At 33.9% G+C, this 57,671-nt stretch carries 50 protein-coding genes (1 of these 50 running past the window's edge); 17 read left to right on the forward strand and 33 right to left on the reverse strand.

The features are described from left to right. Nucleotides 1–227 precede the first annotated feature (227 nt). Nucleotides 228–1,061, reverse strand: coding sequence for a hypothetical protein (locus ACNDLV_RS00005; protein WP_022091339.1), 834 nt, complete (start codon nt 1,059–1,061; stop codon nt 228–230). A 129-nt stretch (nt 1,062–1,190) separates the two neighbouring features. Here ACNDLV_RS00005 and ACNDLV_RS00010 point away from each other — a divergent pair, with 129 nt between their 5' ends. After that, complete coding sequence (locus ACNDLV_RS00010) at nt 1,191–2,432, forward strand: MFS transporter (RefSeq protein WP_006585975.1); 1,242 nt, start codon at nt 1,191–1,193, stop codon at nt 2,430–2,432. On the opposite strand, the gene ACNDLV_RS00015 is transcribed toward ACNDLV_RS00010, so the two are convergent. Next, the gene (locus ACNDLV_RS00015) at nt 2,429–3,646 is read right to left on the reverse strand and encodes an MFS transporter (RefSeq protein WP_006585976.1); all 1,218 of its coding nucleotides are present in this window, start codon (nt 3,644–3,646) and stop codon (nt 2,429–2,431) included. The two genes, ACNDLV_RS00010 and ACNDLV_RS00015, sit on opposite strands and share 4 nt — an antisense overlap. Nucleotides 3,647–3,742: 96 nt before the next feature. Here ACNDLV_RS00015 and ACNDLV_RS00020 point away from each other — a divergent pair, with 96 nt between their 5' ends. After that, on the forward strand, nt 3,743–4,573 hold the full coding sequence (locus tag ACNDLV_RS00020) for a helix-turn-helix domain-containing protein (protein WP_022091343.1): 831 nt from the start codon (nt 3,743–3,745) through the stop codon (nt 4,571–4,573). A 55-nt stretch (nt 4,574–4,628) separates the two neighbouring features. On the opposite strand, the gene ACNDLV_RS00025 is transcribed toward ACNDLV_RS00020, so the two are convergent. The 12 genes from ACNDLV_RS00025 to glpK all read right to left on the reverse strand — a co-directional run bounded on the left by ACNDLV_RS00025 (nt 4,629) and on the right by glpK (nt 20,633). Further along, the gene (locus tag ACNDLV_RS00025) at nt 4,629–5,486 is read right to left on the reverse strand and encodes a sugar ABC transporter permease (protein ID WP_006585978.1); all 858 of its coding nucleotides are present in this window, start codon (nt 5,484–5,486) and stop codon (nt 4,629–4,631) included. A 2-nt stretch (nt 5,487–5,488) separates the two neighbouring features. Next, a complete protein-coding gene (locus ACNDLV_RS00030; protein ID WP_006587501.1) occupies nt 5,489–6,847 on the reverse strand; it encodes a carbohydrate ABC transporter permease in 1,359 nt (452 codons plus the stop codon). Between the two features lie 59 nt (nt 6,848–6,906). Beyond that, nucleotides 6,907–8,118 (reverse strand): extracellular solute-binding protein, encoded by a 1,212-nt coding sequence (locus ACNDLV_RS00035; RefSeq protein ID WP_022091344.1) that lies wholly within the window; start codon nt 8,116–8,118, stop codon nt 6,907–6,909. 21 nt (nt 8,119–8,139) lie between these two features. Beyond that, entirely contained in the window at nt 8,140–9,729 is a 1,590-nt protein-coding gene (locus tag ACNDLV_RS00040; RefSeq protein WP_006585981.1) for a glycoside hydrolase family 13 protein, read from the reverse strand. Nucleotides 9,730–9,758: 29 nt separating this feature from the next. Then, nucleotides 9,759–10,868: an ABC transporter ATP-binding protein gene (locus tag ACNDLV_RS00045; RefSeq protein WP_048588364.1), complete on the reverse strand. Its 1,110-nt coding sequence runs from the start codon at nt 10,866–10,868 to the stop codon at nt 9,759–9,761. Nucleotides 10,869–10,873: 5 nt separating this feature from the next. After that, a complete protein-coding gene (gene pgmB, locus ACNDLV_RS00050; RefSeq protein ID WP_006585983.1) occupies nt 10,874–11,545 on the reverse strand; it encodes a beta-phosphoglucomutase in 672 nt (223 codons plus the stop codon). After that, nucleotides 11,530–13,797, reverse strand: a complete 2,268-nt coding sequence (locus ACNDLV_RS00055) for a glycoside hydrolase family 65 protein (protein ID WP_006585984.1) — start codon at nt 13,795–13,797, stop codon at nt 11,530–11,532. The genes pgmB and ACNDLV_RS00055 overlap by 16 nt, the downstream gene beginning before the upstream one ends. Before the next feature lie 117 nt (nt 13,798–13,914). Next, entirely contained in the window at nt 13,915–15,621 is a 1,707-nt protein-coding gene (locus ACNDLV_RS00060) for a glycoside hydrolase family 13 protein (RefSeq protein ID WP_006585985.1), read from the reverse strand. Between the two features lies 1 nt (nt 15,622). After that, on the reverse strand, nt 15,623–17,266 hold the full coding sequence (locus ACNDLV_RS00065) for an alpha-glucosidase (RefSeq protein ID WP_006585986.1): 1,644 nt from the start codon (nt 17,264–17,266) through the stop codon (nt 15,623–15,625). Nucleotides 17,267–17,409: 143 nt separating this feature from the next. Beyond that, a complete protein-coding gene (locus ACNDLV_RS00070) occupies nt 17,410–18,360 on the reverse strand; it encodes a LacI family DNA-binding transcriptional regulator (protein ID WP_006585987.1) in 951 nt (316 codons plus the stop codon). Further along, entirely contained in the window at nt 18,360–19,133 is a 774-nt protein-coding gene (locus tag ACNDLV_RS00075; RefSeq protein WP_006585988.1) for a tyrosine-protein phosphatase, read from the reverse strand. The genes ACNDLV_RS00070 and ACNDLV_RS00075 overlap by 1 nt, the downstream gene beginning before the upstream one ends. A gap of 3 nt (nt 19,134–19,136) precedes the next feature. Then, nucleotides 19,137–20,633: a glycerol kinase GlpK gene (gene glpK / locus ACNDLV_RS00080; protein WP_006585989.1), complete on the reverse strand. Its 1,497-nt coding sequence runs from the start codon at nt 20,631–20,633 to the stop codon at nt 19,137–19,139. A 131-nt stretch (nt 20,634–20,764) separates the two neighbouring features. Between glpK and thiD the strand changes: the two genes are divergently transcribed. Together thiD and ACNDLV_RS00090 are read left to right on the forward strand one after the other, a co-directional pair. Further along, a complete protein-coding gene (gene thiD / locus ACNDLV_RS00085; protein WP_006585990.1) occupies nt 20,765–21,577 on the forward strand; it encodes a bifunctional hydroxymethylpyrimidine kinase/phosphomethylpyrimidine kinase in 813 nt (270 codons plus the stop codon). Between the two features lie 53 nt (nt 21,578–21,630). Beyond that, nucleotides 21,631–22,317 carry a type 1 glutamine amidotransferase gene (locus tag ACNDLV_RS00090; protein ID WP_006587503.1) on the forward strand — a complete coding sequence of 229 codons (687 nt, stop codon included), beginning with the start codon at nt 21,631–21,633 and terminating at the stop codon, nt 22,315–22,317. Between the two features lie 37 nt (nt 22,318–22,354). Here the strand turns inward: ACNDLV_RS00090 and purB are convergent, their stop codons facing one another. Beyond that, complete coding sequence (gene purB, locus ACNDLV_RS00095) at nt 22,355–23,650, reverse strand: adenylosuccinate lyase (RefSeq protein WP_006585992.1); 1,296 nt, start codon at nt 23,648–23,650, stop codon at nt 22,355–22,357. Then, nucleotides 23,651–24,943, reverse strand: a complete 1,293-nt coding sequence (locus tag ACNDLV_RS00100) for an adenylosuccinate synthase (RefSeq protein ID WP_006585993.1) — start codon at nt 24,941–24,943, stop codon at nt 23,651–23,653. It lies immediately after the preceding gene. A gap of 183 nt (nt 24,944–25,126) precedes the next feature. Here ACNDLV_RS00100 and ACNDLV_RS00105 point away from each other — a divergent pair, with 183 nt between their 5' ends. Next, complete coding sequence (locus ACNDLV_RS00105) at nt 25,127–26,119, forward strand: GMP reductase (RefSeq protein ID WP_006585994.1); 993 nt, start codon at nt 25,127–25,129, stop codon at nt 26,117–26,119. A gap of 19 nt (nt 26,120–26,138) precedes the next feature. Here ACNDLV_RS00105 and ACNDLV_RS00110 read toward each other — a convergent pair whose 3' ends face one another. From ACNDLV_RS00110 to ACNDLV_RS00145, 8 genes are all read right to left on the reverse strand, one after another. Continuing rightward, a complete protein-coding gene (locus tag ACNDLV_RS00110) occupies nt 26,139–27,047 on the reverse strand; it encodes an EamA family transporter (protein ID WP_006585995.1) in 909 nt (302 codons plus the stop codon). Between the two features lie 133 nt (nt 27,048–27,180). Continuing rightward, nucleotides 27,181–28,590, reverse strand: a complete 1,410-nt coding sequence (locus ACNDLV_RS00115; protein ID WP_006585996.1) for an APC family permease — start codon at nt 28,588–28,590, stop codon at nt 27,181–27,183. A 13-nt stretch (nt 28,591–28,603) separates the two neighbouring features. Then, nucleotides 28,604–29,335 (reverse strand): gamma-glutamyl-gamma-aminobutyrate hydrolase family protein, encoded by a 732-nt coding sequence (locus ACNDLV_RS00120; protein WP_006585997.1) that lies wholly within the window; start codon nt 29,333–29,335, stop codon nt 28,604–28,606. Between the two features lie 79 nt (nt 29,336–29,414). Then, complete coding sequence (locus ACNDLV_RS00125; protein ID WP_006585998.1) at nt 29,415–30,065, reverse strand: HD domain-containing protein; 651 nt, start codon at nt 30,063–30,065, stop codon at nt 29,415–29,417. Between the two features lie 88 nt (nt 30,066–30,153). After that, nucleotides 30,154–32,193 carry an ATP-dependent Clp protease ATP-binding subunit gene (locus tag ACNDLV_RS00130; RefSeq protein ID WP_006585999.1) on the reverse strand — a complete coding sequence of 680 codons (2,040 nt, stop codon included), beginning with the start codon at nt 32,191–32,193 and terminating at the stop codon, nt 30,154–30,156. Between the two features lie 216 nt (nt 32,194–32,409). Further along, the gene (locus tag ACNDLV_RS00135; protein WP_006586000.1) at nt 32,410–33,312 is read right to left on the reverse strand and encodes an alpha/beta hydrolase; all 903 of its coding nucleotides are present in this window, start codon (nt 33,310–33,312) and stop codon (nt 32,410–32,412) included. Beyond that, nucleotides 33,284–34,447, reverse strand: a complete 1,164-nt coding sequence (locus ACNDLV_RS00140) for a PTS sugar transporter subunit IIC (RefSeq protein WP_225305994.1) — start codon at nt 34,445–34,447, stop codon at nt 33,284–33,286. Before ACNDLV_RS00140 ends, ACNDLV_RS00135 begins: the two co-directional genes overlap by 29 nt. Before the next feature lie 47 nt (nt 34,448–34,494). Then, the gene (locus ACNDLV_RS00145) at nt 34,495–34,653 is read right to left on the reverse strand and encodes a hypothetical protein (RefSeq protein ID WP_155104974.1); all 159 of its coding nucleotides are present in this window, start codon (nt 34,651–34,653) and stop codon (nt 34,495–34,497) included. Between the two features lie 126 nt (nt 34,654–34,779). Here ACNDLV_RS00145 and ACNDLV_RS00150 point away from each other — a divergent pair, with 126 nt between their 5' ends. The 4 genes from ACNDLV_RS00150 to galE all read left to right on the forward strand — a co-directional run bounded on the left by ACNDLV_RS00150 (nt 34,780) and on the right by galE (nt 38,718). Next, nucleotides 34,780–35,010 carry a hypothetical protein gene (locus ACNDLV_RS00150; RefSeq protein ID WP_022091350.1) on the forward strand — a complete coding sequence of 77 codons (231 nt, stop codon included), beginning with the start codon at nt 34,780–34,782 and terminating at the stop codon, nt 35,008–35,010. Nucleotides 35,011–35,051: 41 nt separating this feature from the next. Continuing rightward, nucleotides 35,052–36,236, forward strand: coding sequence for an MFS transporter (locus ACNDLV_RS00155; RefSeq protein ID WP_006586003.1), 1,185 nt, complete (start codon nt 35,052–35,054; stop codon nt 36,234–36,236). Between the two features lie 19 nt (nt 36,237–36,255). Continuing rightward, nucleotides 36,256–37,440, forward strand: coding sequence for an MFS transporter (locus ACNDLV_RS00160; protein WP_022091352.1), 1,185 nt, complete (start codon nt 36,256–36,258; stop codon nt 37,438–37,440). 288 nt (nt 37,441–37,728) lie between these two features. Continuing rightward, entirely contained in the window at nt 37,729–38,718 is a 990-nt protein-coding gene (gene galE / locus ACNDLV_RS00165) for a UDP-glucose 4-epimerase GalE (protein WP_006587506.1), read from the forward strand. A gap of 48 nt (nt 38,719–38,766) precedes the next feature. Here galE and ACNDLV_RS00170 read toward each other — a convergent pair whose 3' ends face one another. The 9 genes from ACNDLV_RS00170 to ACNDLV_RS00210 form a co-directional block, all read right to left on the reverse strand. Continuing rightward, on the reverse strand, nt 38,767–39,699 hold the full coding sequence (locus ACNDLV_RS00170) for a serine hydrolase domain-containing protein (RefSeq protein WP_006587507.1): 933 nt from the start codon (nt 39,697–39,699) through the stop codon (nt 38,767–38,769). Next, a complete protein-coding gene (gene dltD, locus ACNDLV_RS00175; RefSeq protein ID WP_006586007.1) occupies nt 39,699–41,015 on the reverse strand; it encodes a D-alanyl-lipoteichoic acid biosynthesis protein DltD in 1,317 nt (438 codons plus the stop codon). The genes ACNDLV_RS00170 and dltD overlap by 1 nt, the downstream gene beginning before the upstream one ends. After that, nucleotides 41,008–41,247: a D-alanine--poly(phosphoribitol) ligase subunit DltC gene (gene dltC, locus ACNDLV_RS00180; RefSeq protein ID WP_006587508.1), complete on the reverse strand. Its 240-nt coding sequence runs from the start codon at nt 41,245–41,247 to the stop codon at nt 41,008–41,010. The genes dltD and dltC overlap by 8 nt, the downstream gene beginning before the upstream one ends. A gap of 29 nt (nt 41,248–41,276) precedes the next feature. Beyond that, nucleotides 41,277–42,506 carry a D-alanyl-lipoteichoic acid biosynthesis protein DltB gene (gene dltB, locus ACNDLV_RS00185; RefSeq protein ID WP_006586009.1) on the reverse strand — a complete coding sequence of 410 codons (1,230 nt, stop codon included), beginning with the start codon at nt 42,504–42,506 and terminating at the stop codon, nt 41,277–41,279. Continuing rightward, nucleotides 42,503–44,011, reverse strand: a complete 1,509-nt coding sequence (dltA, locus tag ACNDLV_RS00190; RefSeq protein ID WP_006586010.1) for a D-alanine--poly(phosphoribitol) ligase subunit DltA — start codon at nt 44,009–44,011, stop codon at nt 42,503–42,505. Before dltA ends, dltB begins: the two co-directional genes overlap by 4 nt. Nucleotides 44,012–44,026: 15 nt before the next feature. After that, nucleotides 44,027–44,188 (reverse strand): teichoic acid D-Ala incorporation-associated protein DltX, encoded by a 162-nt coding sequence (locus ACNDLV_RS00195; protein WP_022091354.1) that lies wholly within the window; start codon nt 44,186–44,188, stop codon nt 44,027–44,029. A gap of 92 nt (nt 44,189–44,280) precedes the next feature. Then, nucleotides 44,281–44,580: a hypothetical protein gene (locus tag ACNDLV_RS00200; RefSeq protein WP_006586012.1), complete on the reverse strand. Its 300-nt coding sequence runs from the start codon at nt 44,578–44,580 to the stop codon at nt 44,281–44,283. 28 nt (nt 44,581–44,608) lie between these two features. Beyond that, nucleotides 44,609–45,754, reverse strand: coding sequence for a YncE family protein (locus ACNDLV_RS00205; RefSeq protein WP_006586013.1), 1,146 nt, complete (start codon nt 45,752–45,754; stop codon nt 44,609–44,611). 96 nt (nt 45,755–45,850) lie between these two features. Continuing rightward, nucleotides 45,851–47,473 (reverse strand): malolactic enzyme, encoded by a 1,623-nt coding sequence (locus ACNDLV_RS00210; protein ID WP_006586014.1) that lies wholly within the window; start codon nt 47,471–47,473, stop codon nt 45,851–45,853. 135 nt (nt 47,474–47,608) lie between these two features. On the opposite strand from ACNDLV_RS00210, the gene ACNDLV_RS00215 reads away from it, so the two are divergent. The 8 genes from ACNDLV_RS00215 to ACNDLV_RS00250 form a co-directional block, all read left to right on the forward strand. Continuing rightward, nucleotides 47,609–48,484 (forward strand): LysR family transcriptional regulator, encoded by an 876-nt coding sequence (locus tag ACNDLV_RS00215; protein WP_006586015.1) that lies wholly within the window; start codon nt 47,609–47,611, stop codon nt 48,482–48,484. A gap of 1,033 nt (nt 48,485–49,517) precedes the next feature. Continuing rightward, nucleotides 49,518–49,985 (forward strand): cyclic-di-AMP-binding protein CbpB, encoded by a 468-nt coding sequence (gene cbpB / locus ACNDLV_RS00220; protein WP_006586016.1) that lies wholly within the window; start codon nt 49,518–49,520, stop codon nt 49,983–49,985. Between the two features lie 130 nt (nt 49,986–50,115). Further along, complete coding sequence (locus tag ACNDLV_RS00225) at nt 50,116–51,972, forward strand: heavy metal translocating P-type ATPase (protein WP_006587510.1); 1,857 nt, start codon at nt 50,116–50,118, stop codon at nt 51,970–51,972. Nucleotides 51,973–52,074: 102 nt separating this feature from the next. After that, the gene (locus ACNDLV_RS00230; RefSeq protein WP_006586018.1) at nt 52,075–53,232 is read left to right on the forward strand and encodes a cation:proton antiporter; all 1,158 of its coding nucleotides are present in this window, start codon (nt 52,075–52,077) and stop codon (nt 53,230–53,232) included. A 72-nt stretch (nt 53,233–53,304) separates the two neighbouring features. Then, nucleotides 53,305–54,390 (forward strand): YdcF family protein, encoded by a 1,086-nt coding sequence (locus tag ACNDLV_RS00235; protein ID WP_006586019.1) that lies wholly within the window; start codon nt 53,305–53,307, stop codon nt 54,388–54,390. A 148-nt stretch (nt 54,391–54,538) separates the two neighbouring features. Further along, entirely contained in the window at nt 54,539–55,477 is a 939-nt protein-coding gene (locus ACNDLV_RS00240; protein ID WP_006587511.1) for a phosphate/phosphite/phosphonate ABC transporter substrate-binding protein, read from the forward strand. Between the two features lie 246 nt (nt 55,478–55,723). Next, entirely contained in the window at nt 55,724–56,650 is a 927-nt protein-coding gene (gene phnD / locus ACNDLV_RS00245; RefSeq protein ID WP_022091356.1) for a phosphate/phosphite/phosphonate ABC transporter substrate-binding protein, read from the forward strand. A gap of 280 nt (nt 56,651–56,930) precedes the next feature. Then, on the forward strand, nt 56,931–57,671 hold the 5' portion of the coding sequence (locus ACNDLV_RS00250; protein ID WP_006586022.1) for a BMP family lipoprotein. Its footprint extends 339 nt past the window's final position; 741 of the gene's 1,080 nt are visible here — the first part of the coding sequence; its start codon is at nt 56,931–56,933; its stop codon lies off the right edge, out of view.

Consider the following 57,671-nt stretch of genomic DNA (forward strand, 5'->3'; position numbering starts at 1 on the left):
CAAACTTTCTTTTTTGTTCGTATTTTGATAAATCTTTAAATACTTTGCAACTTTTTATAAAAAATATGTTATTTTTACCAAACTATTCAACTTTAAAAACCTAAACGTTGTAAATATAGTTCGTATTTAGCTTATTTTATGTCATTTTTTTATAAAACTTTTTTTGAATTTTTTTAGCATAAAACAAAAAAGTCTTAAGTATCAATGAAACTCAAGGCTTTTCTCTATTAAAAATTATCTTTTTTATAATTTCTATAAATCGCAATTACTAAAACTATCAAAGCACAAGCAATTGCTACGTATGCCATTTCTCCTACGCTTAATGCATTGCGCACGCTAATATTTTGATCTTGCGCATACTTATTGATTAAAAAATCCATTACTTTAGGAGTAATAGCGAAACTAACCAATGATACTATTCCACCAATTAAAGAAGCTCGTCTTGAATATGGCTCTTTAAAGAAATTAGACAAGACACAGATAGCCGGAGCAACCATTAATAAAAAGATCCACAAAATAATCATCAAACCAGCTGGGTCATTCATAAATTGAGAGGTATTTGAAGCATACCTATATGTTCCCCAAAAAGATCCTCCTGTTACTGTATTAAGTAAGCTTAAAATATATGAACCTTGTTGACCATATTTTCCCGTATTAGATAAAATTCCTTGAATCGTTTGCAAACCATCTTGAGTGCCTGCACTAGTAAAATCTACACTAACAACTTTTCTCATATATGTAGCTAAAAACATTAAAACACTCGCACCCATTTGTAAACTTTTTAGTATGCTGAGTTGTCTAGATGCTTTTAAATGAAATTCAATGCTCAATACCCGATTCGGATGATGGCTACGCCCAATAATATAAATTCCAATTGCTGTAACTAATAAAATTAATACCGTTCCTAAATACCAACGGGTAAATAAGGTAATTATTATAGAAACAACAATTGCTACAGAAATATATGGGCGATCAGTCCAAATATTCCAAAAATTAAGCTTATATTTTTGCCCATAAACTTTTTCTCTTTGATATTCTTCTCTAGTAATTTTTTCGCCCATAAAATCACCCTTTCTTTCAAAATATGCTAGCACAAAATATCAATAATAAACACTAATTCATCTTTTTCTTCAATTAATTATAAATAGCAGTGTTAAACTGTTAATAAAACCAATTTAAGGAGCTAAATTATGTCAAAAGATATTTCAGATTTATCTAAAAATTGGCATCGTTCATTCTATACCCTATGGCTAGGTTCATTTATTACCGGTATGGGATATTCAATGACCATGCCTTTTATTTCATTATTTATTTCAGATTTAGGTAACTATAGCAAATTAGAAATCAATCTTTATTCTGGCTTAGCTTTTGCTATGACCTTTATCGCTCAAGCAATTGTTTCACCATTTTGGGGAAGCCTAGCTGACCAAAAAGGTCGTCGATTAATGTGCATGAGAGCCAGTGGTGTTATGGCATTAACAATCACTTTAACTGGACTAGCACCCAATGCAATATACATTGTAATTATGCGCTTTATTCAAGGATCTTTTTCAGGTTATATTAATAACGCGACTGCACTGATGGCTGGTGAAACGCCCCATGAAAAAAGTGGCTGGGTCATGAGTCAAATGATGACTGCTGGTACTGCTGGCAACTTAGTTGGACCTCTACTTGGTGGTGCTCTTTCAAGCTTTTTCGGGAATTTACTAGGTGGTGCTTGGGGCTATCGCATTCCATTTTTCATTACAGGTTTTCTAATGTTTATGGTATTTTTAAGTACAACTTTCTTTGTAAAAGAACACTTTACCCCGGTTTCACGCGAAAAAATGAAACCTATGCAAGAAATTATGGCTTCTTTACCTAGTATCCAGTTAATTGTTGCGATGTTTATTACAACCATGCTGGTTCAGTCAGCAACAATGTCGATTGATCCAATTGTTTCATTATATGTTAAGTCCATGATGCCAGGGAGCAAGAGCGTCGCCCTAATTGCCGGAATTGTGGCTGCAACTCCAGGGCTCGGAACAATGGTAGCTGCATCAAAAATCGGCCATAAAATGGATGAAATAGGCCCACTAAAAGTCTTGCGCCTAGGATTAATCATCGGCGCTATCTTATTTGCACCTATGGCACTTACAAACTCTCCTTGGATCTTAGCTGGATTAAGATTTTTACTCGGCATTGCTAGTGCTGCTATGATGCCCGCTGCACAAACCGTCTTAACTTTAAACACGCCAAGTGAAAGTTTTGGTAGAATTTTCAGTTATAACCAATCTTTCCAAGCTATCGGCGCTGTCTTAGGATCTCTTCTAGGTTCTGGAATTTCTGGCTTTGCAAATTATGAAGCAGTCTTTTGGGTAACAGGCTTTACCTTACTACTTAACTTCTTAATAATTCTAATTTTTGCTAATAAGAAAAACACACCCCGCTAAGAGGTGTGTTTATTTTTTAGTAAGAAAAGACTATCAATTAGTAAAATTACCCCGCAAAAGCTAAAAATCCATAAACTAGCTAAAGTGTTAAATAATAAACCAAAAGTAGCAAAAGAAATTGGTGATAACAAACTAACTAAACTACTCATAGTTGAACCCACTCGTCCTTGATACTCTTCTGCTATTTGAGTTCTTAAATACATCGCAAAAGGAAAATTCGACATCGTTAAAATACTACCAATTAAAAACATCCCTAAACCAAAAGTAAAAACTACTAAATAAGGATTCCTAACTAGCCCAATAAAAGCAAAAATAGCAAAAATTACAGCTAATACTACGCCATTTCTTCCAGTAAATCCTAAATAAGCTCCATTTAAGCTAAGCTTACCAAGAAATAAACTAGCTACTAGCATCCCAATTGCTAAACAACTTGTAGTCATCCCGTATAATTCAGATCCTAATTTTAGCTGTTTCACCATAATTACTGGTAGCCCCACTTCAATTGCTCCTAAAGAGAAATTAGCAAAGACCGCAAAAAGTAATAGGCCTAACAAGTTCTTATCTTGTCTAATATAATTGATACCAGCTTTAAATGATTCTTTTATAGAAGATAAGTGACTACCTTGGCGCTGCTCAACCAAATAAAAATCAATCATACTAATTAGTAGCAGCGAAACTACTTCTCCAATTAATTCAATAATAGTCACCCAATTAAGCTCTAGCCAGCTAAAAACTACCCCACCTAAAATCGGAGCTAAAATTGCCGTCCCTGCTATGACAACTTGTTCATAGCCAATTAATTTTTGACGATATTTTTCAGCAACAAATGATTTAGTTGAAGCCTTATAGCTTGTTTCTTGAAAACAATCAGCTAAAGATAAACCAATTACTGTTAAAGCAATTAATAAAATTTGACCATTCAAACTTAGTAATTCGATTAAGCTTAGAAAAATCACATCTAAAACAATACTTATTAGTTGCGCTCCAATGGCAATTTTCTTGTGATGATATTTATCTACTGTATAACCAACTAATGGTGTAAATAAAAGCTTAATTGCGGGGTTTATTAACAAAATTGTTGAAAAAACTAAGCTTGACCCTGTTTTTTGCAACGTATAAAGACTCAGGCAAAAAGAAAAAATTGAACTAGCTAAATTGCCAATTCCTAAGCTTGAGACAGCTAATAGGAGTTGTTTTTGAGATTGTCTTACCATTTTGTTTCCTCCTTATATCTTTATTTGCATTAAAGCAAAATCAATTCTTAGCTTTTTCTACTTTTTGCATATATGATAAAAACAAGGAGAATAAAAATGAATTTTACTTTTAAAAAATTACGAAAGATGCAGAATATCACTTTAAGTCAAGTGGCCAATGGCATCTGCTCAGTCTCAATGCTCTCACGCTGGGAAAATGGCCAAGGCAAGATGGATTTTGAAAAGGTAATTGAATTACTTGAGAGAATTAATCTAACACCAGCCGAATTCTTAGCATTATCAGGGTTAAATCAACCAGATGACCTTTCTCAAGATCTAGAAAGAGCCTGGCTGACAAAAGATCAAGCCAAACTGCAACAATTAACTACCACCGCCCTAGCAAAGTTTCAAACTAGCCAAAAGCTCATTGACTTAAACTATGCTGCTATTTGCGCTAGCTTATACTACAACTTAAGCCGTAAAAATCTCTTGTCGATTTCTAATCAGAACCTGTTAAACAAAGAGCTCTCACATTTGTCAGTTTGGGGACAAGAGAATCTTTCACTTTTTCGAACAATTATCAACGTTCTTAGCCCTCGCATTATTTACCAAGTAAGTTATCAAGTAATTGAGCATTTAGATTTTATTCAAACTGCAGGAAATGACACTTTTTATTTTGCAATTACTACTTTATTTGAAGCTGTTATTGCTCTTTTTAAGGCTAATAATTTTAAATACGCTCAAAAAATCTTAGATAAGTTAAACACTCTAACTTTCAAAGAACGCGATATGCAGCTCATTATTGGTCGCCACTTCTTAAATCAACTAGCTGAATATCATAATCAAACTAACGAGCAAAAAATCATCAAAACTATTAGCTTCCTAAAAGAAATTGGTGCTAATCATTTAGCCCATTATTTTTTGACTATTTTTAACCAAATTAAATAAAGCAAAAAATGCCCTATCGACTAGATAGAGCATTTTTATTTGAATAAATTCTAGCTTATCCCTTATCTGCACCTGCAGTAATTCCGTTAACATAGAATTTTTGCATAAAGATAAACAAAATAGTAATAGGAATTGCTATGATAACACAACCAGCGATGAATTGAGCAAAGTAAGTAGTTGATGCACCTTTACTGTTGTGAACCATGTTGTATAAACCATAAGCAATGGTATAAGTCTTGGCATTTCCTGAAGTTGAAAGAATAATACCTGAGAAAATGAAGTCAACCCATGGGCCAATAAAAGCAGTTAAAGCTGTATAAACAATCATCGGTCTAGATAAAGGTAATCCGATGTTCCAAAATACTTGCCATTTAGTAGCACCGTCAATTTCAGCCGCTTCATCAATTGCACGAGGAATTGTATCAAAGAATCCCTTGGCAACATAGAATCCAAGACCAGCTCCACCAACATAAACTAAGAGCAAACCACCAAGATTTAACATATTAAGACCTTTTAAGATGTAATACAAGGCAATCATAGCCATAAAGCCAGGGAACATCCCTAAAACTAAGGCAATTTGTAAAAAAGGCTTTCTTAATTTAAAACGTAAACGTGATAAAACATAAGCAACTGAAATTGTAATAAATGTTGAGATAATCGCCGAAGTAATTGAAATAATTAAGGTATTAATTATCCAGTTACCAAATGGATATTGTGGATTGGTAAAAATTCCAATGTAGTTTTGCAAAGTAAATTTTTCTGGCCAAAAAGTTGAAACAAAGCCGGTATCATTATAAGAAAAACTAGCTAAGACAATCCACACAATTGGCAAAATCCATAATATAGATAAGATTATCAGTAATGCATAACGGAAGATTAATGAAAGTCTTCTCTGTGCTGTATATGATTTCATGTTTAACCCTCCTTAAATGCATTCGTACGACGATATGCTATTAATGATACAGTCGCACTTAAAATAAAGATCAAGATACCTAAAACCGCTGAAGCATTGTATCTTTGTTCTTGTCCAAAGGTTAAGTTATATAACCAAGTTACCAAAAGGTCAGTTGAACCAGCACCATTGTAGTTATTGTTCATTGGTGCACCACCAGTTAACAAGTAAATTACGTTAAAGTTGTTAATGTTACCAATGAATTGTTGAATTAGTGATGGAGCCATTACGAAAAGAATTTGAGGGAATGTAATTGATTTAAAAATTTGAATCGCATTAGCACCATCAATTTTAGCTGCTTCAACTTGGTCTTGTGGCAAATTCTGAATAATCGCTGTTGAAACTAGCATTGATACTGGAATCCCAATCCACATATTTACAAAGATAACAGTAATTCTTGCAACCCATGGAGCTGCTTGGTTATCAATAAAGTGTAAGGGACTTGAAATTAAATGTAAGTTCATCAAAATTGCATTAAACGCACCTTGATAATCTAAAAATTGTGCCATCATCAAGAGTGAAACAAATTGTGGTACCGCCCAAACAAGGACAAAAATAGTTCTCCAGAAGCCTTTATGTTTAATGCCTTTAGATTCAATTAGTAAAGCTAATAAAACACCAAAGAAAAATGTTGTAGCAGTGGCAGCTACGGCCCAAATCAAGGTCCAACCAAGGACTGGGAAGAATGTTCCAGCTAAGTCACCACTTAAGACATTGCCAAATGCTTTAAAGCCGGTCCATGAAAAACCAATTGGATGCTGGCGATCATAGTTGGTAAAAGCCATCGAAATCATAAAGACCGTTGGCAAAATCGTAAAGAGAAAAATCCCTAAAACTGGAATTGTCATCAAGGTAGCGTGCAAACGTTCATCGAATAAGTTGGCAATCTCTTCTTTGTTGGTCAAAATATGTTGATGATCACGCTTTAAAACATAATTTTTTCTAACAGAACGAAGATTAATGATATAAAGCCAAATGAAGCCCATCACTACCATTAAAGCTAATAAACCAAATAACAAAATTAAAACTGAACTATCAGGTTGTTTAGTGACATAAACACCTTGACTTGCATCGTAAATAACTTGCTTTTTCTTAATTAGCCCTAAGTTTGACAAAGCTTTGATTGAGCTAAAACCAGTTAAACCAATCCAAGCAAAGAAGACGATTTCACTAAGTAGTAATGAAAGTCCTTTAGCCCATTGACCATGTTTTAAGGCATTTAGACCCATAATGAAAAATGAACATTTAGTTATAGCATCTCCTTTAGACCACACTTCTTTAAAGGTGGCTGTTGGAGGTAGATGATTTTTTCTCTTAAACATAGCTTTCTCCTTTTTAAGTAAAAAGATGGCTATTAATCCATCTTCTCACTTAGCAATTACTATTTCTTTTCAATCTTTTTAGCTAACTTATCAAGTTGTGCCTTGTATTGTGCTGGCTTAATCTTGCCATCGTAAGCACCACTAATTAATGGAGCTGCACCGTCCCAGAAAGTAGCCATTTGTGCCATCTTAGGCATCAAAACACTGTTACCAGGCTTAGCCATTTCGATTACAGCTTCTGCAACACTATCACTCTTAACATCGCTTGAATTAATAGCTGCCTTTAATACAGGGATTTGGCCAGCTTTATCATGAGCAATTAATTGAGCCTTCTTGTTAGTGATATATGCTGCAAGTTGGGCACTAGCCTTAGCGTTAGCAGTATGTGAGTTAATAGCAAAGCCTTCAATTCCTAAGAATGCTTCCATTTGAACTTTCTTACCACCAACAGTGATAGTTGGGTATTTGGCAACTGCAAAGTTCTTACCCAAAATCTTCTTAATGTTAGCAGCGTTCCAAGGACCATCTAAAATAGCAGCAGCCTTACCTTTCTTCAATTGGTTTAAAGCGTTAGAAGTTTGCATAACGTTCTTGTTTTTCTTTTGTTCTGCAAACCAAGTTAAGGCATTAACACCTTCTTGTGAGTTAAACGTTGAACCTTTTAATGTTTCACCATTATCACCAAATAACTTAGTACCAGCGCTGAAGAATACTGGCCACATTACATAAGCATTAGTGAAGTCAGTTGCAACAACACCCTTGCTAGTTAAAGTGTCCCAATCCTTAACATCGTTTTCTGATAACTTACTCTTGTTGTAGTAAATGGTTTGAGCTTGTTGAGCATATGGATATGCATAAACCTTGTTCTTCCATTCCACGCCTTTATATGCAGTTTCAATGTAGTTGTTCTTAATATTCTTAGTATCAGATGGTGAAAGTGGGTTAATGTAACCTGCTTCTGCCATTTGGCCTAATTGGTCATTTGGCACTTCAAAAACATCTGCAGCTTTACTTGGGTCTTTACCCACATCAGTCTTAGCATTAGCTGATCCATTTGGACTTTGAGTAACGCGAACTTTTATTCCTTTATGGCTCTTTTCAAAATCTTTAGCAATTGTCTTATAGTAAGGTACTTGTTCAGTATCAACCCACAAGGTTAATTGATTTTTATTACTAGTCGATGAGGTAGATTTATTACTTGAGCAAGCTGACAATGTACCAACCATTGCTAAAGCTGCTGTAGCAAGAGCTAATTTCTTCCAAATTTTCATATTCATTTCCTCCTTACTCAATTAACAAGTTACTTTACAAGCAAAGGCCTCAAACGGCTTCAAAGTTATTTCTTGTAATGAGTTTCTTGCTGGATAATTACTAATTAAATTTTTTTGTATTTTTTGTTCAGATGAAAAAACGGCTTTTTCCTCAGTTAAATTACATACTACTAACCATTTTTCATCACCTAAAACTCTTTCATACGCGAAGATTTTGTCGCTAGTTTCAACGACTTTAAAGTCGCCATCAACTACGATTCGATCTTGATGACGCAATTGAATTAATTTTTGGTAAGTGTAAAAGATTGAATTTTTATCAGCTAGACACTTTTTTACATTAATTTTCCGATAGTTGGAATTTACATGTAGCCAAGGTTTACCAGCAGTAAAGCCGGCATTAGCCGTGTCATCCCACTGCATTGGTGTTCTAGCATTATCGCGTCCCTTAGCATTAATTGCACGCAACAATTCTGCCTTACTCTTACCTGCTTTCAAGCCTGCAAAATACATATTGCGACTTTCAATATCATTAACGTCATCAATTGATTCGACCGGGCAATTGGTCATTCCAATTTCTTCGCCATTGAAAATGTATGGCGTTCCCTTTAACAAATGAAGCATAATTGCAAACATCTTGGCAGATTCCACACGATATTTTCCATCATCACCGAAACGTGAAATTACTCTTGGAATGTCGTGATTTTCCCAAAATAAGCTATTCCAAGCCAAATTTTTCTGCCATTTAATCAAAACTGCTTTTAATTCTGCCAGGTCTGGCTTTTTCAGATTCCACTTGCTAGCGCCAACTTGATCTAAGCTATTAGCCTCAAATTGAAAAACCATTGATAATTCATGGCGTTTTGGATCAATGTATTTTTTAGCATCTGCCAAACTGGCACTCCAAGTTTCACCCACAGTTAGGAAATCTTTTTTGCCAAAAGTTTCACGATTCATTTCTTGCAAATATTCATGAAGATGGGGACCATTTGCAGTAATTTCTTGATCTGGCTCTTTGCCAATGCACTCAATCACATCCATTCGAAAACCAGCTATACCTTTATCAATCCAAAAATTCATCATGTCATATACTTTTTGACGAAGCTTAGGATTTTTCCAATTTAAATCTGGTTGTTTTTTTGCAAATAAGTGTAAGTAGTACTGCTTAGTTTTTTCATCATATTGCCATGCACTACCTGAGAATGCTGATGTTAAATTATTTGGCTTATCACGCCAGACATAAAAATCGCGGTACGGGTTTTCACGACTTTTACGTGACTCAACAAACCATTGGTGTTCATCAGACGTATGATTCACAACTAAATCCATCACAATCCGAATATGATGATGACGAGCTTTTTGGATTAATTCGTCCAAGTCAACCATTGTGCCAAACTGTCCATCAATTGCTTCATAGTCTGCAATATCATATCCATTATCGGCGCCAGGTGATTTATAAATTGGACATAACCAAATTGCATCGATACCCAATTCTTCTAAATAATCTAAACGGTTAATAATCCCTCGTAAATCCCCAATGCCATCCCCATTACTATCTTGAAATGATTTGGGATAAATTTGATAAACAACCGCATTTTTCCACCATGGTGTCATTTTGGCAGCACCTCCTTTAAGCGCTTACTTTATTTAGTAAAAATTGCCTTTTTAGTATCACTATCAAAGAAGTGACCCTTGTTTACATCAAAACCAACAGTTACTTCTTGACCAGGTGAATGAAAGTCTCTGGCATTCACAATCCCAACAAATTCAGTACCATCAACATTCAAATAAAGTTGACTAGTAGCGCCTAAAAGTTCAGATACGACAACTTTAGCCTTAACTGCACTCTTAGGCCAAGTTTCAAGGAAGGCTCCTTCTGAGTGAATATCTTCAGGACGAATACCAAAGATAACTTTCTTGCCATTATAGCCAGCTTGTTCAAGTTGCTTAGCGCGTCCTTCTGGCACTTCTAAGACTAAGCCCTTGCCATCGCTAAACTTGCCATCTTTGTAGATAACATCGAAGAAATTCATTTGAGGTGAACCAATAAAGCCAGCAACAAATTGATTAATTGGATGGTTGTAAACTTCTTGAGGAGTACCAATTTGCTGGATTTTACCGTCACACATAATGACAATTCGGTCAGCCAAAGTCATCGCTTCAGTCTGGTCGTGAGTGACATAAATAGTTGTAGTCTTCAAGTTTTGGTGCAATTTGGCAATTTCTGCTCTCATTGACACTCTAAGTTTGGCATCCAAGTTACTTAATGGTTCATCCATCAAAAAGATTGGAGCATCTCGCACAATTGCACGTCCCAGTGCTACACGCTGACGTTGACCACCTGAAAGTGCTGCAGGTTTTCTATCAAGTAAATGTGCTAATCCTAAAACTTCTGCTGCACTTTTGACCTTTTTATCAATTTCTTCTTTTGAATAGTGACGCAGTTTCAAGCCAAACGCCATATTGTCATAAACACTCATATGAGGGTACAAGGCATAGTTTTGGAAAACCATCGCAATATTGCGATCTTTTGGAGCAACATCATTCATGACCTTGCCACCAATTTCTAAAGTTCCTTTACTAATATCCTCTAGTCCAGCAATCATTCTTAAAGTAGTAGACTTCCCACAACCAGAAGGCCCAACAAAAACAATAAATTCTTGATTTTTGATATGTAAGTAAAAGTCTGTTACTGAATAATTTTCTGCATCAGGATATTTTTTATAAATATGGTTTAAGTTAATTTCAACCATTTGCATTAACCTACTTTCTTACTATTAAATATTGCAATGATTTTTGCTAGGTCTAACTCGCTAGTATCAATAACCACTAAATCCGCTTGTTTTAAAACTTGATGATTGCCAATTCCAACTGCAAATTGATTAGCAGCTTTAATCGCAGCAATACCACTTGCTGCATCTTCAAAACTAATAACTTCATCAGCTTTAAGCCCTAGTAAGGCCTGAGCTTTTTGATAAATTTCTGGATTCGGTTTGCCATGAGTTAAAGTTTTTGGATCAACAATTGCATCAAACTGTTCTAGCAAGCCTAACTGCTTCAAAATCGTTGGGGCATTCATTGAAGCCGATGCAATTGCCATTTTCAAGCCTTGAGTATGTGCTTGTTCAAGCAATTTAGAAATCCCTGGCAAGATGTCTGCTTGAGTCATTTGCTTAATTGCCTGTTGATAAGCCGCATTCTTCTTAGCTGCTAAGGCCTCTTTTTGCGTTAATGAATACTTATTTTCTTGATGGCCATAGCGGAGAATTAGTTCAAGTGAATCCATTCTCGCTAGTCCACGCAATTCATCGCTCGCCTTATCAGGTAAGTTAATCCCCAATTCTTCGGCTAGCGCTCTCCAAGCTGCTAAGTGATAGCGAGCTGAGTCGGTGATGACACCATCAAGGTCAAAAATTAAGCCTTTAAGCATTTTTCTTGCCCCTCTTCCAGCAAAACTTCTTGGTCATAAACCTTCACCTTTAAGCTTGGACCAGAAAGCAATCTTAATTTAACTTCATCATTTACAGCTACCTCTAACAAACGACCACGATAATTCATCTTGAAGCTATATCCTTGCCACTGCCTTGGAACAAATGGCTTAAAGCTTAACTCATCATTGTAGTAGCGCATACCAGCAAAGCCTTGCACAATTGCTAGCCAGCTACCTGACATTGAAGTGATATGTAAACCGTCACTAGTGTCATTATTGTAGTTATCTAAATCAAGACGAGCAGTTCTTTGATAAAGCTCAACTGCTTTTTCTTGCTTACCAAGTTCTGCTGCTAAAATTGCATGAATACATGCACTTAATGAACTTTCATGTACTGTTAATGGCTCATAGAAATCGAAGTTCTTTTCTTTTTGTTCTTTAGTAAAGTGATTATTCAAGAAATAGATTCCTTGTAAAACATCTGCTTGTTTAATAAATGGTGAACGTAAAATCTTATCCCAAGACCAATGTTGATTAATTGGACGCTCACCAGTTGGGATTGTGCTAACTGGGCGAATATCTTTATCAAGGAAAGTATCATGTTGAACAAAAATGCCTAGTTTCTTATCTTCAGGGAAGTACATATTATCAACGATATCTTGCCAGTGAGCCTTTTCTTCTTCACTAACAGCTAAGCGCTTCAATGCTTCTGGTTTTGCCTTAGGCAACCTTTCAAGTGTGTAAGCTAAAAGCCAGCTTGCCATTTTGTTAGTAAACCAGTTATTGTTGACATTGTTTTCGTATTCATTTGGACCAGTGACTCCGTGAATCATGTACTTGTGCTTGCGCTTAGAATAATGAACCCGATCAGCCCAAAATCTTGCAGTACCAACTAAGACATCCATACCTTCATCTTGAACATAACTTTCATCGCCGGTGTATTCAGTATATTGATAAATTGCAAAAGGTATATCGGCATTCCGGTGAATTTCTTCAAAGGTAATTTCCCATTCATTGTGACATTCAATACCATTGAAAGTTACCATTGGGAATAAGGCGCCTTTTAATCCTTGCTCTTTAGCATTGTGATATGCTCCTGGCAATTGCCGGTGGCGATATTCAAGCAAAGCACGCGTTACTGCTTCAGGTGTTATTGCCAAGTACATTGGAATGATATAAGCTTCAGTATCCCAATAAGTAGCACCACCATATTTTTCTCCAGTAAAACCTTTAGGACCAATATTCAAACGAGCATCTTGACCATAATATGTCATGAATAATTGGAAGATATTAAAGCGAATACCTTGTTGAGCTTCATCTGAACCCTTAATTTGAACATCACTCTTATTCCAGCGCTTTTTCCAGATTGCTTCATGCTCAGCTAAGTTTTCTGCAAAACTGTGCTCACAAAGCTCATGCATTAATATATCTGCTCGCTCTAGTTGTTCATCTGGTGCAACATCGCGACTGGTAATAACAATTACATCTTTTTCAAGTTCATATTCTTCACCAGAGTTTAGCTTCGTTGTAACTTTTTCTGCTAAATAGCCTGCTTCAGTTTGAACTTCACCATGAACCCTCTCACCATTTACCTGCAAGTTTTGTTTCAATAAAACTGTAAATTGAGGAACTTGGAAAGGATTTTCTTTAGTAATTAATTGAATGCACTTTTCATTTTCGTCTTCAAGAATGGGCTTCCAGAAGTGTTCTTCATAGTTGCTATCTTCATTAACAACATTGCCATCTAAAGTACTAATGAATGCAAGCTTTGCGCTACCTTTTAACACTTGTGCTTTAAGCTTAATCAAAGCTGCTTCTTGAATCTTATTACTCAAAAAGCGTTCAAAAGTAAACTTGATATCACTCTTACCATGGTAAATATAACTTCTAGTAAGCAAACCTTGATGCATGTCTAAATTCTGATAATAATCAGAAAAGTCACACTTTGCCAAATCAACTTTTTCACCATCAACTAAAATTTGTATTCCAATAAAACTAGGGGCATTAATACTTTTACCGAAATATTCAGGGTACCCATTTTTCCACCAACCAACTCTAGTCTTATCAGGAAACCAAACTCCAGCTAAATAGGTACCAGATAAACTATCACCACTGTAGCCTTCTTCAAAATTTCCACGCATTCCCATATAATCATTTCCAATTGAAGTTATGCTCTCTGCTAAGCGCATATCCTCCTTTGGAAAATTATGAGTTGTAATATTCCAAGGGTTAATTTCAAAAATTCTTTTCATAATTTTCTCCCACCACTTTCTGGTGATTTATTCTAACTAACTATATTGTATGTCATTTGTAAGCGCTTTACAACAGTGTCTCCTATTGTTACCGGTATCAGGTTCCTGTTACCGATATCATTCGCACAAAATATAACCATTAGGACTCAAAACACCATTTTGATAACCATTACTTACACTACATTTTTTAGTAATTTCTACTTCATGATTAGAAGTATTAAAGTAAGCTGTAATCTCACCATGTTTAATTACGATTAATTCATCTTTGATTGCAAATTTAATATCACTTCGACTTAAAACTGTAGAATGCTTGCGTCTAAACTTAATTAAGTCATGAACTTTTTGCCAATATGAATCTCCTTCTTTTGTCCAATCCATTGGTTTGCGGCAATCTGGATCATTACCACCTGTCATCGCCATTTCAGTTCCATAATAAATAGATGGACTACCTGGTTGCACTAATTCAAAGGCTAAAGCACATAAAGCTCTATCCTTATTGTCACCAGCTAAAGTTAATAAACGGGCCGTATCATGTGAATCAAGCATATTGAGCATGCCACTGTTGACACAATCGCGGTATAACATCAACTGATCAAAGAGCACCTCAGTTAGCATCTTGGCACTAATTTTCTTGGTTAAAAAATGATCTTCGATTTGCTGGGTATATGGATAATTCATTACCCCTGTAAATTCATCTCCATTAAGCCACGGTTGACTTGAATGCCAAACTTCCCCCACGATATAAAATTCTGGATTTATATTCATAAGTTCCACGTGAAACTTTTTCCAAAAATGATGATCAACTTCATTAGCAACATCTAATCTCCAAGCATCAATATGGAATTCTTTTACCCAATAAGTTGCAATATTCAATAAATACTTTTGAACGTCTTCATTTGCAGTATTAAGTTTTGGCATATGCTTTTCAAACGCAAAAGTATCATACGGTGGAAGTTGTTCACCCTTAGTGGGATCTGTAAATGGCATAACAGGCAATCTATTAATATGAAACCAATTAAAGTATTTAGAATTACGTCCATTTTGGACCACATCTTGCCATTGTCTTGATTGATCTCCTAAGTGATTAAAAACAGCATCAAGCATGACATGCATACCACGCTTGTGTGCTTCATCAACTAACTTTTTAAATAGCGTCTTATCACCAAAGTCAGGATCAATTTCTAAATAGTCGATAGTATCGTATTTATGATTAGAGCTAGCCTTAAAAATTGGACAGAAATACAAACCGTTAATACCTAAACTTTGTAGATAATCAAGCTTATCTAAGACTCCTTGTAAGTCACCGCCATAGTAGTCTTCTCTGCCTGGGTGATCACTAGGATTCCATGGCTTAGTGCCAACTGGATCATTGCTTTTATCGCCATTATTAAAACGCTCGGGGAAAATTTGATACCAAACAGTTTCTTTAACCCAAGCTGGAGTTTTGGCCATATCAATTTCATGGAAATATGGAACTTTAAAGAATTGACCATAATCGTATAAGTTACTATCATTAAATTCGCGAATTCCGCGATCACCATAAATAAGGTGACTGCCATCTTCCCCCACTACTTCAAAAGTATATTGGCAACGATGCAAAGGTAATTCTAATGTTGTCATGTAGTATTCAGCTACTTGGCCACTACCGATTTTTTCCATTTCTTTTGTTTGGGCAGTTTTTAAATCATAGTAACTATCTAAATAATGAACAATTACTTTTTTCACATCATCTTTGGCAGTGTGAAAACGTAAGCGAAGATGAGTTTTATCAATTACAAAACAATCTTCACTTTCTGGTCTGTGTCGTAAACTTGCTTCTTGCATCTTAATCTCTCCTTAAAACTAAGCCAGCAAATGGTGCTAGCTGTAATTCGTTGTCATTTAAACTATATTGGCCATTGCTCAAAATGACTTTTTGATATTTGGTCATTACTTTTAGTGGTTTATTAGTTAAGTTAACTACCACTAAGGCACTTTCATCGCCTAAATCACGCTGATAAATAAAGCTCTTATTGCTAGTTGGGTGAAGGTAATAACTACCTTCCATAAATAATGGCGTCTTCTTTAACGCAATCAGCTGACGATAGAAGTTGAAAAAGCTATCTGCATCGGCTATTTCAGCTTCTGCAAAATGCTCATCTTGTTTTTTACCAGTTAGCCAAGGCTTGCGTTTACTAAAGCCATAATTTTCTGTCTTTTTCCAAGGCATAACTCCACGAGCTGGCATTTTATGAGTTCGCGAAACCATCGTTAAAATTTCAGCTTCACTATATCCTTGCTTTTCTGCCTTTTTGGCAAAGTCAAAAACCGTCTGATCTTTAAAATCAACTAATTGCTGGAAGGCTAAATTCTTAAGTCCTAACTCTTCACCATAATAAATAATTGGAAGCCCTCGCTCTAAATATAAAAGCATGGCTAAACTTTTAGCTTGCAGGTCATTTTTAGCAATCCGCGTCCGCAAACGACTCATATCATGATTGCTCCAGTAAAGAACTGGCTTTGAAATTCCTGCTAAAGTCTGCTGCCAGACCATTTGGGTTAATTTAAAAGCTTCAAAGTCAAAGGGCTTAACTTGATAATTGGCTGGAATAGCTGAATCAAGCTGACTGTCATCTTCAGTAAAGCAGCGGAAAGTAATTGCAGCGTCTAGTAAATTATTTTCCGGATCTGTATAAGTAGCAGCTAAATTAACATTGGCACTTGCAGCTTCGCCTAATAATAGACAATCTGGATAATCCTGTTTAATTTGCTTACAAAATGGGCGCAAGTAATGAACTACTTCTGGCAAGTTGGCAAAAAATGGTTCAGCTACTGGAGTTTGACCCTCAGGAGCGGGATAGTTTTGCCGAAAATCAGCTTTAGCAATGTGAATAAAAGCGTCTAAGCGTAAGCCATCAATTCCCTTTTTTAACCAAAATTCTGCGATATCAAGCATCGCCTTGCGCACACCTGGATTTTTCCAATTTAAATCAGGCATGTGTTTATCAAACAAGTGGAAATAAAATTGGCCCGTTTTTGGATCTGGCTCCCAAACACTGCCACCGAAAAAGCTACCCCAATTATTTGGCCGACGTCCATTTTCTCCAGCAAAGAGGTAATAGTCGCGATAAATACTTTTAGGATTAGCAATTGCATCTTTAAACCAAGGATGTTGGTCTGATGTATGATTTAAAACAAAGTCCATGATGATGCGGATACCATTTTGGTGAAGAGTTGAAATTAAGTCTTCCATATCCGCCATGGTGCCCATCTTTTCATCAATTGCAAAATAATTAGCTACATCATAGCCATTATCAACTTGAGGCGAAACAAAGACAGGATTCAGCCAAATAGTGTTAATCCCTAGTCTTTTTAAGTATGGAATTCGCTGTTTAATTCCTTGTAAATCCCCAATTCCATCGTTATTACTGTCTTGAAAGGACTTGGGATAGATTTGATAAATAATTGCTTCGTCATACCATTTTTTCATAAGCTTGTCCTCCTGTTGCTAGTTTAGCAAATCAAAGTAACCGCTTACAGTTGTTATCGGTATCAAAAATAAAAGGTGCCTAGTTTTTTACTAGACACCTTGTTAACCTATTCTATATTTTTCATATTAATAATTATAGTATTCTACCTCGTCGTTCCCCGCACAATCAATTCCGGCTTCACATAGGTCTGTCCTTGCGCAGAACCAGATTGCTTAATCTTTTCCAGTATCAATTGGGCTAACATATCACCTATTTTAAAGATTTGTTGCTTAACTGTGGTTAATTGGGGATTAGCAACTTGATCTAAAAAGACCCCATCAAAGCCAATCACCCCATAATCTTCTGGCATTTTTTTATTTAAACGAGCTAAAGCTCGACAAACACCAATTGCTAAACGATCACTTGCACAAATAAAACAAGTATTTGGCTTAATCCTTTCAATCTGCTCATCAATTAATTTCTCAGCTAAATGTGAATGATTACCCGTTCTAAAAATTTGTGGCTCTAAATTACACTCTTGCATACTTGCCAAATATCCGTATTCACGTGCATACTCAAAGCCTTCTTTAACATCAATTCCAATAAAAACTGCATTTTTATAGCCACGAGCTAAGGCATATTTGGTAGCAACTGCTGTACCATAACGATTATCAGTATCAACAAAATCAAAGCTACTTGAAGTTTCACCAAAAAAGATAAATGGCTTTTTTAATTCATCAAAAATGGGATAATTACACTCACGTGCTCCAGTAATAATATAGCCATCAGCATTGCCTTTTTGAATTTGATCAATATCAGTTACTAATTGAATGGCATAACTGTCTGCTTTTAGCCCACGAGCTACACCAAAAAGTAAGTTCATATAATATGGTTCTGTCGTATCAATATCTTCCAAGGTAACAAATTTAATAACATTGGTCCGATTATTAACAAGGGCACGAGCAATTGAATTCGGATGATAATCTAACTTGGTCATAGCCTTTTCAACAAGAGCCAGTAATTCTGGTGTAACTTGCTCAGGGTGGTTAATTGCACGTGAAACAGTCATCTTTGAAACATTTGCTTCCTTAGCTACATCAGAAAGAGTTACCATTATTTTTCCTCCAAGAACTTATTTCTTAATTCAAGCAAGTCGTTTTGACTAAAACCAAGAACCTGAATAAAGAAGTTATCAAAACTTCCCCAGCCCATCCGAATTGTTTCAGTAATTCCTTCAATACCCGCACTATCAGCCTTAGTTAAGTTCATTTTAGCCACTAGATTAGCCATCTCATCATCGCTAGGCTGATTTTTTTGATATGAAAAATGATAAAGCTGGTTAGTAATCAAATAATCACGAGCTATATCATCATCACTAACTCCTAATCCCATTAAGATCAAAGCCGCGGTCATTCCTGTACGGTCTTTTCCAGCAGAGCAATGAAAAACTAGGGCTTGATTTTCTTTTAAAGCAAGAAGTTTTTCAAAAATAGCTCTAAAAATTTTTTGCCCATGTGTACTCAATAAAACTTTTTGGTAAATTTGACCTAAGTAATTATCCATTGGCTTGATTTTTTTTGTTAATTTTGTTGAACTTGCCCTATCATCTTGCTCGTCTGCTCCTTCTGCATATAAATGACAATCAATAAATTCTGCTTTCCAAGCCTTATCTGGAGCCATTTCTTGTTCATAATATGATCTCAAGTCACAATCATAAACGATATTTAACTCATTTAATTTTTTTATGTCATCACGCGACAAAGCACTTAATGAATCAGCTCTATAAATTTTACCAAAGCGTACTTTTTTATTATCTACTCCAACATATCCACCTAAGTCACGAAAATTAGTTGCTCCATCTAATTTAATTAATCTCATACGCTTCATCTCCTAATGCGCAAAAAACTGAGTAGCCTTAACTGCTTTTTGCCAGCCAGTATATAACTTTTCTCGTTCAATATTTGTCATTTCACTATTAAATGTTTGGCCAATTTTTGCGATTTGTTTTAATTCATTAATATCCTGCCAATACCCTACACTTAAACCAGCTAAAAAAGCTGCTCCTAAGCCAGTTGTTTCTAATGTAGCGGCCCGTTCAATTTTTGTTCCTAAAATATCAGCTTGGAATTGCATCAAATAATCATTATTAGAAGCCCCACCATCAACTCTCAAAGCTGGGATTTCAATTCCACTATCATGTTGCATAGTATCTACAACATCCCTAGTCTGATAGGCCAATGATTGCAAAGTTGCTTTGATTAAGTCCTTATCTGTTGTACCACGAGTTATTCCAAAAATTGCCCCACGAGCTTCGGCATCCCAATATGGAGCTCCTAAGCCAGTAAAAGCTGGTACAACATAGACTTCATTTTCTGAAGTAGACTCACGAGCTGCTTGTTCAGATTCAGGAGAACTTTTTATCAATTTAACCGAATCACGTAACCACTGAATTGCACTACCAGCTACAAAAACTGAACCTTCTAGGGCATAAACTACTTTTCCATTAACTTTATAAGCGATTGTTGTTAATAAGTTATTATTAGAACTGGTTGGTTTAGTTCCAGTATTCATTACAATAAATGACCCTGTACCATAAGTATTTTTTACCATTCCTGGGCTGAGCGCTAATTGCCCAAATAAGGCAGCTTGTTGGTCACCTGCCATTCCGGCAATAGGTACTTTTCCACCAAAAAATTCAAAAGGAGTCGTTTGACCATAAATCTCTGAATTACTCTTAACCTCTGGTAACATCTGCTTCGGAATATCTAATATTTTTAAAATCTCTTCATCCCAAGCTAAATCATGAATATTAAAAAGCATAGTTCTTGAAGCATTGGTATAATCTGTAACATGCACTGCCCCATTGGTCAGTTTCCATACTAACCATGTATCAATTGTGCCAAATAGTAATTCTCCATTCTCCGCTCTTTTTTGACCATTTTTAACATGATCTAAAATCCAACGTATTTTAGTAGCTGAAAAATATGGGTCAATAATTAATCCAGTTTTAGACTTAATCAAATTACTATAACCTTTATTTTTTAATTCTTCAGCTAAAGCAGTCGTTTGTCGGGATTGCCAAACAATAGCATTGTAAACAGGCCGGCCAGTTTCCCTATCCCAAATCACAGTCGTTTCTCTTTGATTAGTAATTCCAATTGCAGAGATTTGGTTCGGTCTAATTTGGGAATTAATAAAGGCGGAAGCTACTGTAGTTTGTACAGCATTCCAAATTTGTTCAGGATCATGTTCTACCCACCCAGGTTCAGGAAATAATTGCGGAAATTCCTTCTGTGCAGTATAAACTTTTTCTCCCGCATGATTAAAAATAATAGCCCTAGTAGAAGTAGTACCTTCATCAATAGCCATAATATATGATTCAGCCATATTTTCACTCCTAAAATTTAAGCGTTTTCTCTTATTTAGAATTTTAAAGTTTTTTAGCAAATTTACAAGTTAATCTAATAGAAGCTGGCTTTATTTTAAGTTATACTCTAACTAAATGAAAGGATGTTATTATGTCAAAAGAAGAAATTATCGCCTTAACCATCGCAGGCAATGACAGTGATGGAAGTGCTGGTATGCCAGCGGATTTACATGCTTTTTATGCTAGAAAAGTATACGGAATGGGCTTAATGACTGCAGCTGTAGCTGGTAACACAACTGGTATTTATGCTGCTCAAATTATGCCTGTTGACTTTATTCAAAAACAATTTGAGGTTTTAAATGACGATTTTTCAATTAAAGCTCTAAAAACCGGCATGCTTGCTAATAAAGACATTATTAATTGTGTAGCTGATAATATAGAAAAATATAATATGGGTAAAGTTGTTATTGACCCTGTTATTATTACCAAACATGGCAACAGTTTATTAGATAATGATGCTTATCAAACCTTTTTAAATCGCTTATTACCATTAGCTGATATTATTACACCTAATTATTATGAACAAAAAAAATTAACCGAACTCTCTCTAGACTCTGAAGCTGAAATCTTAGCCGGTGCTAAGAAGTTACAAGCTTTGGGCGCTAAAAATGTTTTAATGAAAGGAAAACATACTGGCGACAGTAGTGATGTCGTAGATATTTTATTAACAGAAGATGGACAGGTTCACAAATTCAGCAAGCCATACTATAAAACAGAACGAGTTAATGGTACTGGTGACACACTTTCTGCCGTTATTGCTGCTGAATTAGCTAAAGGAACCAACTTAATTGAGGCCGTTAAAATCGCAAAAGATTTTACTTACGAGGCTATTTCTCATCCAATAATCGTCGGTTCAAAATGGGGTCCAATCAATCATTGGGTAGCAGAAGATAACCTAAATTAGTATTTTAGGTTATACTTACTATATTGAAGAATTTTGGTGAAAAGAGTGTAACAATGACTGATAAACTAATCAAAATTGCATATTTATACGAAGATTTGATGAATACTTATGGCGACAGCGGCGATGTTAAAATTTTGAGTTTTCTATTAAAGCGTCGTGGATACGATACACAAGTTGACAATATTTCCTTAGGCGATGAATTTAATGCTTTTGACTATGACTTTGTCTTTTTTGGTGGAGGTCAGGACTTCGAACAAACAGTTGTTGCGAAAGACATCCCACGCCATAAAGAAACTTTAGAAAAGTATATTAATGCTGGTCATCCAATGCTTTGCATTTGTGGCGGATACCAATTTATGGGAGACTATTACAAAACCAATTCAGGCGTAACTATTAAAGGATTAGGTATTTTCCCACTTCATACTGTCTTTAAATCAGATAAGCGCATGATTGGTGACACCAAGTATATGACTGAATGGGGCGAAGTAGTTGCCTTTGAAAACCATTCAGGGCAAACTTACTTTGATAATACCGACAAGTTACATCCTCTAGGGAGAATGATTGAAGGTTATGGTAACAATCCTCAAGATAAGGCTGAAGGTTTACGCTATCGTAACTTTATTGGTTCATACTCCCATGGTCCTTTATTAAAAAATGTCAACGTTGCTAATGCAATTGTTGAAATGATTTTAAATTGGCATAAAGAACGTGTAACAAATAAAGAAAGTATAACTGAATAAAAAAATGGTAATTCACATTAGGTGAATTACCATTTTTTTATTCTAAACCAACTTTTTTAAAGATATCATCAACATGTTTTAAATAATAATGATAATCAAATGCATCTTCGATATCTGCTCTTGATAGATAGTCTATGATTGAGCTATTTAAGACCAAATCCTTAAATTGTTTCTGTTTATCCCAAGACTCAGCAGTTAACTTTTGTACCATATCATAAGCAGCTTCTCTTGATAAACTAGTTTCATCAATCAACTTCAAAAGCAATCTTTGTGAATACACCAGTCCATAAGTCCGATTCATATTTTTGAGCATTGTTTCTGGAAAAACATCCAAATTAGCTAAAATCCGATTAAAACGATTAAGCATATAATCAAGTAAAATTGTCGTATCAGGTAAAATTACCCGTTCAGCTGATGAATGAGAAATGTCTCGTTCATGCCATAAACTAACATTTTCATAAGCAGTAATCATATGTCCACGCACTACTCGAGCCAAACCACATAAGTTTTCTGAGCCAATCGGATTACGCTTATGAGGCATTGCACTTGATCCTTTTTGTCCAGCTCTAAAGTGTTCCTCTACTTCATGAATTTCTGAGCGTTGCAAAGATCTAATCTCAGTTGCCCAATTCTCAATACTGGTTGCCAACAAGGCTAAGGTAGCAATATATTCAGCATGTAAATCTCTTGGCAAGACCTGACTAGTAATTTCTTGTTGATTAAGTCCTAATTGCTTTAACACACTAGTTTCAACTTCTGGTGGAACATTAGCAAAATTACCAACAGCCCCAGAAATTTTGCCAGATTCAACTCCACGAGCCGCATGTTCAAAACGCTCAATATCACGCTTAATTTCTGCGTACCAACGAGCAAGTTTCAAGCCAAAAGTAGTTGGCTCTGCTTGAACTCCATGGGTCCGTCCCATCATCACAGTATCTTTATGCTCTACAGCTCTTTTAGCAATCGTCTCTTTTACCATTACTAAGTCTTTGCGTAAAATCTCGTTAGCTTGTTTTAATAAGTATCCTTGGGCTGTATCAACAACATCAGTCGAAGTTAATCCAAAATGAACCCATTTCTTTTCTGGTCCTAAACTTTCAGATACTGTTCTAGTAAAGGCAACTACATCATGATGAGTTATGTTTTCAAGTTCTGCCACACGTTCAGCTGTAAATTTGGCATTCTTACAAATTTTTTCAGCATCGTCTGCTGGCACTTCTCCTATTTCACTCCAAGCATTATTTGCCGCAATTTCAACTTCAAGCCATGCTTGGTACTTATTTTTATCAGTCCAAATTTTTCCCATTTCAGGACGAGTATAACGCTCTATCATCTAATCCACATCCCAAAGATCTTTTATTACAATTGTCTGTTCGCGGTCTGGTCCTACAGAAACAGTTACTAAAGGAACACCAACAAGTTCTTCAACTTTTCGTAAGAAATTACGAGCATTTTCAGGTAAATCAGTTAAACTTTTAGCCTTAGTAATATCATTGTCCCATCCTGGTAATTCTTCATATACTGGCTTACAACGTTCCAATTCTTTTAAACTAGCTGGATAATAATCTATCTTATTTCCATCAAGTTCATAATGAGTTGCTATTTTGATAGTTTTCAAACCTGTAAAAACATCCAATAAATTCAATGATAGACAATCAATTCCTGAAACACGCTTTGCATGACGAAGCGCAACTGAATCAAACCATCCAACTCTTCTTGGTCGACCTGTAACGGTACCATATTCATGACCTGTTTCACGAATATAATTACCTATTTCATCTGTTAATTCTGTTGGAAACGGTCCTTCACCTACCCGAGTAGTATAAGCTTTGCAAATTCCCAAAACAGTATCAATCTTATTAGGTCCCATTCCAATTCCTGTTGCAATTCCACCAGCAATTGAATTAGATGAGGTTACATAAGGATATGTCCCTTCATCAATATCTAACATGACCCCTTGTGCTCCCTCAAATAAAACCTTATCACCAGCTTCAACAGCTTCATTTACATATACTGAGGTATCAGTCACATATTTCTTTAGTTCTTGTCCATATTGGTAGTATTTATCAAAAATTTCTTCAAACTTTAAGCCTTCCTTACCGTATACTTTTTCAAAAAGAGCATTTTTTTCTGTCAAATTAAAACGCAATTTTTCTTCAAAAGTATCTTTTTCTAGTAAGTCACACATTCTAATACCTACTCTTGAAGCCTTATCCATATAGGTTGGACCAATTCCATTTTTGGTTGTACCTACTTTATTAGCTCCTTTTGCTTCTTCTTGATAAACATCTTGCAAAATATTGTAAGGCATAATGATGTGGGCCCGATTTGAAATCTTTAAGCTACTTGTATCTACACCATGTTCTTGCAAATACTTAATTTCACCAAGTAAAACTTCTGGATTAATAACTACACCATTACCAATTACAGCTCCTTTGCGAGCAGTAAAAATACCTGATGGAATCAAACGCATTTTAAAAGTATGACCATTAAAGACAATAGTATGACCGGCATTGTTACCGCCATTTGAGCGAACAGTCAATTCCGCTTCTTGGCCCAAATAATCAGTAATCTTTCCCTTTCCTTCATCACCCCATTGACTACCTACAACTGCAATAACTGTCATAACATTTCACCTCATAAATTTAAAAAAGCAAATTACTAGCATACTCTACCAGTCTTTAATTGATATGTCAAACTATTCACGAACTATATTTTTACTATCTATTAAGTTGTTCAGTTTATCAGTTGACAAAGATGAATTTTATCCGTATAGTTACTAGCGGATTAAAAATGAAGGAGCATTTTTATGAGTAATTATTTCAGTATGGAAGCCTTTGATTATAACGATATTCAGTTAGTACCAAACAAATGTATCATCAAAAGTCGTAAAGAAGCTGATACGTCCATTAATTTTGGAAACCGAACATTCAAAATACCAGTTGTTCCTGCTAACATGCAAAGCGTTATCAATGAAGAACTAGCTATTTGGCTAGCTAAGAACGATTATTATTATGTAATGCACCGTTTTGAACCTCAAAAGAGAGCCAGTTTTATCAAAATGATGCATGATAAAAAACTTTTTGCTTCAATTTCAGTTGGAATTAAAGATGACGAATATGACTTTATTGATAACTTAGTTAAAGAGAATCTTATTCCTGAATATATTACTATTGATGTCGCTCATGGTCATTCAGACTACGTTATCAAAATGATCAAGTATATTAAAACTAAGATGCCAAGTAGTTTTTTAACGGCAGGTAACGTCGCAACTCCTGAAGCTGTTCGTGAACTTGAAAATGCTGGTGCTGATGCAACTAAAGTTGGAGTAGGACCTGGTAGAGCTTGCATCACCAAATTAAAGACTGGTTTTGGCACTGGTGGATGGCAATTAGCAGCTTTAAGAATGTGTTCTAAAGCTGCTAGCAAACCAATTATTGCCGATGGTGGTATTCGTCATAACGGTGATATAGCGAAATCTGTTCGTTTTGGTGCAAGTATGGTAATGATAGGCTCAATGCTTGCTGGACATGAAGAATCTCCAGGTAATGTAATTAAAATCAACGGAAAAGTTTACAAACAATATTGGGGTTCGGCTTCTGAAGTACAAAAAGGTGGACATCATAATGTTGAAGGTAAGCAGCTACTTGTTCCTTATCGTGGCTCAATTAAAGATACTTTAAAAGAAATGCAAGAAGACTTACAATCTGCCATTTCTTATGCTGGTGGAAAAAACTTACAATCTATTCGCTTAGTCGACTATGTTATCGTTAAAAGTAGTATTATGAATGGTGATATTTAAGCAAAATAAAAAAAGCGCATTAACGATGCGCTTTTTTTGTTAGTCTTGGCGGATTTAAGCTTACTAATAAAACTGCCCCAATAATCATAACAGAGCCAATAATATCCATTGGCGATAATATTAAGTTAAATAATATGACACTTCCAATCATCGCACTAATAGGCTCAAAAGCATCTAATAAGCTTGCAGTACTTGGGCTTATATATCTTAAAGCTCCTGCCATCCACTGAAATGGTATAAGCGTTCCAATTACTATTACGCCGGCCAAATCAATTATCATCCCCCAAGTAATCGAAATTTTAGGTACACTTGGATCAAATATAAATAAAGCAATTCCAGCTATCAATAGCCCCCAACCTGTTATTACTACAGTTGGATATGAAGTGATAATTCTTCTTGGAATTAAAGTATTAGTTGCTACACCAACAGCAGATAACATTCCAAAAAATAAAGCTCCTGGACTTAAAGTTAAAGTTTGTAAATTTCCATGGGTAGCTAGTAAAAATACTCCTAAAAAGGCTAGTGTTGCCGAAATCAAATCTAAGTTCCGATAAACCTGTTGTTTGGTTATTAACATCCAAAAAATCACAAAAAACGGCCCTATAAATTGTAAAACAGTTGCAATCGAAGCATTAGCTTCCTTAACCACCATAAAGTAAAAAAGTTGCACTGGTACTAGACCAAATAAACCATAAGCAGATACAGTTACTGCATCTTTTTTATTTTTCCAAATAGTGAAAGGTTTTTGGTTTGTAATTTTCGCAAAAAGTAAAATAATTATTCCACTAATAACCATTCTGATTTTAGTTAAAAAGATAGGTGTTATTAAAGGATTAGAATTAAATAGATTCTTACCAAATAGGCCTGAAATACCCCAAAATACACAAGCTATAGCTGCTAAAATAGACCATTTTACTTTTTGGTTCATTAAAAAATACCCCTCTCACTATGATTATGCTTTTTACGCAATTAGATAGATTTTAACTGTTTTATTTTTTAAAAGCAAGGTAAAAAAGAACTTCATAATTTAACAATTATGAAGTTCTTCTTTTTTCAGATATTTATTTTTCTAACATTGCTTCTGCTTTTTTACGTTCATTTTTAGTTAATATAAATAAAATCGCTGGTAAAATAACTGCCCCAAAAGCTAACGCACCAATAGCAAACCAATTTAAACTAGTAACACCATTTACGGTGACACTAAATTCAGCTGCCCAATCATACTTATAAAGTAAAAATAGTGTAATTAAAATTGAAAAGATTGGGAAAATTAAGTCAGTTATTTTATTTTTGTTTGCAGTTAGGATGGGTTCAACATTTTTTCCAAGATAGAATCTAATTACACCAAGTGGAACAACAATAAAGCCTAAAAATCTCACAGTGGCACTTAAAATAATTAAATTATCAGTTGAATAATGAAAAGCCATCGGAACAAGTACTGCTAAAATCAAAGTAATTAAAAAGGTTCTTGCTGGGAAGTTCCTCTTAGTTCTCTTAGCAAGCCACTTAGGAAATTGATTTTCACGAGCCATTGCTTCTAAAATTCTAGGCGCATGGAAACTCGATGCAATATTAATTCCAAACATAGATACTAAGGCACCAACCAGAATAATTGCTCGTAAAACAGGACTTGAAAAAATAGCTGCAACCGCAACTACTTGTTTAGTTTCAAGTAATTCACGTGGATTAAGTACCATTGCTACTGCTACAACACCGATATAAACTAAAGCAATAATTAAAATGGCCAATGGAATAGCTCGAGGTAAATTTTTAGCTGGATTCTTCATATCTTCTGATCCAGAAGCAATTGATTCAAAACCAGTAAAAGCATAAAAGGCTGATACAATTGCCATTACAAAGCTACTTGTCGTTACAGCAGGAATAACATTTTTACCAGCTATTTGCAAAGTATCTATTTCGCTAAAATGATTTTCACCAGTAGACAGTAATAAAAAAGCCCCTACGAAAATTACTAACCCTAAAGCTAATAACTTACCAATTGTAGATAAATTCATAATGTATTTAACTACACTTTGACCAAATAGGTTGATGATCCAAATAAGTAGCATCAAAACAACAAAACCAATAGACACATTTTGAAAGCTATTTGGATCGCCACCAAAAATTGAAATAGTCGATTTTATAACAGCAACTGCCATTACTCCCCAGGCTACACTTGCAGAAAAGTAACGTAATACCCCCATATAGAAACCAACATTTTCTCCAAAAGCTGCTTTACTATATGCATATGCTGCTCCTGATTTGGTTACATATTTAGCTGCTGCCGCAAAAGTAATTGCTAGTATGGCTGCAAAGCTTGCTGCAATTAAGTAAACTAACAAAGCTTTACTTCCAACTCTTGATACAACACTACCTGGTGTTAAAAATATACCTGAACCAATAATCGAATTAATTGCTAATAAAACTATTGACCAAAAGCCCAGTTTATCGCTTTCTCTTTTGTCATTCATCAAAATTTTCTCCTTAGTTGTTCGCCTTAATAATTAAGTTTTTAAATAAATTATTTTGATATGAAACGTGTTCATTATTATGTAACATTTCTGGATGCCATTGGACACCTATTACTTGTCCATTTTTAGTTTCAAGCCCCTCAATTACACCGTCGCTTGCTTTAGCTGAAGCAACTAAATCAGAAGCTAAATCTTTTATTAATAAGTGATGGAATGAATTTACTAAAATTTTATCTTTTGCTAATATCTCAGCTAAATGTGTACCAGAAATCACATCAACAGAATGCGTAGGTAAATCAGGTCTTGACCCCTGATTATGCTTTAACGTCACACCTTGTCGATATGACAAATCTTGATATAATGAGCCTCCATGAAACACATTTATGATTTGGAAACCACGACAAATCCCTAATACTGGTATTCCTTTTTCCTCTGCTAATTTAAGCAGTAGCATGTCAAAATGATCACGTTCTGGCCAAGTTGTGCCTAATTTTTGCAAAGGTTCTTCATTGTATAAATGTGGATCAACATCATGGCCCCCTGATAAAATCAATCCCTGCACGTGATCTAATTGTTCTTTAATTACCTCATCGTTTTCAGTAAAAGGAATGATAAATGGTATACCTCCATTTTTCACAACAGAATCAACATAATCTTCATTAACATAACTACGCCGATAGCCGGGAAACATTCCACCTTCATCAATAATTTCTGAACCTGAAATACCTATAATTGGCTTGTCCATGGTCCTCCTCCTCACTTACTTTTTGTTCATAGCATGTTGTTAATTATAGAAAAAAATTAAATTCTGTCAAATAAAAAGCTTATTTTCCTTCCCACTCTTTTAAAAATTGGTCAACAAACTTATGCATATATATAGTTCTCTCCTGAGCTATTTTTCTCCCTGCAGGTGTATTCATTGTTTGCTCTAAATTAAATAATTTTTCATAAAAATGATTAATTGTAGTAGCTTCATGATTACGATACTGTTTATGACTTTTTAAAGTCTGTGGTTTAATTGCTGGATCATAAATTTTTTGATTATGACTACCCCCAAAAGCAAATGCCCTAGCAATTCCAATAGCACCAAGAGCTTCAATTCGATCTGCATCTTGAACATATTGACCAATCATCGGCAATTGAAAATGGTGTTCGATATTTTTGGAATAAGACATATGGTTTAAAACAAATAAAATACTAGATATTTCATCTTGTTTTAAGTTCTCATTTTTAAGCAAATTCTTCATCTCACTAGTGACTTCGTCAGGATTAGCACATATCTTTTCATCAATCGTATCATGCAAATATCCCATAATTAAAAGCAAATCTAATTGCTTTTCTTGCGCCTTAGGATAATCTTGCAAAAATAATTTTTTGGCTAGATTTGCTACCCTTTCTCCATGCCAATAATCATGACCTGTCGTATCATTATCCAAATATTTATGAGCAAACGCTTGAATATTTTTAATCTGCATGTTTTTTCCTCCTTGTTAATAGTCTACCCCCTCTTTAAATTTTTTAAAAAGAAAAAGCCACTCCTTTCGGAGTGACTCAAAAATTATTTTAAGCAACTAAGTCAACAATTGGTTTTCCATTTAAGTAAAGATGCTTTTCATCTGCAGTAAAATCAACTGCTTGCAAATCTGGTTCAGTCATAATCAACTTAGCTGCTGGAGTTTGTAAATCTTGTTCCATAACTCTTCTAAGTGGACGAGCACCAAACTTCTTATCATAGCCTCTCTTAGCTAAAACTTTCTTAGCTTCATCACTAATTGTCATCTTAATCTTGCGTTTAGATAACGTATTTTCCATCTTTTGTAAGTACAAACCACAAATCTTTGTCATATCCTTACTACTCAAGTGATTAAATGGTACAATTGCGTCTAATCTATTCAAGAATTCTGGTCTAAAGTAAAGTTCAAGTGCCTTCATTAGTGCATCTTTATCAACTTCCCCATCTTTCAATACCTTATCTGAAAATCCGGCATTTGAAGTCATTATGATAATAGTATCTTTAAATGAAACTGTTCTACCTTGAGCATCTGTCAAACGACCATCATCTAAAATTTGAAGCAATGCATTGAATACTTGTGGATTAGCTTTTTCAATTTCATCTAACAAAATTAAACTATATGGTTCATGACGAACTTTTTCAGTTAATTGACCACCTTCTCCATAGCCAACATAACCGGGAGCAGAACCGATTAACTTATTAACAGCCATCTGATCTTGATATTCACTCATATCAAGTCTAATCAAATGGTCACTACCACCAAATAATTCTTTGGCTAATTGTTTAGCAAGTTCTGTTTTACCAACCCCAGTAGGTCCTGTTAACAAGAATGAACCAGTTGGCCGGTTGGTATCTTTAAAGACCTGTTTTCTAGCAATTGCATCCGTAATAATATCAATTGCTTTATCTTGATCAATCACTACACTCTTCAGCTTCTTAGCTAAATCTAAGTTTTTCTTTGCTTCATCAGCGTGTAATTCACTCATAGGAATTTTAGTCTTTTGTTCAATTAAGGCATAAATATCCTTGGCAGTTACTTCAGGTTCATTTGCTTTATCTGTGTGCTTAAGTTGCTCTTCAAGTTTGCTAATTTTGTCTTTATATTCACTTGCCTTATTATAATCTTCAGCTTTAGCAGCTTCATCTTTGATTAACTGATAATCATGAATTCTTTGTTTTAAGCTATCTTCATCAGTTGAATCTACTCCCAAACTCTTTTTGGCTCCAGCTTCGTCCATTAAATCTATTGCTTTATCTGGTAAGTAGCGCCCTTGAATATAACGTTGTGATAGTTCAACAGCTAACTTCAAGCTATCATCACTATATTTTACATGGTGAAATTCTTCATATTTCTTTTTCAAGCCTTGCAAAATTTTAATAGTTACTTCGCTACTTGGCTCTGGAACATCAACAGCTTGAAATCTTCTTGCTAAAGCAGGGTCTTTTTCAATTTGCCGATACTCACTTGTTGTAGTTGCACCTATCAACTTCAAATCTCCACTGGCCAATGCCGGCTTCAAAATATTTGCAGCATCTCCGGAATTATTTTCTGAATCAGTAGAACCTGCTCCAACAATATTGTGCAATTCATCAATGAAAAGAATTGTGTTTGGCTCTTTTTGAGCTATATCAATTACTTTTTTGATTTTTTCTTCAAAAGAACCGCGTAAACTAGATCCTGCTACCATGTCATTGATATTAAGTTCATAAATGTGCATCTTACACAATTTATCAGGAACATCACCACTGGCAATTCTTTGTGCTAAACCTTCAACTATTGAAGTTTTACCAACTCCAGCAGGTCCAATTAAAACAGGATTATTCTTTTTTCTACGACTCAAAATCTCAATAACAGCATTAATTTGGTCATCACGTCCGATTACAGGATCGAACTTTTTGTTCTTAGCTTCTTTTACTAAATCACGACCAATTTTATTATCGTTTTGTTTTGGTTTTTCAATTTGTTGCACAGCTTGAGGGTTAGTTGAATTAGTTGAAAAGTAATAACGTGTATTACCATTATCATCATTAAAAAATGACTTGTTTAGTTCATTAAATAAGTTATCAAAATCGTTGTCAAAATATGTCATAAAGTTTCAACCCCTTGTGTATCAATATGTTAGATTATCAATTAGCACTCCTACTTGTTGAGTGCTAATCTTTAATCATCTTTAGTATAGCATCTTTTCCACAACTTACAACTTTGATGCTTTATTTTTTCCACAGGTTTTTATTTTTGTGAAAAATAAAAAAGCAGCTAGTTATAACAAGCGTTAAACTAGCTGCTTTTTCACAATATCTAAAAATTATCTATTATTATCTCTATTTAATAGCGTTCGTCTTCTATTCGTCCTATTTTGTGGATTATTGTTTCTTTCTTTATCCAACAGATATTCCTGAATTACCTGCACCACCTGCTTATTCTGAGGCAAACTTGAATGCTGAGCATCTGAACCAGTAACTGTCATTGCAGTAAAGTGAGCCACTTGTTCTTGGAAAACATACTTAGCTGCTTCCACACTATTTTCAGGAACCAGACCATCAGACTCATAATTTTCACCACCAGAAATTGAATAAACCGTCAGCGTTTTAGGAAGTCGACTCTTATATTTAATAAAATCACTCAACATTTGCGTTTTGTTGTTAATATTCTTTTCTGTAAAATTATACGGACTACCTAAAGTCATTAATGTTTTTATCTTAATTTGACTTGAATAATCAGAATAATAATGTTCCAGCCAATAAGTCCAAATAAGCCCCCCATTTGAATGTCCAAAGGCCTTAAAATTATTGAACTTATATTGTTCTGACAAACTCTTAAAAGCTACATTCAACCAACCTGCTTGTTTTTTTATATTTGAATAGCCATCATGATTATTTTGAAAGCCGATAACGATAATAGGTTCAGTATCACCATTTTTTATTGAACCAGAGTATGTTAGCTTTCCGCTTGTACTTACCTTAACCTTTAATAAACTATGTTTTTTCTGAGTATTTTTATTTAATAAGTTAACCAGTTCATTAAAACGTTCAGTAGTTGCACTAGATCCAGGCACCATAATAACTGGAGATACTTGAGAATTGTGACGTTGCGCTCTATCTTTATTGGATCTTTGCATCCAGATAATAGTAGGAATCGCAGTCATAATGATAACAATTAAGGCTGCTACTAACCAAATATTATCTTTGTTCAGCCGTAATCTTTTCATTATTTTTCTCCTTACTTTTTACAAATTTATTTTGCTTTTTAAGTGGTAATAACCCTGCATCCCGCTGTTTATCAAGTTCCTCAAGTTTGGCTTCTACATTCATATGAATCTTATAAAAAGGCATAACAATGAAAACATCCATCACTAATAGTAAGGCTGTTAATAACAATGCTTGCCATGAACCATTAGTACCGATATATGGTATTAAAACACCTGGCGTTCCACTTAAAACAGGATAAACACTCACTGGGACTAAATGTAAGAAAATTGCAAATGATGAAGCCACCATATTAGCTAATGGAACGAGAAGCAATGGAATTAAAATTAGAGGGTTTAAATAAATAGGAAAAGCTACCCAAAAACCATAAATTGAATTAAACATAACTGGGAATAATGAAGCTTTAGCAACCACTTTATTATATTTATTTTTATCAATCAGTAAAATAACAACAATTAAACTGAAAACAAATGCCGTGCCTGACAAAGTTCCATAAGATTGAACCAAACTCGACCCTAAATATTTATATGGTACATTCCAACTAGAACCGTGTGTTAAAGCGTAATTGAAATTCGCAGTAGCAGCTCCACTATTAGTTGATTCAAATATTGCCATAATAGGAGTACCAATTCCTAGCCAATGCAAAAAAATACTAAAAGTTACTAGCGGAATAGATATTAATAAATTATTACTTGTAATAACCGAACTAGCCACCCCAGTTATATAGGATGATTGTGCAACATTAATTTGTAGAAAATTGATAAGCGTCCCAGTAACAATGGCTAATCCAACACTAGCAACGATAGGCTTAAATGAAGCTAAAGCTCGCTCTTTGATTCCAGCTACATGTTCATATTTATGATCCTGATATTTTGCACCTAACAAATGGAAAATTTGACCTACAATATAACCAATAATCAAAGCCCACAGCATCGTTTTAACAGATAACATTTTCAAATTAAGAGAAGTTAGATCAAAATTTTGTCTTGGCTCTCTAATGAAAAAAAGAACGAAAATAGCAGAAATTCCAGCTAATTTAGAATCTTTATCGTAAATTCTAGCTGTGTATAAGGCCATATAATAAGCTGCAAATACACCAAAAGTTCCAAAAATAGCCCAAGACACACCGCTAAACACAAATCTCAAGCTTCTAAAAGCTGCGTGTGAAAGCACATTATCAAAACCTAAAATATACTATTAGGTAATAAAAAAGAATTGTAAATTCCTTGAAAAATAGCCGCTATTAAAACAAAAGGGGCTAACATAGCAAATGTCCTTTGAACTGCTCTAAAAAAACTTTTTTCTCTAAGCTTTAAAAGCACTTTAACTAAACGTTCTTCCATTGTTAAATCCCTCACTCTAAGATAACTATCATCATTTTAGCAGACTTTTCCTTAGGAGATAATATTTAACCTTTATCCCTTACTTACATAAATGATATAATAAGCTCAAATAAAGGGGTGGAAGTTATGACAAAAAAAGTAGTTCTTAATGAAAATGTTAATCGCCTCGTAGATGAATATATCAGAAGAACTGGGATTAGTTTTGACGACTTAACTAATAAAGCCTTAAAATGTTACATTGTTAATAAACTTAGTTCTAAAGATGTTAAAAAGACGCTTAAAAGGAAAGATTCAGATACATATCCCATTGATGACATTTTAAAAAATGGTTTTGGTAATTGGATTAATGAACAATAGCTGCCCCTGAGACAGCTTTTTTTATGCAATGAGGTGACAACTTGAAAGAAAGAATAGACCCTGTAAAACTATCTTATCTTTTATTGGGAAGTTTAGTAGCTAATACCGGAATTAGTTTTATTTGGCCATTGACAACAATATATTTAACAACTTATCTCCATGAAAGTTTAACGATGGCCGGAATTGTCCTTTTTTTAAATTCTGCTTTTACTTTACTTGGGAATTTATTGGGCGGTTATTTATTTGATCGGTGGCATCCATACCAAACAATAGCCAGTGGCGTATTTATTGCAGCTATTTCTTCACTCGCACTAATCTTTTGGCATGGATGGCCATTTTATGCCATTTTCTTACTAACGCTAGGAATTGGTAATGGAATTATTGTTACTTCCCTCAACTCTATTGCTACATTTATGAAAAGTCATAATCCGAGCTATATTTTTAATTGCCTATATTTCACTCAAAATTTAGGATTAGTTTTTGGCTCTTTAATTGTTGGCTTTGTTTTACCATTTGGTATAACTTACTTGTTTATCCTAGCTTTTTTAATGTTTGCAGTTTTTGAAGCAATTGTATTAACCAAATATTATGGGCTTAACTTAGTACATGGTCACAATAACCGAGCTAAGTTTAATAAAGTTGCTAAAGAACATATGAATAAAGCAAAATTTTATCAAATTTTAGCAATACTAAATTGTGTATTATGTGTTTGGATTGCTTATGAACAATGGAATTCTAATATTTCAACTTATATGTTAAGCATTAATTTATCAGTTCAATCATATTCTTTACTATGGACTTTAAATGCCGTTTTAATTGTACTATTTCAGCCGTTTTTAACTCACTTTGATGATTTTTTAACAGCTCATCTTAAAGGTCGATTATACTTAGGTTTTACATTATTTGCCGGGGCCTTTTTATTACTATTATTTGCACATTCATGGGCTATTTTTGCTATATCAATGGCGCTATTAACTACTGGAGAAGTTTTATGCCTACCTGCTGTTTCAACATATGTTAATGACCGTGCCGATGATTCCGAAAAGGGATATTATCAAGGCATTGTTCAATCTGTTACATCTGCTGGTAGAGCATTTGGACCACTAATTGGAGCTTTAATTATTGACAATTCAAGCTACTTAATTTTATTTATCTTTTGTACATTAATCGTTATAATATCTATCATCTTATTTATTTTAAGTAATCAATTAAAAGCACATAATTAAAAGAGAAATGAGGTTTCAGATGGAAAAAACAAATCAAGATCCTGTAAAAATCAAATTTTTACTTTTAGGATCCCTTATTTATAATATTGGTATCAGTTTTATTTGGCCGCTAACAACAATCTATATGCACCAATATCTCCATCAAACTCTAACTATAGCAGCTATTGTACTTCTTTTATATTATGGTACTACCTTATTAGGAAATGCTATTGGTGGGGCTATCTTTGATAAAATCACACCATTTAAAACAATCTTGTTCGGTGCAATAATAACTAGTTTATGTGCTTTAGCAATGTTTTTAATTCCCGCATGGCCCTTTTATCCTATTTTTTTAGTTATTTATGGAATAGGTGATGGAATTGTTACAACTGCAATTAACTCTATTGCTACCACGATGAAAACCCATGCTTCTTCCTTTTTCTTTAATTTGTTATATATGACTCGAAATTTAGGATTAGTAATTGGTTCACTATTAGTTGGAATAATTACGTTTTTAGGTCCTAAAGCATGGTTTGCATCAGCCTTTACTTTTTTTGTAGTATTCACTATCCTTTTATTAATTTTCTTTCGGAAGCTTGATCATGCTAACTTAGTGCAAGCTGCCCCTACACCAACTCATCAAAATATTTCTACAAAAAAGAACTTTTGGATTATTATCAGTCTTGTTGCCTGCATGTTCTTTTGTTGGTTAGCATATGAACAATGGGATTCTAATTTATCAGTGCATATGTTAAATCATGGTATTTCCACGGCTGAATATAGTTTTTGTTGGACATTAAACTCAGCTTTAATCACTATTTCTCAGCCAATTTTGACATATTTTGATGGTTATTTAAGTAAAAAAATTAATGCTCGCCTTTATATTGGATTTGTATTATTTGCAAGTTCATTCCTTATATTAATCGGGGCAAATAACTATTGGAATTATTTACTAGCCATGTTTATTCTTACTTGTGGTGAAGCTTTAGCTTTCCCTGCTGTAAGTGCATATGTTCACGCACATGCTCCTAAAAGTCAAGCAGGTCGCTATCAGGGACTAGTTTTGGCAGGTACATCTGCAGGTCGAGCTTTAGCTGCTTTGTTTGGAGCAATCTTACTAAATTATGTAACTATGCCAGTCTTATTATTTATTTTGGCAAGTCTAATTATTATTGCTCTAATCAACTTTATTTTGTTTAATAGTTTAAGAAAAAAGGACGCTTAATACGTCCTTTTATTTTTTCAACTATATAAAAAAGCCCAATTCCACCAACATCGGAACCGGGCTCACACAGTGTATATATACCGCTAATTTGACCACATAATCTCAATTTCGCTACCGAAGAAATAGAGAACAATATTTAGCAGTACATGTAAATATTAGCATAGCTAGTCGTCTTTCTCAATGCTTGAAATATAATTAATTACTTAAGATACAAATTAAATTTTAAACAATAATAGATTGTTTGATATACTAAAAATAATTATCCGCATGAAAGGAAGTTTTTTAGTTATGCGCGTTTTAGTAACCGGAGGAGCTGGATATATCGGCTCTCATACTGTCAATGCTTTACTTGAAGATGGAAATGATGTTGTCGTCTTAGATAATTTATATACTGGACACAGACAAGCCGTTAATAAAAAAGCTAAATTTTATCATGGTGATGTATTAGATACTAACCTTGTAACTAATATCTTAATGAATGAAAAAATCGATGCAGTCATCCATTTTGCAGCATATTTATTGGTAGGCGAATCTGTTCAAGAACCGCTTAAATATTACCACAACAATGTATCTGGTATGATTAGCTTACTAAAAGCTATGAAAACTGCAGGTGTCAAAAATTTAGTATTTTCTTCAAGTGCCGCAACGTACGGTGTTCCTAAAGACTTACCTATCAAAGAAACTGCTCCAACTAATCCAATTAATCCATATGGTGAAACAAAATTAATGATGGAAAAGATTATGCGTTGGACAGATCAAGCTGATGGAATTAAGTCTATTGCATTGCGTTACTTCAATGTAGCTGGAGCTAGTTTAGATGCTTCAATTGGTGAAGATCATGCTCCTGAAACTCACTTAGTTCCTAATATTCTTTTAGCTGCTAAGAATGGCACTGGTAATTTTACTATTTTCGGTAATGATTATAATACACCTGATGGCACAAATGTACGTGATTATGTCCATGTTGTAGATTTAGCTCAAGCTCACGTTCTTGCTCTACATTACGTTGTTAAGAACCAAAAGAGTGATATCTTTAATTTAGGTAGTGCAAATGGCTTCTCTAATTTAGAAATCTTACAAAGTGCAATTAAAGTTACTGGCGAAGATATTCCTTATACAATCGGCCCACGTAGAGGCGGAGATCCTGATTCACTTGTAGCCGACTCTACAAAGGCTAGAACAGTTTTAAACTGGCAACCTCAACATGATAATATTGATGATATTATTGCTAGCGCATGGAAGTGGGTTCAAATCCACCCAAATGGCTTTTCAGAATAACTATTAAATAATACCCGTATAAAAAAGGTCTAGGAATTTTCCTAGACCTTATTTTTGTAGAGCAATTATTAATTGATCCATTACACTGCGTAATTCAAAGAAATTACCTCTAGCTCTATTCGTTTGAACTATTATGATAGTTTTTGCGTTATTACTTGTTCTTAGAAAAGTATAGTAACCATTATCTCCACCATTACTTGCTAAATAAGTATTATGGATATAAAAACCACCACTATAACTAGTATTAGCCAGATTATTCATACCATATAGAGCTTTTATACTAGACTTTGATAAATAATTACCAGTTAGAATATATTTAACGCATTTTGATAAATCATAATTATCCATTAGTAACGACCCTGCACCTAATTCACCATGTATTTCATCCAAATCAAGTTTTTGAGTGATATATTTTCCATTTGAACTAAGTTGATGTCCCAAAACAAAATTAATTTTTTTCAAAGTCTTATTATTTGCCCAAGAAAATGCTGTATGTTTCAATTTAAGCTTATTAATAAAACTTTTAGTAATTAGCTTTTCATAGGACGTATTGTATATATTACTTAAAATATTGCTCAAAAACACATAATTCAAAGTTGAATATGAAACTTTTCCCAACATATTTTCATCAAATTTAGTATTTTTTATAGCATATTCTAAATTTTTCTTATCACTGACAAAAGGTTTAGTTCCTAAAGCTTTATCTATAGATAACCCTGATGTCATTTGTAACAAGTTTAAAATAGTTACTTTATTAGCTCCCGGTACAGTAGGATAAAATTTGGCTAAAGTATCATTAAGACTTAGCTTTCCTTCTTGAACAGCTTTCATTATAGCTGCCCCTGTAATAAATTTTTGAACAGAGTTAATTAAATAACTAGTGTCAGTCTTATTTGCGGTTGCATAATTTAAATACGTTTTACCATTTTTAATGACTAAAACTGAACCCTCAAATCCAATATTGGAAAGAGACTGGCGCACTATTTGCTTTTTGACCCCGTTGTAGGTACTACATTTGTGTTAGATGCCTTATTAACTTTAATATTTTCTACTTTAGTTCTGTTTTGCCAACTCTTAGTAAAGAAATAATTATCAATTTTATAATTTACATTTGAATATGACTTTTGCATAAATGGCTTAACAGATTTATCAACAGCAATCCACCCATTCCAACCTAAGTGAATAGTGTCTTGCATAAAGTATTTCTTTCCACCATCTTTAGATAAATCAGTTATATTATTGAATCCTTGCTTAACAAGTTGATACTTAATTTTCTTAACTGACTTTTGATACATCTTATCAGATAAGTGAGTATACTTGGCCCACTTGGCATTAATTGGTGGAATAATGAACAATACATCTGTATGTTCATGCGCAAATTGTTTGAGCATTAATTCAAAATCAGAATACTCAACAGACTTAGTATAATCAAAGTGCTTTTGACTTCCCTTTAATTTCTTCAATTCTTTTTTATTAAGACGCGTTTTGAAGAAAGTATTGTCAATTGCAAACTTATTATTAGTTGTATGCAAGCTACCTTCTGCATTTGCAACTTCAGTCAAACCTTTAATTGTATATTTATCTGGTAAATATTTAGCCTGCATTTTAATCTTATTTACTCGATCAGGTAATTGGAATGTACTAAAGAAGGTATCTTCGTTAACTAAGATTCTTCTTCGCATCTGCAATATTAATCTTTGAGTTTCTGATAATGGTTGTCCCGATGCGACAGTCATCAAAGCATATTTAACTGTTTCACTAGACTTACCACTTGGCATTTGCAAAAGACGACGAGCTGCATATCTTGTAGCCACCGAATCTTTAGCATCTAATAGAAAATCAATTGCTTGTAAATTCGAATAGTATAAACTAAACGCATTTTTATCTTGCCCTTTTTTTGTGAACCATTGTGGTGAAATAATCACAACAGCCTTTTTATTAGTTAATTGTGATTTGATTCCTTGCATTCCATAAAAATGAGCTAAAGACTGGCTCTCTGCACCACCAAGTAAAAATGGAGTATAGCTTCTATTATACTTATATGCCAATACACTAGGGTGGAGTGAGTCCATTCGTGATAATTCACTGGAGCCAAAAAATGGAACATACTTACCTGATAAGGCTTCTTGCTTCATTCTTTGCCCTTTAAAAATACGGTCAGATTGCGAAGTAGCTGCTTCAAAAATACTATTTGCACTATAAGTTCTATCCCAAGGGAAAAGAAATACTGCAATTAATAATAATACCGCACAGATGACAGGGCCAAAGATTTGCCACAGTCTTCTTTTATTAGTCATTTTCTAAACTTTCTACCTTTGCCACAATCTTGTTAGGAGTGTCCCATTCTTCACGGTTAAATTCTGAAACAGGAACTTGAATTCCAGTTTCTTCTTGTAAGTTTAATAACATTTGAACAGTAGCAAGTGAATCTAATAAACCATTGTCAAAAATGTTTTCATCCATTTGGTCACTTAAATCTTCACCAGTTAAATCTTCTAAAATATTTAAAACAACTTCTTTTGCATCCATAATTAAATCCATTCCTTTCTAGGTAACTCCTAATGGTGCATTGGATGGAACCATAAGGTGTCTAAAAATCCTGAGAAAATCAAAAAACTAAAACATACAACATTAAAAGTAATAAATATCGCCAAAGCTTTAGTATATTTGTTACTTGGCAATTGCTTTTTATGCTTACGCTTAAATCTTAGCCAATAATCATTAATAATAATAGCGCAAGCATGGAAAATACCATATACAATATAATACCAAGTTACTCCATGCCAAAAGCCCATAATCAAAAAGTTAATTAAATAGGCTACTTGTGATAAGCGAATACGGTTTTTAAACAGTTTTTTCTTCATAGCAAAGAATGTAAAACGCATGAAGATAAAATCTCTAAACCAAAATGATAAAGTCATATGCCATCTATTCCAAAACTCTTTAATATTTGGTGAACTAAATGGCTTATTAAAGTTCATAGGGGTTCTTATACCCATGAAATATGAAATTGAAACCGCAAATAAAGAATATCCTGCAAAATCAAAGAACAAATACATACTGTAGCAGTACATATATCCTAAAAGCGCCCATGACAAGTGCAATCCACCATTAATTTTTCCATTAATAATGGCAGCCTGAGTAAGTTGTGGTAACCAAAAACTTCCAAATAACCATCCTAAAACGAACTTATACAAAAAGCCTTGGAAAAGATATTTAACAGCTAGTTCCAAGTTATTAAGGTATTCTTCTCTACTTGGTGCTTCGTTGTAATCTTTAACAAATCTTCGATAACGATCAATAGGACCTGAAGAAATTACTGGGAAAAATAGCAAGAAGCGAGCGTACATAACCGGGTCAACTTCTTTTATCGTTCCATCTCGTAATTCCATAATTACTTGAACAGTCTTAAAAGTTAAGTAAGAAATTCCCAAAAAACCTATTGTAATTGGTTCCTTTGATGGAATTACTGGTGCTACCTTAACCATGGTTAATGGAATTATGGCTAAAATAACAAATAAACTAAATATTCCTGTTTTTTTGCCACCATTTTTTACATACTTTTGGAAGCCAAAAGTTACTAAGAATTGATAAATGATATAGCCTAACAAGGTTACCCCTTGTTGCCACTTATCTCCTCCAAAAGTTAATACTAAGAAAGCAATTGAAAAAATCGCTTCATAGACTTTAAAACGCCGGCCAAAATACAAACCAATAATTAACGGTAACAGCAATCCTAACAATAACACAAAATACTGAGGATTACTGTATGGTTGTAAATTTATCAAGCGTTTACCTCCTTAATTACAGCCTTAATGTCAACTTTTCCATTTTGTGAAATTGGCATATCTTCACGATATACAAAACGCTGTGGAATCATATATGGCATCACATTTTTAGCTAAATCTTCACGAATCAATTTAGTGATTTCTGCTTCAGAATACTTATCTTTGACACCATCATTTAATTCGATTTGAGCAATTAATTGTTTTACTTTATGCTCTTTATCATATTTAGGAGCTACAACGCCATAACGCACTAAATCATTTTTGCTTAAATAGAAGTTAATTTCTTCAAGCTCAATTCGATAACCATTAAATTTAATTTGGAAATCAATTCTTCCCCGATAAAAGAGCATATCCCCATCGAAGAAACCTGCATCTCCTGTACGATAACTTGCCTTATCATCTGTCTTAAAGAAAGCTGCTGCTGTTTTTTCTGGATTATGTAAATATCCTTTAGAAACGCTAGGTCCTGAAATTATTAATTCACCTTGACCAGGCTTTTCTCCTTTACTTTCATCAATGGTAATTTCAGTATCTTCCTTTACTTTACCAATTGGTAAACGGTCATACTTACTCAAAATTTCATCATTAATTTCAACTTGCGTTACAGCAACAGTCGCTTCAGTTGGACCATACGTATTAAAAATTTTACTATTAGGGAATTTCTTCCGTAAAGTTTCAGCACACTTGTGCGTCAATTCCTCACCACAGAATAAGAAATGTGTTAGCTCTTTATGATGATCACCATTGAAAGTAGGGTCTAAGAAACACATTTGAGCAAATGATGGAGTTGAAACCCAAACATTAAATTGCATCTTAGGCAAAGTCGTAAACAACTGCCCTAAGTTTTCTGTAACATCATGTGGCAACACCACTAATTTACCAGCACTTACTAAAGCTGGATATAAGCTCATTACTGACAAATCAAATGAATATGGTGCTTGTGCTAAAAAACTAGGATTTTCTGGCAAAGCATAGTCAGATAATTCCCAATTGACAAAACTCAATAAGTTTTTATGACTAATTTGGACTCCCTTAGGTTTACCAGTAGTACCTGAAGTAAAGATAATGTAATAATTTTCATCATCTTTAACAAAGTTATCTTCATTAACTGAAAATTTTCCATTCTCTACTTCCTCTGGTTTCAATACCTGTAAATCTCTCAAATCAATATTAGGTAATTCATCAATTGCAATTACTAATGGAGATTTTGAAACATCTTGAATCATAGTCAAACGTTCTGCATTAGAATAACTAGCAATTGAAATATAAGCATGGCCTGCTTTTACACATCCCAAAAAACAAGCAACCATTTCAAAAGTTTGACCACCCCAAATCATAATTGGAGCTTTGTTTTCAATTCTTAAATTAGTAATTTTATATGCCCAAGCATCTGAGCGTTGCTTCAACTCCCCATAGGTATTAGTCGTACCCAAGTAATCATAAGCAATTCTGTCAGGCTCTTCAATCGCAATTTGATCTATTCTTTTAATAATATTAGTAATCACTGCAAAATCCTCTAACTAAAATTCATTATAAATAAAGTGCACTGAATCAATTCCGCTATATTCGTATAAATAAATCAATGCCAACAAAACTACAAAATAAAAAATAGTTCTCAACACAAAACTAGTTATAGCTTTACCTTTAGATGGCTTCTTTTCTGTTTCTTCTATTTTTTTCATCAGTTCACCCCTAACATTCTGCATATTATATTACAAAAATTTTACAAATTATATCGATATACGCAAGCTTCTTTACAAATATTTAGTATCTGTTACTTTTTTGGAAGTTTTCGCATTGCAAAATAAAGTGGTACTGCAACTAAAACTGATACAAAAACGGCTGCAAATATCATCCATCTTCGCATTCGATTCCTATTATAACAGAGTTCTGTTACATCACTTAGTAACAAAACCAAAGCAAATACCAAAATAATTCCCATCATCCCTAGCAAAAAGAAGCTAGGTTCATAGCCCCATAAATATAATTCCCAGAAAAAAGCTATCGGGAAAAAACACAACCAGCCAGATAATTTAGTTAAAAAAAGTACTTTTTTCTTTACAGTCTTATCCATTTTTTCTTACTTTCTACATTATTAAATTCTAGTAACTAGAAAACAGTGCATTTATATTTAATGATAGTGTTCTATCCATAATCATAATTTGTGAACGAGCATAATTTTTTGATCCTGATTCAAATAAACAAATTAATTGTCCATTTTCAACGGTAATTTGTTCTAAGTATGGCGGTAACTCAATTACTCTTTCGGCATTTTTTTCATCAAGCGAATTTAAAGCAGATACTGGAAAAATATAAAGTTTAGAATTTTGACTACCATATGATTGACTTAAAAATATTTTATCTTGATAAAAAGCTATTCCCTGAATTTGCTTATCCATGCTAGTTGATCCTGTTGCTGTTGACCAAGCAGCAGAACCTGTACTTGCCTTAATCTCATCAGTAGTAATTGACCCTTTAAAATTGCCACTTCTAGCAATTGTATATCCCGAAACTGTTCCCTTTTCATACATATTGAAAAAGCCAACAAATAATTGATTATCAAAATAAGTAACTGTTGAAGCACGTGATATACCAGGTAAGGCCATTTGGTTATTATACTTAACTGGTCTTTTTCCTTTATTGTTCTTTAATTCCTTTAATGAAAAAGAGGCCAAAGCAGATTCTCCATCAAGTGAACTTGTTACCCAAATATTTTTAGCAACTGGGTCATAAGCTATTCCACCCAAATGCGGTCTGCCTTTTATTTGCAAAGTTTTGATATATTTACCTGTTTGTTTATTTAATACCCAAATTACAGAATTATGCTTATGCAAGCCATCATAAGCTGAAATCAACATATATTTATCTGCAAAAGCTATCCCTTGAGGCGTCATATTAGTAGCTAAATCCATTTTCTTCTTTGAAAAATCATAAGCTTTTGTAGAAACCAAACCAGGAATAGCTATATTTCTTCCTACATATGTCAAAGCAGGCGTATCAAATGAAAGAGTATAAATCCATGGATATTTTTTGGATAATTTTTTCTCAAATTCTTTTTCTTTATACCAAGCTGCACTAATACTTGTACCATCTTTAGCTTTCTTTAACGTTGGTCTTTTAGCTAATAACGTTTCATAAGTTTTATAACGTTCATATCTTTGATATAAGTAATAAGCTCCATAAAAACTTCCCAACAATATCAGGCACAAAAAGAATATACGAAAAACTTTTTTGAGCCATTTTAGCATCCCTTTCACATCCTTTAAACTAATCCTCCCTATTATACCTAATTATAAAAAAAAGATTCTCGCATAAAAACGAGAATCTTTAATCCTTTTTATGTATTAATATTTTGCTTCCCATTTAATTGCTTCAATTGCCTTTTCAGCATCAGTAATATCTGGATCAGCTAAACCTTGATCAATTGCTGATTGAGCAACTGCTTTAGCAACAGTTTTAGTAAATTCATGAATCTTACTTACAGGTGGTAATACCGCTGCTCCTGGCTTTGTTGTATCAACAATTCCGCCTAATGAGTGAGCAGCTGCAGAAATCATTTGATCGTTTACTAACCGAGCTTTTGAAGCCAAAACTCCTAATCCTACACCTGGGTAAATCAATGCATTATTAGCTTGTCCAATTGCATAACTTACACCCTTATATTCAACATCCTCTACGGGAATTCCAGTTGCAATTAAAGCTTTCCCATCCGTCCATTCAAGCAAATCTTTTGGCATTGCTTCAATTAATCTTGTTGGATTGGAGATTGGGAAAATAATTGGACGCTCAGTATGGGCAGCCATTTCACGAATAGCTCCTTCAGTAAATGCTCCTGGTGTAGTTGAAGTCCCAATCATAACAGTAGGATGAACTGCTTTAATAACTGCTTCTAAGTTAGTCAATTCTTCGCTATTGTCAAATTCGTCACGTGAGCGCGTAAATGGTTTTTGTTCAGGAGTTAATCCTTCAGTATCGTCAAACAATAAACCTTGTTTATCAACCAAGTAGAAGTGCTTTTTAGCTTCTTCTTCACTTAACCCTTGTAATTGCAGTTCTTTACAGAGCAAGTTAGCAATACCCATGCCCGCAGTTCCTGCACCAAAAGTTAAGAATCTTTGATCAGTAATCTTTTGACCTGAAATTTCTAATGCACCCAGTACTCCAGCAAGTGATACAATCCCAGTTCCTTGAACATCATCATTAAAGACTGGAATTTCATTACGATACTTATTTAAAATTTTAGTCGCATTGTCACGACCGAAATCTTCAAAGTGAATATATACATCTGGGAAAAGCTTGCGTGCACTTGCAACAAACTTATCAACCATATCATAGTATTCCTTACCAGTTACACGTGGCTTCTTTAAACCTAAATATAATGGATCATGGATAAGTTCTTGGTTATTAGTTCCTACATCAAGTGATACTGGTAAAACTTGGCTTGGATTAATTCCAGCTGCTGCAGTATAAATCATCAACTTACCAACTGAAATATTAACCCCATTTACGCCCCAGTCACCAATACCTAAAATACCTTCTGCATCTGTAACAACAATTAAACGAATATCACGACCATCGGCTGCATTTTTCAAGCTTTCTTCAATATCTTCAGGATGTTCAATTGAAAGAAAAGCCGCTTCCTGTGGTAACATGAAAATTTCACTGTATTGTTCAATCGCTGGTGCAATAACTGGATCATAAACAATAGGAAGTAATTCTTCAATGTGATGGCTTAATACGTAGTAAAATAAAGTACGGTTAGTATTAAAAACTTCCATCAAGAACTTACGCTTTTGCATACCATCTGGTCTAATTTTGTATTGGTCATATACTCTTTTTGCTTGTTGTTCAATTGTTTGAACAGAGCCAGGTAAGGTACCAATTAAGCCTAACTTTCTACGTTCTTCTTCAGTAAAAGCAGTTCCTTTGTTCTTAAATGGGTTATGAATAATGTCCATTGTTTTCATAAATACTCCGCCCTTTCTTAATACGATTATAAGATCTTGTCTTATTTATTTTGTTTACAAGCAAAGTGTATTATCTTTAACAATTTATTGTCAACAAAAGCGCATATGATAAATTTTATTTATATGAGGTGAACTATGAACTTACAAGATTTAAAATATTTTCATGAATTAGTAAATCAAAAAAGCTATACCAAAACTGCTGATAGTTTCGGAGTAACACAGCCTACTATTACCGCAGCAATCAAACGACTTGAAACAGAATTTGGAACAACTTTTTTCATTAGAGATCAATCACATAAGAGCGTAAACGTTACAAATATAGGAATGCAATTTGATGAACATGTAAAAAAGATTCTCAAAGAAATTGAAGTAGCTCAAACTGAAATAAATCAGCATCTAAGTGAAGATATTTTATTTGGTTTACCTCCTATAATAGGTGATGAATATTTTCCAAAAATTGCTGGTAAATTATTAAAAGCTAATATTTTAAAACATTTAAATGTTCAAGAACATGGTTCTCATGAATTAAAGCAAATGCTCTTAGATGGTCAAATTAATATTGCTTTGTTAGGTACTATGCAAGTTGCCAATAATCCTGATTTAAAATTAACCGTCTTAAAAAAGTTTCCAATGGAAATAATCGTAAATAAAAATCATCCACTCGCTAAAAAGAAAGGTATCTTTTTTAAAGACTTAGAGAACGAAAACTTTATAGATTTAACTAATGACTTTATCCATAGTGCAGCTTTAAAACAATTAAAAGAAGCTAATCAAATTAATATTAAAACCATTTATAACAGTCCAGACGTAACCATCGTAAAATCTTTAATTGAGCAAGGATTAGGTATTTCTTTGTTAACTTCACTATCTATCGAAAATAATTCTAACTTAGTAGCCCTACCTTTATTAGATAAAAATCAACCTGAATTCATCTTAGTTGCTGCTGCCCGTAAAAATTATCTTTTTAAGACACAAGAGCAAAAATTATGGGATATTCTGGAAAAATCATAATTTCATACTAGATCTTTTACATTTTTACTTATTTTTCATCACAAATTATTCACAATCATTCTCTAATATATGAACCATAGCAAGAGGAAATAACCTCGAAGCTATAACACCCCAACTTTTTTCATTCATTCTCCTCCAAAGTAATGAAAATCAACTTTAATCTATTTCCCCTAATAGATTTTTTACTAATTAATATACATTTCTTATAAAAAAGCTCGTATCCCCCAATACGAGCTTTTTCACTGTTTCAGCAAATTTTACAAAACTATGCTAAATTCATCAAAAAATATTCACAATCATTCTCTAATATATGAACCATAGCAAGAGGAAATAACCCTCAAAGCTATAACACCCCAACTTTTTTTCATTCATTCTCCTCCAAAGTAATGAAAATCAACTTTAATCTATTTCCCCTAATAGATTACATATAACCTTTGAAGCGTTGCAAACATGCAATGCTTTTTGCTGTAAAAATAAGTTATATCATCATATTTTAGATATAATTAATTTACATTTTTTCAGATTTTAAATCATAATTTCTTCACAAATATCTTCTAATATATAAACCATAGCAAGAGGAAATAACCTCGAAGCTATAACACCCCAACTTTTTTCATTCATTCTCCTCCAAAGTAATGAAAATCAACTTTAATCTATTTCCCCAAATAGATATTTCATATATATTCCTCAATTACCCCGCCTATCAAGGTGGGGTTTCTTCGTATATCAATAACTATGTACTTTAAAGATTATAAAACTTTTCTTTAGCTTTTCTTAAATAATTCAGCAAAATTTATTCACAATTACTCTATAATATATAAACCATAGCAAGCAGGTAGACTTGCTATACTCCCACTTTTTATTTCATTCATTCTTACTCCTCCAAAGTAGATTGAAACCCTATAAGGTCCGCCTTCCCAGCGGGCCTTTTTTCTATGCATTAGACATATAAATCAATACTTTGGTACTATTAATTACATTACTTTTCAAGTATTATATAAGAAAGCGTTTTAATAATTATAGAGGAGTTATTATGTTCTCACCAACAATTCAACACTTAATTGAGCAAAAATCTGGTGCTTTTTTAATTCCTGCTTCAAAAATTGCTTTTGTTCAAGAAGATGCACCCTTATATCATGCTTTTTTAATTCTAACCAAAGTTAAATATGCTAAAATTCCTGTTTTAAATCATAAGCAACAGGTAGTCGGATTACTTTCCTTGTCTATGATCACAGAAAAAATGTTAACTGATTCAGATATTTCTATTGAACCATTATCTTATATGAAAGTTAGCGAAGTTATGCAAACAAAATTTACAACAATTAATTTTGTTAATACGACTATGGAAGCCCAGCTTCATTTACTTATTAATAATCCCTTTATTCCAGTTGTAAATGATTCGGGAGTTTTTCAAGGACTTTTAACTAGACGTGAATGGATTAAAGCCTTTAATTATATAAGTCATGAATTAGATCAAAAATACAATATCACAGAAAAGTAGTCTATCCTGGCTACTTTTTTATTTTATAATGATTACAATTTGCAATTTATAATCATTATAGTTTACAGAATAGCAATTGGGTGTTACATTTTAGACAAGATATGATTGTAAGCGAAATCGGGGGTTATTTATGAAACATCAATGGAAATTAATCGTTGCTTTAATTCTTGGCTTTATTGGTGCAATTTTAGATTTTGTTATGCATATGCCACACCTCACAGCCACCATTATTGATATTGCAGCATTATTAATGGCTTTGTCTATGCTTAAAGAAATGATTATGGACTTAAAAGCTGGACACTGGGGAGTTGACATATTAGCAATTATTGCAGTTATCAGTACTGTTGCTGTCAATGAATTTTGGGCTGCTTGGATGATTTTAGTCATGTTAACAGGTGGTGAATCTCTGGAAGATTATGCAACTAGTCAGGCTGACAAAGAATTGCGTAGCCTTCTTTCTAACAATCCTCGTTTAGCCAATAAAGTAGTTGATGGCGTTGTTAGCGAGGTTAAAGTTGATGATTTAAAAATTGGTGACCATGTTTTAGTTAAACCCGGTAGCCAAGTTCCTGTTGATGGTATTATTCTTACTGGAAGTTCAAGTTTTGACGAATCATCTTTAACAGGAGAATCTGTTCCTGTTGAAAAAGGAATAGATGATACCATAATGTCAGGTTCAATTAATGGTGATTCCGCTATAACAATGCAAGTGACTAAGCTAGCTAAGGATTCAGAATACCAAACAATCGTTGCTTTAGTGCAGTCATCTGAAGCGGCCCCTGCTAAATTTGTTAAAATGGCGGACCGTTATGCTGTTCCTTTTACTATTATTTCTTTAATTATTGGTATTTCAGCTTGGATTAGTTCTGGTGACCCTACTCGCTTTGCTCAAGTAATGGTTGTTGCTTCCCCTTGTCCTTTATTAATTGCTGCTCCTGTAGCACTAGTATCAGGTATGAGTTCAATGTCTAAAAATCATATCATAGTAAAGAGTGGGACTGTCCTTGAAAAGCTTTCACGTGCTAAAACATTCGCCTTCGATAAAACGGGGACTTTAACAAGAAACCAACTAGTTATTGATCAAATTGTTCCTGAAAAAGGCTTTAATAAAGAGGAATTGCAAATTTTTGCTGCAAGTGTGGAGCAAGCTTCTAGTCATATCATTGCTACAAGTTTAGTTAAAGCTACACCAAAAGCAGAATTACATTCTGTAACAGATTTAGAAGAAGTTACAGGTCAAGGTGTCCGCGGAAAAGTAGCAGATAAAATTGTCTGTGTAGGTAAGTTATCATTTGTAGCTCCAGATAAAAATTTAAAAAATATCAATTCAACTGCAATTTATATTTCTATTGATAATAAATTTGGCGGCTATATTACATTTGCAGATCAAATCAGACCTGAAACACCTGATACAATTTCTTCTTTAAGAGCTCAAGGCGCTCAGCATATTATGATGTTAACGGGTGATAATTCTGAAGTTGCTCAAAAAGTAGCTGCAGTTGCAGGCGTTGATGACGTTCGTTCTTCACTTTTACCAGCTGAAAAAATTGCTGCTGTAAAAGGTATCAAATCTGAAAATCGACCAGTTGTTATGACTGGTGATGGGGTAAATGATGCGCCTAGTCTAATGGCTGCGGATGTCGGTATTGCTATGGGAGCTAAAGGAGCAACCGCTGCTAGTGAAAGTGCTGATGCCGTAATTATGGTTAATGATTTATCAAAAGTTAGTGATGCTGTAGCTATTGCAAAACATACTATGAAAGTAGCTAACATTGATGTTTTAACTGCAATTAGTATTGTTATCTTAATTGAAATTGTCGCTTTTACAGGTATTATTCCAGCAATGGCTGGGGCTATTCTACAAGAAGTTGTCGATTTAATTACTATTTGTCTGGCTCTTTTAGCAAAAACCACCCCTAAAATTATGCGTAATAAAAAGACCACTAATTTGCAAAAAAAGACAGAACTGCGTAAAATGTTTAGCTAGTTAAATAAGTTTTAGTGGTTGGAGTTTAAAAGCTTTCAAGGGGCTTCTTGACCCAAAGAAGCCCCTTGAAAGCTTTTTTCTTTACCATAGAAAGGTTAATATATGCATTTTATTGGTGAATTAATTTTAATCCTATTAATTACAACCTTGTTAGGTCAACTGTTTACGCGGCTTAATTTACCAGCAGTCATTGGACAATTATTGTCAGGGATCTTATTAGGACCTGCAATTTTAGGATTAATTAAAACAAGTAGTACAATTACTTTGTTTTCTGAATTAGGTGTTATATTTTTAATGTTTTTAGCTGGATTAGAGAGCGACTTAGAGTTATTAAAAAAATATTTTAAACTTAGTTTTTCTGTTGCTTTCATTGGTGTTATCTTACCAGTTATCTTCATGACAATTGCTAGCCAATTATTTGGTATGAAATTTTTAGAAGCCTTGTTTATCGGAATAGTATTTGCTGCAACCAGTGTTTCTATTTCAGTTGAAGTATTGCATGATGCTAATCAACTCCATACTAAGGCTGGTACTGCTATTTTAGGAGCAGCCGTTGTTGACGATATTTTGGCAGTTGTCGTTTTAAGCTTATTTACTTCTTTCTCGCACGAAGGAGGTAACAGCGGATTAACTAACAATTTGGTTCTTAATCTGATAATCGAAGTGATTTATTTTGTAATTGTATGGCTTATTTTTAAATTTATTGCTCCATATTTCATGAAATATGCAGAACGAATCGAAGTTAATTATTCCGTAGTCATCGCCTCACTAATCCTAGCTCTTGGATTAGCTTGGGCAGCCGATTTTACTGGTCTCAGCGCAGTAGTAGGAGCTTTTTTTGGTGGCTTAGCAATTCGACAAACGCCACAATATAAAGAAGTCAATTCAGCAGTTAGTGCGATTGGATATTCTGTATTCATTCCTGTATTTTTTGCAGATATTGGACTTTCAATGACTTTTTCAAGTTTCACACAAGATTTAATCTTTATTATAGTAATGACTGTTTTAGCACTATTATCTAAGTTTTGGGCTGGAAAATATACCTGCGAATTATTCGGATTTAATAAAATTGATGCCAATATAGTAGGCGCAGGTATGATTTCACGTGGGGAAGTAGCTTTGATTGTAGCTCAAATCGGCATTGCACATCATCTTTTCCCTGAAGATATTTACTCAAGCTTAATCTTAGTGATAATCGTTACTACTGTTTTATCACCATTTATCTTAAACAATTATTTAAAACAAAAAGCAACTGTTTAGTTGCTTTTTTCATACACTTTTATTCATTTTCTGCTATCTTAATCTTAATAAGATATATAGGAGAAAATTTATATGTCTATCGTAGATCAATTAGTAGACAAGCTTAATAATAACCCCGCCTTCGTTTTTACTTCCGTTATTTTAGTTATTATATCTACTCTTTTTCTTTATTTATGGATTAAAGAACCTCGGAGATTAATTACTGGCAATATTTTTGCATTAGTTGTCTTAATTTCGGGCTTTTGGTTAAGTATTTTAATTTTTAAGCTAACTCCTCCAGCTATTCATTATCTTTGGTCATTAGCATTTGTAGCTGGTATTTTATTAGTCTTATTATTATCATCATTTGCCTGGTTATTCTTACTATGGAATGCGTATTTTGTCTGGAAATACGAAAGTCACACCTTACCTAACATGTTAACGCTATTTTTAGGTTTTGCATTAATAGGTCTATGGATTTATCAAAAATTCACGCATTGGCTTCATCTTCCACCTTACCTAGCCCCTATTTTAGGATTAGCACCAACTATTGCAACTTATTTAACAATTGTAATGTTGAGCTTTATTATTAATGTTTTTCTATATCAATTTTATCCTAAAAACCATCGTGAAAATTATCTCATTGTATTAGGGGCTGGACTGATTAATGGTACTAAAATTTCAACTTTGCTAGCAAATAGAATTAATACAGCTATTAAATATGCTAAAAAAGTTAAAAAGAAAACGGGAAATTGGCCAAAAATAATAATGTCTGGTGGACAAGGTCCTGATGAAGAATTGCCAGAAGCTGCTGCAATGGCTGAATACGCAATTAAAGCAGGCATTCCCCGGGAAATAATTATCTTAGAAAACCAATCTACAACAACCTTAGAAAACATGACCTTTTCTAAAAAAATAATTGAAAAAGACACTAAAAACAAACCATACACATGCAAATTTTTTAGTAATAATTACCATATTTTTAGAGCTGCTCTCTTAGCAAAGAAAGCAAAATTAAATGCCAATGGTGTTGGAGCTCCAACTCGGTTATACTACTTACCCAATGCATTATTACGTGAGTTTGCAGGCATCTTTGTTTTAAATAAAAAGCGCCACATAATAACCATCAGTCTTATAACCTTGATTGGCATATTAAGTGTACTTTTTAAATTGTTTTAGCTCTTATAATGTTCGTATTTAGTTAAATAAATTGTCATTTTTTAAATAAATTTACAAAATAGTTTGTTTTTTGGTTGACGAACTATTTTTTTCTTGGTAAAACTAATACATAAGCTCAAAAAGCATTTGAGTGAAGTTGGAGGTAAATATGAAGTTTAAGAAGATTGTTGTTGGGGCATTGGCTCTTCTTACAGCTGCTGTAGCTACTGCTTGTTCAAGTAATAATAGTTCAAAGGGTAGCTCAAGTACTGGTTATACACCAAAGAAAGTACTTAATGTTCAATTTGTACCTAGTTCACAAGCTAGCACTTTGGAAGCTAAGGCTAAGCCACTTGAAAGTTTGCTCAAGAAGGAATTAGGTATTCCCGTTAAAGTTACTGTTTCTACAAGTAATAACGCCTTAGTAGAAGCTATGAGTTCACACCAAGTTGATGTTGGTTTCTTACCCCCTGATGCATATGTACTTGCACATAAACGTAAGATTGCTGATGTTTTATTACAAGCTGAACGTTATGGCTATGATGAACCATCTGGTAAGATGAACAAAACTTTGATGGACAAGTATCGTGCTATGATTGTCGTAAAGAAAGGTTCTAAGATTAAATCTTGGAAAGACCTTAAGGGCAAGAAGATTGCTGTTCAAGAATCATCTTCAACTTCTGGCTATGTATATCCAGTTGCTGAACTTTACAAAAAGGGATTAAACGTAGTTAAAGACTCAACTTTGACACAAGTTCAAGGTCATGACCAAGCCGTTTTAGCAGTATATAACGGTGATGTTGATGCTGCATTCGTTTTTGCTGACGCAAGAAACATCGCTGCCAAAGATACTCCTCAAGTCATGAAAGATGTAGTTCCTATCTACTTTACCAAGTGGATTCCGAACGATACCATTTCAGTTCGTTCTGATATGTCACAAGCTTACCGTACAAAGCTTAAAAAGGCTTTCAAGAACTTAATGAAGACTGAAAAAGGTAAAAAGATTATGTCAAGCATCTACTCACACATGGGTTATAAAGATTCAAAAGATTCTAACTTTGACGTAATTCGTGACTATGAAAAAACTATTGAAAAAGTTACTAAGTAATAATTAAAAATCCGATTCGTATACATAATTTGTCTCTAAAGCTATCGAGAAATCGATGGCTTTTTTGTTATTTTATTTTTTTATTTTTCAAACCGCCCAAATCAGTTAATAACTCTAGGCTCTTTAGTACCAAGCCAATTTTTAAAAGGCTTATTTATCAGTATTTTGAGCTTGGCTACTATTTTGACAATCTCTTTTTCTCCTGCTAATGTTTTGAACGTTACATTTTTATTGGAGGATGAAAAAATGAATTTAAAAAAAGCAGTTATTGCTCTAGTTACTATATCAATTGCAGGATTAATGTGCGCATGCTCTACCAGTAAAAGTAATAATGCCACTAATTACACTCCTAAGGAATTAAATGTCCAATTTGTTCCCAGTGTCCAGGGTAGCAAACTACAAGATCGAGTTAAGCCACTTGAAAAATTGCTAAAAAAGCAGCTCGACATTCCTGTTCACGTATCCGTATCAACCAGCAATACTGCATTGGTTGAAGCAATGTCTTCTAAAAAAGTAGACGTCGGTTTTATCGGTGGAGATACTTATGTATTAGCACATAAAAAGAAAGCGGCAGACGTCTTACTAAGGGCTATGAATGAAGGCTATGATGAACCATCTGGTAAGCCAAATAACAAGAAAATGAGTCATTATCGCTCAATGATTGTTGTTAAAAAAGGTTCTAAAATTAAAACTTGGAAAGATTTAAAGGGTAAAAAGATTGCCGTTCAATCTCCATCTTCTACTTCAGGTTATGTTGCACCTATTGGAGAACTTTACGAAAAGGGGTTAAGTATTCCCAAGCAAACACGCATGGTTCAAATTCAAGGACATGATCAAGCCATATTATCTGTTTACAACGGTGACGTTGACGCCGCTTGCGTCTTCGCTGATGCAAGAAATATTGCTGCCAAAGATGAGCCAAAAGTAATGACAGATACTAAGCCAATCTATTTCACTAAATGGTTACCCAATGACACAATCTCAGTTCGTTCTGATATGTCAAAAACTTTCAGAAAAAAGCTAAGTGCAGCTTTTAAAAATATTATTAAAACCAAAGAAGGTAAAAATGTTTTATACAACATCTATAACCATTTAGGCTATGTTAATGCAAAAGATAGTGACTTTGATATTGTTAGAAAATATCAAAAGGACGCTAATAAAGCTAGTGAATAAGCCCGCAAAGCAGATACATTTTATAGTGTATCCGCTTTTTATTTTTCTATATGTTGTGCTTTTCCACTTTTCAACATTTTTATCCACAAGATATTGTGTTATTTTTGAAAAAAATCTATATATCGTGTCTGATCCTTACAGACTCAAAGCTTAGCGAGATTTATCACATTTTATAAACGTTGATATATCAAGCTTTTAGCGAATTTAGCTTACTTTGACAGCTAATCAAAAGACTGTTAATGTTGATTGACGTTAAGAAAATTATTTGGGGAGAATGTAGATGCAATTGAAAATTAAAAAAGTTTTATCAATAAGTATCCTTCTATCAGCAGTTGGCTTGAGTATGGCAGCTTGTTCAAACAAATCTTCAAGCAGCAATGCTAAAAATGCTGATCACAGTATTGCTTTAGTCACTAACAACACTGGGGTTGATGATCATTCATTTAACCAATCAGCTTGGGAAGGTCTTAAACGTTATGGTAAGGCTCACGACCTACTCAAAGGAAATGGCGGTTACAACTACTTTGAATCAAGTTCAGCTAGTGACCACATTCCAAACATCGAACAAGCTATTAACGCTAAATATAAAACCATTGTTGGAGTTGGTTATGAATTAGGTGATGCTATTAACACCGAATCCAAAAAGCATCCTAAAAACAACTTCATCATGATTGATAATGTTATCAATCGTAAAAATGTTGCTTCTGCCACATTTAAATCTAATGATGCATCATACTTAGCAGGATATGCAGCTGCATACACCACTAAAACAAATGTTGTTGGTTTTGTTGGTGGTGCACACGGAGTAATCCTTAACTTATTTGATGCCGGTTTTGCAAAAGGTGTTGCTGATGCAGCAAAAGAACAAAATAAAAAGATCAAAATCATCAATGCTTATGTTGGGGACTTTTCAAGTGTAGATAAAGCTAAGGCTATCGCTAAAGCTATGTACGCTAATAAAGCAGATGTTATTTATCAAGTAGCTGCTACTGCCGGTGAAGGTGTTTTCCAAGAAGCTAAA

The sequence above is a fragment of the Lactobacillus fornicalis genome (assembly GCF_055362665.1).

What these genes read in the sequence shown, in the direction of transcription:
- ACNDLV_RS00005 (WP_022091339.1), bottom strand. Translation starts at nt 1,061, where the DNA reads ATGGGCGAAAAAATTACTAGAGAAGAATATCAAAGAGAAAAAGTTTAT.
- ACNDLV_RS00010 (WP_006585975.1), top strand. Translation starts at nt 1,191, where the DNA reads ATGTCAAAAGATATTTCAGATTTATCTAAAAATTGGCATCGTTCATTC.
- ACNDLV_RS00015 (WP_006585976.1), bottom strand. Translation starts at nt 3,646, where the DNA reads ATGGTAAGACAATCTCAAAAACAACTCCTATTAGCTGTCTCAAGCTTA.
- ACNDLV_RS00020 (WP_022091343.1), top strand. Translation starts at nt 3,743, where the DNA reads ATGAATTTTACTTTTAAAAAATTACGAAAGATGCAGAATATCACTTTA.
- ACNDLV_RS00025 (WP_006585978.1), bottom strand. Translation starts at nt 5,486, where the DNA reads ATGAAATCATATACAGCACAGAGAAGACTTTCATTAATCTTCCGTTAT.
- ACNDLV_RS00030 (WP_006587501.1), bottom strand. Translation starts at nt 6,847, where the DNA reads ATGTTTAAGAGAAAAAATCATCTACCTCCAACAGCCACCTTTAAAGAA.
- ACNDLV_RS00035 (WP_022091344.1), bottom strand. Translation starts at nt 8,118, where the DNA reads ATGAAAATTTGGAAGAAATTAGCTCTTGCTACAGCAGCTTTAGCAATG.
- ACNDLV_RS00040 (WP_006585981.1), bottom strand. Translation starts at nt 9,729, where the DNA reads ATGACACCATGGTGGAAAAATGCGGTTGTTTATCAAATTTATCCCAAA.
- ACNDLV_RS00045 (WP_048588364.1), bottom strand. Translation starts at nt 10,868, where the DNA reads ATGGTTGAAATTAACTTAAACCATATTTATAAAAAATATCCTGATGCA.
- pgmB (WP_006585983.1), bottom strand. Translation starts at nt 11,545, where the DNA reads ATGCTTAAAGGCTTAATTTTTGACCTTGATGGTGTCATCACCGACTCA.
- ACNDLV_RS00055 (WP_006585984.1), bottom strand. Translation starts at nt 13,797, where the DNA reads ATGAAAAGAATTTTTGAAATTAACCCTTGGAATATTACAACTCATAAT.
- ACNDLV_RS00060 (WP_006585985.1), bottom strand. Translation starts at nt 15,621, where the DNA reads ATGCAAGAAGCAAGTTTACGACACAGACCAGAAAGTGAAGATTGTTTT.
- ACNDLV_RS00065 (WP_006585986.1), bottom strand. Translation starts at nt 17,266, where the DNA reads ATGAAAAAATGGTATGACGAAGCAATTATTTATCAAATCTATCCCAAG.
- ACNDLV_RS00070 (WP_006585987.1), bottom strand. Translation starts at nt 18,360, where the DNA reads ATGGTAACTCTTTCTGATGTAGCTAAGGAAGCAAATGTTTCAAAGATG.
- ACNDLV_RS00075 (WP_006585988.1), bottom strand. Translation starts at nt 19,133, where the DNA reads ATGAAGCGTATGAGATTAATTAAATTAGATGGAGCAACTAATTTTCGT.
- glpK (WP_006585989.1), bottom strand. Translation starts at nt 20,633, where the DNA reads ATGGCTGAATCATATATTATGGCTATTGATGAAGGTACTACTTCTACT.
- thiD (WP_006585990.1), top strand. Translation starts at nt 20,765, where the DNA reads ATGTCAAAAGAAGAAATTATCGCCTTAACCATCGCAGGCAATGACAGT.
- ACNDLV_RS00090 (WP_006587503.1), top strand. Translation starts at nt 21,631, where the DNA reads ATGACTGATAAACTAATCAAAATTGCATATTTATACGAAGATTTGATG.
- purB (WP_006585992.1), bottom strand. Translation starts at nt 23,650, where the DNA reads ATGATAGAGCGTTATACTCGTCCTGAAATGGGAAAAATTTGGACTGAT.
- ACNDLV_RS00100 (WP_006585993.1), bottom strand. Translation starts at nt 24,943, where the DNA reads ATGACAGTTATTGCAGTTGTAGGTAGTCAATGGGGTGATGAAGGAAAG.
- ACNDLV_RS00105 (WP_006585994.1), top strand. Translation starts at nt 25,127, where the DNA reads ATGAGTAATTATTTCAGTATGGAAGCCTTTGATTATAACGATATTCAG.
- ACNDLV_RS00110 (WP_006585995.1), bottom strand. Translation starts at nt 27,047, where the DNA reads ATGAACCAAAAAGTAAAATGGTCTATTTTAGCAGCTATAGCTTGTGTA.
- ACNDLV_RS00115 (WP_006585996.1), bottom strand. Translation starts at nt 28,590, where the DNA reads ATGAATGACAAAAGAGAAAGCGATAAACTGGGCTTTTGGTCAATAGTT.
- ACNDLV_RS00120 (WP_006585997.1), bottom strand. Translation starts at nt 29,335, where the DNA reads ATGGACAAGCCAATTATAGGTATTTCAGGTTCAGAAATTATTGATGAA.
- ACNDLV_RS00125 (WP_006585998.1), bottom strand. Translation starts at nt 30,065, where the DNA reads ATGCAGATTAAAAATATTCAAGCGTTTGCTCATAAATATTTGGATAAT.
- ACNDLV_RS00130 (WP_006585999.1), bottom strand. Translation starts at nt 32,193, where the DNA reads ATGACATATTTTGACAACGATTTTGATAACTTATTTAATGAACTAAAC.
- ACNDLV_RS00135 (WP_006586000.1), bottom strand. Translation starts at nt 33,312, where the DNA reads ATGAAAAGATTACGGCTGAACAAAGATAATATTTGGTTAGTAGCAGCC.
- ACNDLV_RS00145 (WP_155104974.1), bottom strand. Translation starts at nt 34,653, where the DNA reads ATGGAAGAACGTTTAGTTAAAGTGCTTTTAAAGCTTAGAGAAAAAAGT.
- ACNDLV_RS00150 (WP_022091350.1), top strand. Translation starts at nt 34,780, where the DNA reads ATGACAAAAAAAGTAGTTCTTAATGAAAATGTTAATCGCCTCGTAGAT.
- ACNDLV_RS00160 (WP_022091352.1), top strand. Translation starts at nt 36,256, where the DNA reads ATGGAAAAAACAAATCAAGATCCTGTAAAAATCAAATTTTTACTTTTA.
- galE (WP_006587506.1), top strand. Translation starts at nt 37,729, where the DNA reads ATGCGCGTTTTAGTAACCGGAGGAGCTGGATATATCGGCTCTCATACT.
- dltD (WP_006586007.1), bottom strand. Translation starts at nt 41,015, where the DNA reads ATGACTAATAAAAGAAGACTGTGGCAAATCTTTGGCCCTGTCATCTGT.
- dltC (WP_006587508.1), bottom strand. Translation starts at nt 41,247, where the DNA reads ATGGATGCAAAAGAAGTTGTTTTAAATATTTTAGAAGATTTAACTGGT.
- ACNDLV_RS00195 (WP_022091354.1), bottom strand. Translation starts at nt 44,188, where the DNA reads ATGAAAAAAATAGAAGAAACAGAAAAGAAGCCATCTAAAGGTAAAGCT.
- ACNDLV_RS00200 (WP_006586012.1), bottom strand. Translation starts at nt 44,580, where the DNA reads ATGGATAAGACTGTAAAGAAAAAAGTACTTTTTTTAACTAAATTATCT.
- ACNDLV_RS00205 (WP_006586013.1), bottom strand. Translation starts at nt 45,754, where the DNA reads ATGCTAAAATGGCTCAAAAAAGTTTTTCGTATATTCTTTTTGTGCCTG.
- ACNDLV_RS00210 (WP_006586014.1), bottom strand. Translation starts at nt 47,473, where the DNA reads ATGAAAACAATGGACATTATTCATAACCCATTTAAGAACAAAGGAACT.
- ACNDLV_RS00215 (WP_006586015.1), top strand. Translation starts at nt 47,609, where the DNA reads ATGAACTTACAAGATTTAAAATATTTTCATGAATTAGTAAATCAAAAA.
- cbpB (WP_006586016.1), top strand. Translation starts at nt 49,518, where the DNA reads ATGTTCTCACCAACAATTCAACACTTAATTGAGCAAAAATCTGGTGCT.
- ACNDLV_RS00225 (WP_006587510.1), top strand. Translation starts at nt 50,116, where the DNA reads ATGAAACATCAATGGAAATTAATCGTTGCTTTAATTCTTGGCTTTATT.
- ACNDLV_RS00230 (WP_006586018.1), top strand. Translation starts at nt 52,075, where the DNA reads ATGCATTTTATTGGTGAATTAATTTTAATCCTATTAATTACAACCTTG.
- ACNDLV_RS00235 (WP_006586019.1), top strand. Translation starts at nt 53,305, where the DNA reads ATGTCTATCGTAGATCAATTAGTAGACAAGCTTAATAATAACCCCGCC.
- ACNDLV_RS00240 (WP_006587511.1), top strand. Translation starts at nt 54,539, where the DNA reads ATGAAGTTTAAGAAGATTGTTGTTGGGGCATTGGCTCTTCTTACAGCT.
- phnD (WP_022091356.1), top strand. Translation starts at nt 55,724, where the DNA reads ATGAATTTAAAAAAAGCAGTTATTGCTCTAGTTACTATATCAATTGCA.